35 protein-coding genes are annotated in these 47,522 nt (G+C 54.6%); 20 read left to right on the forward strand and 15 right to left on the reverse strand.

Annotated features, from left to right (window positions below; translation table 11 throughout):
- The 4 genes from JW937_05725 to JW937_05740 form a co-directional block, all read right to left on the reverse strand.
- Positions 1-2,422 (reverse strand): PKD domain-containing protein (locus JW937_05725; protein ID MBN1586914.1); only part of this gene is annotated, 2,422 nt, incomplete at its 3' end.
- Positions 2,423-2,499: 77 nt separating this feature from the next.
- On the reverse strand, positions 2,500-3,876 hold the full coding sequence (locus JW937_05730; protein MBN1586915.1) for an FAD-binding protein: 1,377 nt from the start codon (positions 3,874-3,876) through the stop codon (positions 2,500-2,502).
- A gap of 78 nt (positions 3,877-3,954) precedes the next feature.
- Positions 3,955-4,344, reverse strand: a complete 390-nt coding sequence (locus JW937_05735; protein MBN1586916.1) for a hypothetical protein — start codon at positions 4,342-4,344, stop codon at positions 3,955-3,957.
- The gene (locus tag JW937_05740) at positions 4,341-5,195 is read right to left on the reverse strand and encodes a universal stress protein (GenBank protein MBN1586917.1); all 855 of its coding nucleotides are present in this window, start codon (positions 5,193-5,195) and stop codon (positions 4,341-4,343) included. Before JW937_05740 ends, JW937_05735 begins: the two co-directional genes overlap by 4 nt.
- A gap of 283 nt (positions 5,196-5,478) precedes the next feature.
- Between JW937_05740 and JW937_05745 the strand changes: the two genes are divergently transcribed.
- Positions 5,479-6,906: a radical SAM protein gene (locus JW937_05745; GenBank protein MBN1586918.1), complete on the forward strand. Its 1,428-nt coding sequence runs from the start codon at positions 5,479-5,481 to the stop codon at positions 6,904-6,906.
- Here JW937_05745 and asnB read toward each other — a convergent pair.
- From asnB to JW937_05775, 6 genes are all read right to left on the reverse strand, one after another.
- Entirely contained in the window at positions 6,831-8,762 is a 1,932-nt protein-coding gene (asnB, locus tag JW937_05750; protein ID MBN1586919.1) for an asparagine synthase (glutamine-hydrolyzing), read from the reverse strand. The genes JW937_05745 and asnB overlap by 76 nt on opposite strands.
- A gap of 1 nt (position 8,763) precedes the next feature.
- On the reverse strand, positions 8,764-9,792 hold the full coding sequence (locus JW937_05755) for a glycosyltransferase family 2 protein (GenBank protein MBN1586920.1): 1,029 nt from the start codon (positions 9,790-9,792) through the stop codon (positions 8,764-8,766).
- 771 nt (positions 9,793-10,563) lie between these two features.
- Positions 10,564-12,351, reverse strand: coding sequence for a glycosyltransferase family 39 protein (locus JW937_05760; GenBank protein ID MBN1586921.1), 1,788 nt, complete (start codon positions 12,349-12,351; stop codon positions 10,564-10,566).
- A gap of 152 nt (positions 12,352-12,503) precedes the next feature.
- Positions 12,504-15,101, reverse strand: a complete 2,598-nt coding sequence (locus JW937_05765; GenBank protein MBN1586922.1) for a radical SAM protein — start codon at positions 15,099-15,101, stop codon at positions 12,504-12,506.
- Positions 15,101-16,591 carry a hypothetical protein gene (locus JW937_05770; GenBank protein MBN1586923.1) on the reverse strand — a complete coding sequence of 497 codons (1,491 nt, stop codon included), beginning with the start codon at positions 16,589-16,591 and terminating at the stop codon, positions 15,101-15,103. Before JW937_05770 ends, JW937_05765 begins: the two co-directional genes overlap by 1 nt.
- Positions 16,569-17,765: an SPASM domain-containing protein gene (locus tag JW937_05775; GenBank protein ID MBN1586924.1), complete on the reverse strand. Its 1,197-nt coding sequence runs from the start codon at positions 17,763-17,765 to the stop codon at positions 16,569-16,571. Before JW937_05775 ends, JW937_05770 begins: the two co-directional genes overlap by 23 nt.
- A gap of 129 nt (positions 17,766-17,894) precedes the next feature.
- On the opposite strand from JW937_05775, the gene JW937_05780 reads away from it, so the two are divergent.
- From JW937_05780 to JW937_05835, 12 genes are all read left to right on the forward strand, one after another.
- Positions 17,895-19,028 carry an SPASM domain-containing protein gene (locus JW937_05780; GenBank protein ID MBN1586925.1) on the forward strand — a complete coding sequence of 378 codons (1,134 nt, stop codon included), beginning with the start codon at positions 17,895-17,897 and terminating at the stop codon, positions 19,026-19,028.
- Positions 19,025-20,146 (forward strand): radical SAM protein, encoded by a 1,122-nt coding sequence (locus JW937_05785; GenBank protein ID MBN1586926.1) that lies wholly within the window; start codon positions 19,025-19,027, stop codon positions 20,144-20,146. The genes JW937_05780 and JW937_05785 overlap by 4 nt, the downstream gene beginning before the upstream one ends.
- 59 nt (positions 20,147-20,205) lie before the next feature.
- A complete protein-coding gene (locus JW937_05790) occupies positions 20,206-21,282 on the forward strand; it encodes a twitch domain-containing radical SAM protein (protein ID MBN1586927.1) in 1,077 nt (358 codons plus the stop codon).
- The gene (locus JW937_05795; protein MBN1586928.1) at positions 21,282-22,403 is read left to right on the forward strand and encodes a twitch domain-containing radical SAM protein; all 1,122 of its coding nucleotides are present in this window, start codon (positions 21,282-21,284) and stop codon (positions 22,401-22,403) included. Before JW937_05790 ends, JW937_05795 begins: the two co-directional genes overlap by 1 nt.
- Complete coding sequence (locus JW937_05800; GenBank protein ID MBN1586929.1) at positions 22,349-23,443, forward strand: SPASM domain-containing protein; 1,095 nt, start codon at positions 22,349-22,351, stop codon at positions 23,441-23,443. Before JW937_05795 ends, JW937_05800 begins: the two co-directional genes overlap by 55 nt.
- A gap of 1 nt (position 23,444) precedes the next feature.
- Positions 23,445-24,575, forward strand: coding sequence for a radical SAM protein (locus JW937_05805; protein MBN1586930.1), 1,131 nt, complete (start codon positions 23,445-23,447; stop codon positions 24,573-24,575).
- A gap of 92 nt (positions 24,576-24,667) precedes the next feature.
- Entirely contained in the window at positions 24,668-27,160 is a 2,493-nt protein-coding gene (locus JW937_05810; GenBank protein ID MBN1586931.1) for a glycosyltransferase, read from the forward strand.
- Positions 27,157-28,338, forward strand: a complete 1,182-nt coding sequence (locus JW937_05815; GenBank protein ID MBN1586932.1) for a glycosyltransferase family 4 protein — start codon at positions 27,157-27,159, stop codon at positions 28,336-28,338. Before JW937_05810 ends, JW937_05815 begins: the two co-directional genes overlap by 4 nt.
- Positions 28,316-29,329 carry a radical SAM protein gene (locus JW937_05820; GenBank protein MBN1586933.1) on the forward strand — a complete coding sequence of 338 codons (1,014 nt, stop codon included), beginning with the start codon at positions 28,316-28,318 and terminating at the stop codon, positions 29,327-29,329. Before JW937_05815 ends, JW937_05820 begins: the two co-directional genes overlap by 23 nt.
- Positions 29,330-29,367: 38 nt before the next feature.
- On the forward strand, positions 29,368-30,585 hold the full coding sequence (locus tag JW937_05825; protein MBN1586934.1) for a glycosyltransferase family 4 protein: 1,218 nt from the start codon (positions 29,368-29,370) through the stop codon (positions 30,583-30,585).
- Complete coding sequence (locus tag JW937_05830; protein ID MBN1586935.1) at positions 30,582-31,424, forward strand: ABC transporter permease; 843 nt, start codon at positions 30,582-30,584, stop codon at positions 31,422-31,424. Before JW937_05825 ends, JW937_05830 begins: the two co-directional genes overlap by 4 nt.
- The gene (locus JW937_05835; GenBank protein ID MBN1586936.1) at positions 31,424-33,064 is read left to right on the forward strand and encodes an ABC transporter ATP-binding protein; all 1,641 of its coding nucleotides are present in this window, start codon (positions 31,424-31,426) and stop codon (positions 33,062-33,064) included. Before JW937_05830 ends, JW937_05835 begins: the two co-directional genes overlap by 1 nt.
- On the opposite strand, the gene JW937_05840 is transcribed toward JW937_05835, so the two are convergent.
- Positions 33,036-34,100 (reverse strand): GDP-mannose 4,6-dehydratase, encoded by a 1,065-nt coding sequence (locus JW937_05840; GenBank protein ID MBN1586937.1) that lies wholly within the window; start codon positions 34,098-34,100, stop codon positions 33,036-33,038. The genes JW937_05835 and JW937_05840 overlap by 29 nt on opposite strands.
- A gap of 433 nt (positions 34,101-34,533) precedes the next feature.
- Between JW937_05840 and JW937_05845 the strand changes: the two genes are divergently transcribed.
- From JW937_05845 to JW937_05865, 5 genes are all read left to right on the forward strand, one after another.
- Positions 34,534-34,845 (forward strand): hypothetical protein, encoded by a 312-nt coding sequence (locus JW937_05845; GenBank protein MBN1586938.1) that lies wholly within the window; start codon positions 34,534-34,536, stop codon positions 34,843-34,845.
- 131 nt (positions 34,846-34,976) lie between these two features.
- Positions 34,977-36,143: a glycosyltransferase family 4 protein gene (locus JW937_05850; GenBank protein ID MBN1586939.1), complete on the forward strand. Its 1,167-nt coding sequence runs from the start codon at positions 34,977-34,979 to the stop codon at positions 36,141-36,143.
- A complete protein-coding gene (locus JW937_05855; GenBank protein MBN1586940.1) occupies positions 36,112-37,326 on the forward strand; it encodes a glycosyltransferase family 4 protein in 1,215 nt (404 codons plus the stop codon). Before JW937_05850 ends, JW937_05855 begins: the two co-directional genes overlap by 32 nt.
- Entirely contained in the window at positions 37,301-38,260 is a 960-nt protein-coding gene (locus JW937_05860; GenBank protein MBN1586941.1) for a glycosyltransferase family 2 protein, read from the forward strand. The genes JW937_05855 and JW937_05860 overlap by 26 nt, the downstream gene beginning before the upstream one ends.
- Complete coding sequence (locus JW937_05865; GenBank protein MBN1586942.1) at positions 38,257-39,459, forward strand: glycosyltransferase family 4 protein; 1,203 nt, start codon at positions 38,257-38,259, stop codon at positions 39,457-39,459. Before JW937_05860 ends, JW937_05865 begins: the two co-directional genes overlap by 4 nt.
- On the opposite strand, the gene JW937_05870 is transcribed toward JW937_05865, so the two are convergent.
- The 4 genes from JW937_05870 to JW937_05885 form a co-directional block, all read right to left on the reverse strand.
- On the reverse strand, positions 39,438-40,715 hold the full coding sequence (locus JW937_05870) for a hypothetical protein (protein ID MBN1586943.1): 1,278 nt from the start codon (positions 40,713-40,715) through the stop codon (positions 39,438-39,440). The two genes, JW937_05865 and JW937_05870, sit on opposite strands and share 22 nt — an antisense overlap.
- The gene (locus JW937_05875; GenBank protein MBN1586944.1) at positions 40,712-41,185 is read right to left on the reverse strand and encodes a hypothetical protein; all 474 of its coding nucleotides are present in this window, start codon (positions 41,183-41,185) and stop codon (positions 40,712-40,714) included. Before JW937_05875 ends, JW937_05870 begins: the two co-directional genes overlap by 4 nt.
- Before the next feature lie 127 nt (positions 41,186-41,312).
- Positions 41,313-42,758 (reverse strand): radical SAM protein, encoded by a 1,446-nt coding sequence (locus JW937_05880; protein MBN1586945.1) that lies wholly within the window; start codon positions 42,756-42,758, stop codon positions 41,313-41,315.
- 97 nt (positions 42,759-42,855) lie between these two features.
- Positions 42,856-45,660 (reverse strand): radical SAM protein, encoded by a 2,805-nt coding sequence (locus tag JW937_05885; GenBank protein MBN1586946.1) that lies wholly within the window; start codon positions 45,658-45,660, stop codon positions 42,856-42,858.
- Between the two features lie 111 nt (positions 45,661-45,771).
- Between JW937_05885 and JW937_05890 the strand changes: the two genes are divergently transcribed.
- Positions 45,772-46,851, forward strand: coding sequence for a DUF3524 domain-containing protein (locus tag JW937_05890; protein MBN1586947.1), 1,080 nt, complete (start codon positions 45,772-45,774; stop codon positions 46,849-46,851).
- Positions 46,830-47,441: a bifunctional phosphoserine phosphatase/homoserine phosphotransferase ThrH gene (gene thrH, locus JW937_05895; protein MBN1586948.1), complete on the forward strand. Its 612-nt coding sequence runs from the start codon at positions 46,830-46,832 to the stop codon at positions 47,439-47,441. Before JW937_05890 ends, thrH begins: the two co-directional genes overlap by 22 nt.
- Positions 47,442-47,522: the final 81 nt, after the last annotated feature.

Consider the following 47,522-nt stretch of genomic DNA (forward strand, 5'->3'; position numbering starts at 1 on the left):
CGCAACTCAGGTCCGGCCCGGCATTGGCCAATGGCGGCGTATTGATGGAAATTTCCATCTGAGCCAGAGCCACCGAACCCGGGAGGCCCTGGGCATCATCCACCTGCAGGCGAACCTTGTAGCTGCCGCCCTTGAGATAGGTATGCTTGACGCGCCTGCCCTCCGCAGTCTGGCCATCGCCAAAGTCCCAGGCAAACTGGAGCCGGTCCCCGTCCGCGTCCACGGAACCCGAGGCATCAAACTCCACTTCCATGCCCACCGCGCCCTTCAAAGGCGCGTTGATTACGGCGGACGGAGGCGTGTTCACCTTTACCGAAACCGTAGCACTCACCACACTGCCGTCCATGCCGCGGCCGTCATCCACCCAAAGCGTGGCCAAATAATTCCCGCCCTTGGCGTACTTGTGCTGCGCCTTCTGGCCCTCGGCAGACTGGCCGTCCCCAAAGTCCCAGCGGTAGGTCAATGAATCACCGTCCGGATCCGAGGACTGGGAAGCGTCGAACTCCACCGGCTCACCCACGGCCACGGTGCGGGCCAAACCGGCCACGGCCACGGGCGTGTGGTTGAGAGTCACCTTGACTGCATCCGTTGCCGAGTCGCAACCCGTGCCCGAGTCATCGCTCACCAGCAGATTAACCAGATACACCCCGCCGCGCGGGTATTCGTGCCCCACACTGCGGCCCTGGCCTGTCTGGCCATCTCCAAAATCCCAGTAGTAGGAAAGCGCATCGCCGTCCACATCCTTGGAAGCAACCGCATCAAAACGCACTTTAAAGATTTCATCCGGCTTGCTTGCCACAATCATCACATCCTTACCGGCATCGGCCACAGGAGCGGTGTTCACCCGGATCTTGCTTGTATAGGTAGAGGTATCACAAATCGTGTGGCTATCGTCTTGCACCGTCAAAGTCACGGCATACACGCCGCCTTTCTTGTAAAGATGCTCGGCACTCACCCCGGCGGCCTTTTCTCCGTCGCCAAAGTCCCACACATAAGTCAGGACCTGTCCCTGGGTGTCCGTGGTGCCTGTGGCGTCAAAGAAAACAGAATTCCCCACACAAGCCACATCCGGAATACGCGCCGTGATCTTGGGCGGGTGGTTGACAAAAACCCGCTGCGTGGCCTGGGACGAGGCCGTCCCGTCAGCCACCGTCAGAGTCACTGTGTAGAACCCGGGCTCCGCATAGCGGTGTTCCACCTTAGGCTTGTCCTCACTTTGCCCGTCTCCAAAATCCCAGTTAAAGACCAGGCGCTGATTGTCCGGATCAAAGGACTTGGTGGCGTCAAAATTAAAGGTGTCGCAAGGCCCTTTGGGCTGCGTTTTGGAAGGCATTCCTGCGGACACGGCCTGGGTTGGGGGCGGTGTCTTGGGGCTGGGCCCGGCACTCCCAGGAGCCGGCTTTTGCACAGAGGCAGCCGCCTTGGGCTGCTCTCTTTCCATGGGTGCCGCGGATTCCGGAGTCTCTTCAGGCTTTGGACTCAGGAGCTCCGCCAAAATACTCTCGGATTTGGGGGCGGGCTCCTCGGGAACAAAATAGACCGGCACCGGATACCCCTCATAAGTTTTGAGGAAGAAGGACATATTGACCCGGCGGTCGGATTCCTTAGTCATGCGGTAATAGAGCCGGCCGTCCTCGGCCGTGGGTTGGATCTCCAAAAGGGTGTGGGCCCATTTGGCTGGCTCCGAACCCTCGGCCAAGTGCCAACGCCGGCCGTCAAAAATCTGCACAATGCCCTCGCTGGCCCCGAGATTGAAATTGTACTGGTATAAACGCTCGGTCCCCTCGGGCAGCTCCGGATAAAAATGCATGCGCTCGCCCTTAGCCTGTGCCAAGTAGACATTCCCCCTAAAGAAGAACTGCTCGACTTCGGCTCCCAGAACCCGTATTCCGAAAAGATTCCCGTCATCCCCGCTCAGGCCCTCGGCCACCACCCTGAAATAGCTGTAGGGACCGATACGCTCCCCGCGATCCATCGTGTACTTGCCCAAGGTGACCCATTCCTTGTCAAAATCATCACTTTCCGCAGTTTCGAGCTCCTCGAGCAACTGGCCGGAGTGGATGTTCTTTGCCTGCTCTTCCCCGCCCGGCTCAAACTCGGTTAACGCACCCTTGCCGCCGTAAAGCGAAAAGCGGGTCCGCGTGTTCCAGGAACCCACGGGATCATCCACACCGCCGCCCGTGTCCGGATCAAAAAGCTGGATTTCAAGAGGCGCAGCCTCCTTAGTGGAGACCCGCACAAACAGAACCTGCTGGGTTCCGGAAGCCCCAAAATAGGGACTCCCTTCCGAACCAAAGACATAGAAGTACTTTACGTTGCTCGACCTCATGCCGGCCGCCCCGGCAGGGCCCATACCCATACCCAAAAGCAAAGCTGCCGCAATCAGTAACATTGCCAAAATATTGGTTTTACCCGGCTGCATTAGATGAATCCTCCCCATAAAATCACACAGTGGGCGCCAGAATAGTCCAGAGCGCCCTTTCAGTCAAGACAGGGTGCTTAAAGAGGCAAGAAGCCGCCCAGAATCCGGTCCGGGTCATACTTCTCTTTGAGGGATTTGAGGGCGGGCCAAAGATTCCCGAAATGCTTCTCCCAATGCTCCTCGTCAAAGTCCACAATGCCCGAGAGATACCGTTTGCCGCCGAACTGCATACTCAAGTCACTGGCAAGCCGCAGTTTCGCCAGGGCCATGTCCAGAACATCACGAGGCACGCCGGGCAGCAAACCAAAACCGATCACATACTCGGATTCCGGCCGCATGAAGAGAGGCAACTGTGAAGTGTTTCCGCGCGAAGGCCATAAGAGAATATGCCCGCCTCCCAAAAAATGCGGAGGCAATTGACTCAGCACCATTGAGATATACGCGGGCGCGGCATCCCACGGCAAGAGGGTCTCCATCCACGGATGCGGCCGGTCCCAATAGCCCATTCGCTTCCACAATTCAAACAAGGACTCCAGGCGCCGCACAAAGCCGGCCATGGGCCAGTCTTCCACATGCGCCTTGCGGTAAAAAGACAGGCCCCTCAACAGCGCGTTCTCATCCAGGGTCACATCGGGATCCAACTCAACAGAAACATGCAAGGGATAGAACCACTCGGCAAAAGCCTGGCGCTCCTCCCCCTGGCCTCTAAAGCCCTGCGGACAAGGCGAACACCAGGCCTCCAAATAATCAAAGCGGTCTTCTTCCATCAGAAGCTTGGAGTCGGCCATAAAGGTTTCCAAGTCATCATATAAGAGGTAGTAAGTGCGCACGCGCGAAAAACAGGGCTTGAGTTTGAGTTTGGCCTCGGTGATGACCGCAAACTGGCCCAGGCCCGAGCGCGCCGCATTGAAGAGTTCCAGGTTTTCCCCGGCTGAACAATCAAGCATCTGCCCGGCGCCGGTCACCACTTTCAGACTCAGCACATTGTCGCCCTGCGCACCATAGCGAAAGGAAGAAATTCCCAAGCCGGCCACTGAAAGCGTGCCGCCCACAGTCACGCCCAAATTGTTCGTAAGCACCGGAGGGACCGCACCCTGTTGCAGCACTTCGCCCACCAAATCACTCCACACCACCCCGGCTTGCACACGCACCCAAGTGCGGTCTTTGCTGATTTCCAAGATCTTGTTCAGGGTTGTCATGTCAATCAAAATCCCGCCGTCGCTCAGGGACTGACCGCTCTGCGAATGGGCCTGGCCGCGCACCGCAAGAGACGTGCGCGTCTCGCGAGCAACCTGCACTGCCACGGCTACGTCCTCGGTGGACTCGGGACGCACAACGACTCTGGGTTTTTTACGCGCCATGCGGCCGAAGTCCGCGCTATGCGCTTCCAGATCCGCACCATCGGTGCTGACTTTGCCGCCCAGTTGATTTCGAAGTTTTTGGATGAAGTCCATTAGCCAACTCCCATCGTCATGGCGAGGCAGGCACTGCGAGCCGTAGCCGCCTATGTTCCGCAAAGACCGCCACGTCGCTTACGCTCCCCGCGATGACAACAGTACCCACAAACTGCACACCCCCAAGACGGCAATGGTAATCCACTCGGGAGCAGGGAGGCCCGCGCGAATCGCTTGAAAAAGAAAAACCCCGAAGCTCGAGAAACCCCCGATAAGCAGCATGTGAATCACCGTGCGGTGCCCGGCCGGATCCGCAGCCGCCTTCCATGCGCCGTAAGCGTATCCCAAAGCCAAAGCCGCAATCAAATAAGTGGCCAGCAGGGTGAAGCCGGAGTCTGCCGGATAGCTCCCAAAGCCCATAAAACGATGATAAGCCACTGGAAAAAACCAGTGGCTTATACACCAAAACACGCTAATGATCGCGGTGACGCGCAGTGCCAAACGAAGGGATTGGGAGTTTGAGCTCATTCTCGAATAAGGATCACACTCGCGGCCATCTGATCCAGGAGATCGCTTTCAAGCCTGCGGGCCACCACACTCTTCCCTTTGATACCCATGGATTCCATGAGCACCACCTCGGCTTGTGCTTCTGCAACCGCTTGTTTCACGGCGTCTACAGCATCCTTTTTGGCCGACACGTGTGTGGTCGGAATCTCGCCCACGCCCAGGATATCCTGGATCGTGGACTGCACCTTGGCGGATTCCCCGGAATCCACCAACAGGTTCACCAAATGAAGTTTCACATTCCCCTGCGTCGCCAAAGTCTTGGCAAAGTGAAGCGCCCCTTGACCAAAGTCCCCGTCCACGGAGACAAGCAGGCAGTTCTTCCAATCCGGAGATACATTCTTTCCCACAAGCACCAGGGTCTTCTTCAGCGAGTGGATCACCCGCACGGCCGAGGAACCCAGCCAGGGCCGGATCCACTGCCCGTGCTCTCCGCGCTTGCCCATGACCACAATATCGCAGTCCTCGGCCACATTGAGAATCTCCTGGGCTACCAGGCCGCGCTTAGCCAGAAAGGTTTCCTTGGCACCAAACACGCCGGCGCACTCCTTAAAGTACTTTCTCACAGCTGCCGAGCGCTCTTTGAGCCGCTTTTCAATCTCCTTGGAATCCCCCTGATAAAAGGGATTCATGGAAATGGTCATGGGGTCCTTAATCACAGCCGGCCCCTCGCTGATGCGTATGTCCTCGACGTGCAAACCCACGAGCTCGGCGGTAAAGTCGCGCGCCAGGCCACAGGCCACTTTCAAAGTCGGAACGTTGTAATCCGAACCGCCCAAAGGAACCAAAATTTTCTCAATCGCTGTCGTTGTCACTGGAATCTCCTAACCCGCGTTCTTTTGCCATCCACGCCCTTTGCCCTGTCATCCTGGGCAGCCTGCCCAGCGCAGCCGGGGGAAGGATAAGCGGAATTATTAATAGGGTAGTTTAGTGCGGGGCGGAGGTGGTGTCAATTGCCGAAAGGCAGCCTCATTGTGCACAGAGCGCCATGTGTCCAGTGCCCAGCCAAGCCTTGAAAATGCCGCCGGGCTGGCCTAAATTGGGCCATGCGCAGTGCGCAAACGAAAGAGGTTTCGTCTGAAGACAGTCCTTTCCCTTATGCCCGTTTGGCGCGCATGCACTCCGTCTTTGACTCTTGGGTACCTCAAGTCAAGCGTCATCCAGGCTGGACATGAGTGCATTGCCCTGGACTTCACTTCGCAATACAATCCAGGCACCCTTTCACCCATGGGCGATCTGCCGGCCGAAGAATATATCGCGCAGCATCCTGGAATCTACCAAACATGGGCCAAGCAAATCCGCCGGTTTCAACCTCAAGTAGCTGGATTTAGTCTATGCCATTCCAATTTCAAGACGGCTGCCCTCGTTGCCGCAGAGGTGAGGAGGATGCTGCCTAATATCTTCATTGTCTCGGGAGGTTCAATGTTCACTGCCCACGAAATGAACCATATTTCCTCTGCCCTGGACTTTTCAGATGTTGTGGTCGAGGGGGAAGGAGAGCAGGCCATTGTTGATCTTCTCCAGGCCCTCGACAGCGGCAGTTCCCCAGACCAGGTCAAACAGCTGTGGTTCAAATCAGAGACGGGCAGTTACAACTACACAGGCCCCGCTCCTTTGCCGGATATCCACCAGATCCCCATACCGGATTACTCGGATTTTGACTTTGAATATCATCAGGGCCAGCTTGCTATGCTCTTTTCTCGCGGGTGTGTCCTCGATTGCAGCTTTTGCACCAACAAATGGAATCACCGTACCCAGCGCACCCGCACCGGAGAATCCGTATTTGCCGAACTCAAGCAGCATCTCAACAGCTATCCTGTGAAAAGCTTGCTCTTCAATGATGACTCTCTGATTTCTCCCATCACCTACCGAGAACTTGAATCCTTTTGCGACCGCATCATTGCCGAGGGTATCAATGTTCCATGGACCATCTACGGCACAAGAGTGGAAAAGCTTCTCACACCCGAGTACGTTCGGAAGCTCCAAAAAGCAGGTCTGTATCAGGTTTCGATCGGGGTGGAGAGCTTTTCCTCGCGAGTCCAAAAAGACATGGGCAAATCTTCCACCTTTGAATTAGCAAACCGGACGGTCCGCTTCTTTGCCGATGCGGGAATAAGGACGGGGGTTTGGATCATTTACGGGTATCCCACTGAAACCGAAGAGGACTTCGAAGAGACACGCAGATGGTTTCTGGAACATCCGAATGCGGTATCAAACGTCTGCGCAAATCCTTTTCACCCGAACCAAAAATATCTCAACTCCAGACCCGGGACTCTGGTCGAGGGCCATCCGCACTGGGCATGGAAATCAAATGAGTCCACCCTGCTGACTCGGAAATTGCGCTTCTTGCGCCTGATCGAGGTGTTGGAGTGGCAAAGACAAAGAGATCCCGATAACTTCAGCTATCAAATCGCCGATCCTATTGACATCAAATATTTCAACCGCTGGAATCAGGAGGAAAAGGATTTCATCTTGGATCTATGGGAAGAGATGGCACCCTCCCCATGTTTGTCCAACCAAAGCTGAAACATGAGGAGGGCCCAGAGCTGCCTGGAATGGTCCGCTTTAGCACTAAAATGCTCGGCAAGCAGCCGGCTGACGTAAACGGGACTAAAGAGACCCCCGGCTTCGAGCCGGTCCCGCCCCAACAGGGATGCAACCATAGTTCTAAGCGGCCCTGATATCCATCGGGCAATGGGAACCCCAAGACCGTGCTTTCTGCGGTTCAAAATCTCTCTCGGCAATTCCTGGCAAAAGGCTCTTCTCAACAAAGACTTAGTGGTGATCCCCCGTATTTTCATGGCTGCAGGAACAGCGGACGCAAATTTGACCATCTCCTGATTCAAGAATGGGGAACGCACCTCGAGCCCATGTGCCATCGAAGCGCGATCCACTTTGGTCAGCATGTAGCCGGGCAGAAAAAATCGACGTTCCAGCGCAAGCAATCTTTCCAGCCAATCTTCATCCCTCGAAGAAGGAAGCTCTTTATAGAAGCGCTCGAATAGTTCCCCGGCCCCATCGGCAGGCATCCCCGGCTCGCTGAGCAAAGCTTCTTGCATTTCCGAATTAAAGCAGCTCATCCAACGATAGTGCCTCTCTGGATTGGTAAACCCGGCATGATCCACAAAGCGTTTTAGGCAAAAATCCAAGCTCAAATACGAGTGGGAAACGGGCAGCCTGGCTATGCCGGCTCGAAGCACTCGGCGCAAATTCTGTGGCAGCTTCACATAAGCTTCCGCCATCTTGTGCGCTACGTAGGTTGGGTAACCCGCAAACAACTCATCCCCTCCGTCTCCTCCCAAAACAACAGCCACATCTCTGCTCGCAAACTCCGAAAGTAAATAGTTCGGAATAAACGCATAGTCGGCAAAGGGCTCGTCCAGCACATCATAAAGCCTGGGCAGAAGCTGCTTGACGGCATCGATCTCCAGCGTAATCTCGTGATGATCTGTGCCAAAAATCTTGGCAACCTGTTTCGCGTAATCGGATTCATCGAATCCCCTGCCCTGCACACGAATACAAAAAGACTTCATTCCTTTTTGCCCCGCCCTGGATTGGCAGGCCACAATGGAGCTCGAATCAAGACCTCCACTCAAGAACACCCCCAGTGGACGATCTGAGACAAGCTGTGCCTCCACAGCGGACTGAAGGGTCTGCCTCAAGAGTTGCGCAGCGCCCCGTTCAGTGAGACCGGGGTCCAATTCCGCCGGAGCTTCCCAATAAGCCTTCTCGTAGACCTCGCCGTTCTCAAAGACCAGGTAGTGGGCGGGCAGCAGCTTATGAACTCCCTGATAGATGGTTTGAGGCGCGGGAATGTAGCCCAAGCCCAAGTAAGTGCGCAACGCGGGAGTGCTCCTTTCCAACGGGAGTTCGGGCACCGCTCTTAATGCTTTGAGTTCCGACGCGAAGGTGAAACCCCCTGCAAATTGAGCGTAATGGAGCGGTTTTTCGCCCATGCGGTCCCGAGCCAGCAAGAGACGCTGCCGTTTCTCATCCCAGAGAGAAACAGCAAACATCCCAAGCACCGGCTTCAAGAAATCGCAACCGAGCTCTTCATAGAGATGAAGCAGAACCTCCCCGTCGGACTGGGACCGAAACCGATGACCTTTTGCGGCCAAACCCGCCCGGAGTTCGCGGAAATTGTAAATTTCGCCGTTATAGGAAAGCCACAAAGTTTGATCTTCGTTGGCCATGGGTTGGTGAGCAGCCGGAGAAAGGTCAATGACCTTGAGCCGGCAATGACCCAAACCCATGGATCCACTCAAATGGATTCCCTCGTCATCCGGGCCGCGGTGGCGAAGGGCTTGAGTCATGTTCAGGACTATTTGGCGGGTGCGCTCCGGAGAGGAGATGGGATTGTAGTATCCCGCAATCCCGCACATCTCAACTTATCCACTTTTCAACAATATAATTCTTGTGGCGATTTCCTTGATAGGCCAGGCGCACATTGAGTTCCGCAAGCAGACCCAGACAGCCGAGTTGAGTGCCCACAAAAATAAGGAAGACGGATAGAAAGAACAGCTCCCCCTGATCCCGGATCATGTAGACCCCGCGGAAGAACCGCTCATATAGAAGAAATGCGGCCAGCCCAGATCCGCTAAGAAAAAAACCGAGTCCCAGCCCGCCAAAGAACCGGAGAGGCTGAGCCAAATGCCGGTTCAAAAATTGAATTCGGATTAGATCGAAAAAGACCGTGGGGACCCTTTCCAAACCATATTTGGATTTGCCTTTGGGGCGAAGCCCTTGCTTGATCGGGATCTCACACACGGACATCTTGAACGACCCGGATAGAACCGGAATAAAGCGATGGAAGTCTCCATAGAGCGGCAGGTGTTGGATCACATCCCGCCGGTAGGCTTTGTATGTGGTCCCGAAATCGCGCAGCCTCATGCCCGAGATGCGGGCCATTAACCGGTTGGCAATCCAGGAAGGAAACCTTCGTTTCCAAAACGGATCCCCTTTCCTGTCTGTGCGGTACCCACTGACAAGATCCCAACCCTCCTCCATTCTTGCCAGGAACTCCGGGAGGTATTTGGGATCGTGCTGAAGATCCCCATCCATGGTAATGACAATTTCACCCTTGGCCCGCTCGCATCCCGCGGCAATTGCAGCAGTCTGGCCAAAATTCCAGCGCAATTTTACCAACTTGAGGTGAGGATCTTTTCTTTTTAGTTCCTCCATTTTGCGAAAAGTCGCATCCTCGCTCCCGTCATCCACAAAGAGAATCTCAAACGCACAGGGAAGGCATTCAGCCTCTTCCACCAACCTGGAGTAAAACTCCTCAATGACGTCTTCTTCATTATGAAAGGGAACAATGATGCTCAGGTAGGGTGTCCCGGCAACCTTATCCGCAAAGTCCGTACGAAACTTAGTTGCGGCTGGGTCCACGGCATCCACACTCGGACGGGGCATACAGGCGTCCTCCTTTCGGATATCATAGCATTACCAAGCCGGAGGGTCTGCGCATCAATACACCAAAGCATCCAGTCACACCCAAACTACTCCTCACATTTGACTTGGAAGAGTTCGCCGCTGCGGACGTGGGACTGAGCATGCCCTGGAACGAATGCTGCAGGATTTCTATTCTCGGAACCCAACACATACTCAGTCTTCTGGATGAATTCCCGATCAAGGCAACCTTTTTTGCCACCTGGACCTTCGCAAAAGAATGCCCGGATCTTATCGGAAGGCTTTTGGCGCAAGGCCACGAACTCGCATGCCATGGATTGGACCATGCAGATCGCTACGGCCAAATGCCCGATTCTCAAGCAATAGACGCGCTCGGCACCGCGAAGGACCAATTGGAGAATCGATTTGCCTGCTCCATCAAAGGCTTTCGAGCCCCACGCATGCAGGGCCCCAAGCCTGCGGTCTTGGCCAGTGCAGGTTTCTTATACGATTCCTCACTTCACCCCACATGGGTGCCCGGACTTTACAACTCCTTCGCTACCGCGCGGACTCCTTCTTTCCACAGTAACGTATGGAAAGTCCCGGCTTCAGTGACTCCCCTGTTGAGGCTGCCGGTTTCCTGGGTCTGGGCACGAAATTTCGGACTCACCTATCAGAAACTTTGTTCGTCGTGGGTTATGAGAACTACACCCTATCTGAGCCCCTATTTTCATCCGGTGGATTTTGTAGAAGTGGATTCTGGGGTCCAGAATTCCTGGCGGAACCAGCTTATTTTCAGGCGGAGCGGGAAAGCATTTTTGAATCAGATGCAGCACTTTCTCGGATGGTGTCGCGAAAAGGGGTTCCAAGCCGAAACAATCCAAAGCTACGTCTTTCACTCATTGATTCAGGAGCAATCCGCTCCGGAATCACACTCAGATTCTGAAACAGGATAACCCTCATGCCGTTTGGCAGCTCCCAACTCCCCACATCGACAAACTGGGCCCCAGAGGACTTCATTTGCTCTCTCAAAACGGCCGGTTCAACGGCCAAGTGCTGGGTGAATCGCCGCTCATAGGAGCTCTTATCTCCATATGAGACCACGAAATGAACTCGAGAAAGGTTTTCTTGCAGCCATTCTTTGCTTGGAGGGTGATTGCTGACAATCTCAATGGGATACTGATTCTCCGCTCGAAGATAGAGCATGCTGCAGGGTGAGAAGTACAATTCCTCCACCAAGAACATCAGTCTGGGAGACTCGACGGCGGACGCGCCTAATACAGCCGATGCGAGATCTTGAAGGTGCCAATTCCTGTCTCTATGCACATCACCGTTAGGATAGGCCGCTAGCATATGCGAAACAGCCGCTGAGTCACTCCCAACAATCCAGCGTGATTTAGACTCAAGTAGTTCCTGTCCAAACATGAGCTGTGAGACATTGACCCCCGCTGCAGCCAATACCAACAGAGTACAAGCAGCAAAGACGACCCTGCTCAAACGCCTGAGGCGCGCGAGGCAGCCGCCGATCAGTAGCGCCATTGGTGGCATTAGACCCACGGTAAACTCAATATGCCAATCTCGTGTGCTAATAAGAAAAAGCAACGGAATAACCAACCAAGCCAGGATGAGATATCGCACTTGCTTAGCTTCGGGGTCCTCAACAAAAGATTGCCTTTTCAAGACAAGGGTAACGACACATAGAAAAAGACTTAAACAGAGGAAGGCTGGAGAGAGCCCAGTAAGAAACACCCCCTTAAGAACCTGGACCACGTGCTCTGCAAACCCTGGTTCTATCTGCCCCAATGTCACATAAAGCCAAGTTCGCCCCCCGTATCCATAACCCAACAAGTAATCAAGGGCAGGGCCTAGATTGGGCAACCACCACAAGGACGCCAGAACACACCCAATCCCCAAGGCAAGGAATAGATTTCCGAGAACTCTGCGCTTGTGCGCAGACTGGGAGAGCCCCAAGTACAGGCCCATACCTAGTGGACCAATATAATAGGCTGGGGCCATCGTCCTCGTGAGAAGACAGAGGCCAAGAGCGACTCCAAGAGCAGCACTCCATGGCACTGACTCAAAATACCATGATTTGATGACCAAGAGGAGGGTAAGCCCTACAAAAGTAACCAAAGGGATCTCGGTCTGAAAAAACCTGGAATAGCTAATAACAACAGGGAAGGAAAGAAGGACTAGAGCAGCAGAAACCCCGGCAATCTGACTTTCAAAAGCCTTCCTTCCCAAGGCATAGACTGTGAGCAACAGAACGAACAGATAAGGCAGGTGACTCCAAAGAGCTGCCTCCCGGCTAGGCTCTCCGAAGAAAAGATACGTCACAACAGCCATATGTTCGAACCAAGGCGCTCTTATGGAAGAACTTGCGGCCGCAAATTTTAGAAATCCGGAAAAACCTTCCTTCACCAGTACGTGGTACCCTTCCACACTCTGATAGAGGTAAAGCGCTGCATCGAACACAGGGGGGATTTCTAAAATGCCGAGTTGCTTAAGATGTGAGATGTTGAACCATTGATAGGCAACCGCCACAACTCCAAGAGAAATGCCCACAGCAAGATTGCGGCTCAAATTGCGCAGTTCAGGCCCCCTTTCCACCAGGCGAATACCTCACGGGATGTGACGAAATCCCTGGCATCTTGATAAACCAGATTGACTGGAAGATCAAATCACCGCTCTCGAAACATCGCGCTTGACCGGGAGCACTAATTGGCCGTGCGTATTCACACAATGATCTCCGAAACTCCTAATTTAAAGAGCTCGTTGCGCCAGGCCTGCTTTAGCTGTTCAGATTCTTCCGGCCCCCAAGACTCCAAGTATTGAGTATAGAAGGGATCTCCAACCAAATACGAAAATTCTCCCCCACGCCTAATTCGCTCCCGGTCCAGCAACTCCAACAGTTTGAAAAATCTCTCTTTGCGTTGTTCCAATTCAACCTGATCCGAACTCCATGTCCACCAATACTCCCAATCAAAATCCCTTACCACACCTTTCCGATCTGCCAAATACTTTTTGTTAGGAGAAAAACAATTCGCACTGACATGATCCAACACCCCGCTATTTTCACCAAGCCATTCGCAGCCCACTTCAAAATCCGTCTCGGTTTCTGTTGGGTACCCATAAATAAGCCAGATCCTGACTCGAACTCCTGCTTTGTGAAACATGTGTATGACTCGGTTCGTCATTTCTAGGTTGGAAGACTTTCCCATATCCTTCTGAACCCTTGTAGAAAAGCTTTCCACTCCTAGCTGCACTTCCTCCAACCCCGACTTCACCAGTTTGTAGACAAATTCTTGGGTAAGAAGCCGATCAATCCGTGTTCCATAAATAGACCAGGAAAACTGCACTGGGGAGCTGCACAATAAGTCAGCGAAAGCATCGAGCTCAGGAAAAGTTAAATGTGATATCAAAGAGTCGTCGTTCATCATGAATCTAGCGATCCCAAATTCCCTATAGTTTCGCATAACTTCCTCAAAGGCGTTCTTTCCGCTTCTTGTCCGCTGCGTTTTATGGTTCCATTTGTTCGTACAAAAAGTGCAGTTCAAAATACAACCTCTGGAAAACAGCAGGGGTAGTCCCTTAAACGTGTAGTCATCCAGGCTGAAGTCGCTGAAATCTGGAAACGGGATTTCATCAATTGGCCCAAGCTGCCCAGAGCCTGAATAAACCGGATTTCCATCCTTGTCCTTGGACCAGACTTGCGAAAGGGTCTGCGGATCTTCCCCACGATCAATGGCATCAACAATTCTTGGGAGCACAAACTCACCTTCACCCTCAATAACAACATCGGCAAACTCCAGGCAGCATAGGATGTTGTTCATATGCCCCTGAACCACGGCAGGCCCGCCGCACACAATCAAGACACCAGGACACTTCTGACGCAGAACCGTGACGACTTTTTCTGTGTTTCGAATATTTGAGTCATAGATAGTAAAACCCACTACACCTGGACAAGCTTTGGCAATTTCTGTCGCCCACTCTTCAACAAGCTCCGGCCTTGATTCGAGCTCCGCTTCAGCCATTTTGTCGCCCAAAGCACAAGCCATCAAAGACCGAAATCGAGGTGTGAAGTCAAAGCATTGGCATTCATATCCCTCTTGAATCAGGCTCGCCTTGAGATAAGCCAAACTTAGCGGCGGCGTATTCGTGTCAAACACGGGAACAAGACAGACAGCTGTCCGAATAGTTCTGCCTCCGGCCGGATTCTGTAGATCCCTGCTTTGAACCTTGATTCCTTCCTTTTTGGCTTGTTTTAGTGTTTGCGCAATCTTCTCATCCGGTAACCAGTGCGCACCTGAAAAGGCATTTTGATAAGGACAGTCACAGTAGTCACAGCGCGGATAATCTTCCAGAATCCCCTGCAGGTGAGCCACCCTCAGCTCCAAAGCTTTCTTCCCTGTGTAGATTTCGCGTAGCGACTGCTGATGCACATTGCCGATTTCCAGATCGCACTTCGTGTCAATGCAGCAGGGTGTGACTCGCCCATCCCAGCAAACCGTCAACTGCCAAGCCATGCCGCAGGGTTTCCTCTCCTGGGGGCCGGCTGGTTTCAATGGACCGGGTGATTCAGGATATTGTTCCATTAGGGTCATGCCCGACGTGTAGCAAGCACCGCGGTGCAGCTCGTCCGCGTCCTGCTGCCAGTCCGCTCCCACACAGGACTTAAGCCACACATAATCTTTGTGAATATACGGCGACCAGTCCGTACCCACCACATACCCAATCCCCCGCCCGTCTAACACAGATTCCCAGTGGTTCACAAAGTCAGAGGACCTCCCCACATTTTCCGGCATCACCACCATCTGGTAGATCAGATGGAGATTAGGCACGGCTCGCAGAGCACGCGCATCAAGCATGGAATGGATGTTCTCCAGCATCTGCCCGCTGCCCTTCATCCTTTTGACCTGGTTGACCCCGGCCTCGTCCAGAGCGTCAATCCCATAGTTGATGAAAAACTGGGCCTTGGGGTGTGCCTCGGCCCAGTCCAAGAGAATCTCCACATAGCGGGCATCCAAATGAGCCCCATTCGTGGCCAAGAGCATTTCGTCCAGGAAATCGTTCTGCATGGCGTACTTCAGCATCTGATCAAATTCGGGATGCAGAAAGGATTCGCCAAACCAGTACGGCCGGAAATCAATGCGCTCGGTGATCGTGCCGTCCGCCTTCATAGCGGCCAGATCTTCTATAACTCGCTTCCAGATCTCCAACTCCATAAAGCCCTTGGGCCTTCCGTGCGGGGACTCATCTGTGGTATGCACGCAATACTGACACTTGGCATTGCAGACATCTGTTGGCTCGACATAGACAGTCAATGTGGCCATCAGCGGCCTCCCCCAAATTCCCCATGTTCAAAGCTCTGCGTCAGATTGTCCCCAACCGCCTGCGCCAGCACCCAGTACCCTCTTTCGGAGCAATGTCCATCCTGTCCATATAGCTGTACTTCGGCCTCCTCCTGTTGGGCTTTGGCAAAAGCAAGGCTCGGATGCACTACCGCAACCCCCTTCTTGTCAGCAACTCTGGAAATAATCGCATTCAAATCCTGCTGAGGTTCCCAGAAGGGGTAGGTTATGAGAAGAGGTTCCGCGCCGGACTGCCGGCAAAGATCCACCATCCCTTTCAGATTACTCTCCAGAACTAGCGGAACGTTATGCTGAGCTGATAAGCGCGCCGCGTAAAGTCGCAGGAGCTCTTTCGGATTCCATCCGTAAGTGCGACACATTTCCTCGAGTTCGCCGATGACCTCCTTGACCTGATCGAGCGTCAATCTCTGGACCATAGATTCATCCAAAACCAAATCCAAGTAATACTCAACGTCCCCCTCACCCATGCCAAGAATGATGGCTTTAAAAACACCCCGGACCGCCCTGGTGGAATCTTGATAATGTCTGGCCAACAGCACCTCCAAACAATAGGTTTGAGAGGAACCCGCGTTCATGGCAATCACCTTGGCAAGCCGTGATTCCGCCTCATCAATATCTCCCGCGTCAAAAGCCGCCCAAGCAAGCTCCGTAAGAGGCCTGGCATCCTTGGGATGATGCCGCAAATATCGTTCGAGTTCCTTCTGCGCATCACTAACCGCGCCCACTTGACGCAGTCCACACGCAATTTCGAAACGCAACGGATCTTCCTCGCTCCGAAGTGCACTCAAAGCGGAAAACAATGCCTCTCGGGCCCTTCCCATATTGTGCCGCGCCAGCCAATACCAGTACTCGCTCATATGTGCCGAAACAGTGCCGTCATTGGGCGGCAGTCTCTTATCGGCTTTCTTCTCTTCCTGTTCGGCCAAAACTGGGCTGTGAAAATGAGGCCTCAGCAACTGCTTTAGGAGATATGCCGTCCTCCACCTCCAAGTCCAACCAGTCGACGTTGCAGTAGTGTTTGTCTGACTCAAGAGTTCCTTCGCTTCCCCAACTGAGGCTCTACTCCCCTGGTCGTTCAGCCCGGCCAAAATGCAAACAAACTGTGGACTACTTGATGCCAGAGTCCGCCGGAGAGCAACGAGATTTTGCGAGGAGTTCCATCCGGGAATGCCAGAATTGACGACTTCCCATTCATGCTCCGGCATTCTTTGGTTCAGAATCTTTTCGAGCTGTGTGGGATAGGCGGACTCCAACTCCTTGACTCCAATCCCTCGGGTAAATGAGTCTCCGATGCAGAGAACGGTCCTTCCCCTTTCTGCATCTCGCCCTAAACTTCGCTGTGACAAAACCTGCGACTGGGCAACAAAGGAAGAAACTTGCAAGGCTAGTTCGAGGACAACGCCGGCGAGCAGAACACCAACCAGGATGCTAAGAAGACGAAAGGGTCGCAACCTGATAGCCCTCCCCGATCCGTTTCAAAAAGGAATCGATCAGATCTTCACGCCCGATGTCCTTGAGGTATCTAAGGACGTGTTCTTTGGGAACCACACCGCCTGGCGGTTTGTAGCAGGTGGAACAAACTGCGTACTTGCTGAAGTTGCCCTGGATTTGGTCCAGCCGCATTTGGCGCAGCTTCTTTCCCCTCCATAGCTGTGCAAAACCGCTCTTGTAGGCATTTCCTAAACTCAATTCAAACAGCCGGTCTTTGCAGCAAGGCACAACCGTTCCGTCTTTGGACATGACCATCATGTTCCACAACTGAAAACACGGTTCCCGGGTATCCACTTCGCCACTAGGGTGTTCCTGCTGATCAGGTGAATCGGCTCCTTCCTCCCCTTCCAGAAGCAGGCCCACCCGCTGCAAGACCTCTTGATGATTCCGCCGGCAACGCATCACCAGTTCATAGTCCGGGTGATCCTCAACCCTGAAGAAAATCGCATCGCGATCCCGGAAATATTGCACATCACTGATCGTGGCAAAGGGCACATCGTAGGAGCGGAGCATGGAACTCCAGTGAAGCCAAAAGTCCTGCGCTTCCTCCTTATTGATATCCATGACCACAAATTGATAGGTCAGATTGGGCAGACGGAGGCCTCTCTCACGGCGACGGGCCAACAAATATCGAATATTGTTTTCCACTCTCAGGAGTTGATTCCCGTCCACCAGCCGGATGGCCTTGTAGGTTTCTGGAAGCAGCGCATCGATCGAAAGTGTGATGTTGATCTGCATGTCCTCATAGCCACCGGATTCGATATACTCCGCGTAGTCCAGAAGCACATCGGACACGGCGGGATCCATAAGCACCCCGTTTGTATTCATATGGAATCTGAGGAAAAACCGGTCCTGGCAGTTGGCATCAAAAAGATATCGGAGTATCTCCACCCGCTGGTGGTGAAGCATGGGTTCTCCCAGCCAATAGGGCGTGAAGGACTCAAAACGCATGTCCGAGGACCTCATCCCGTCCACAACCTTCTGGAATGATTTGAGATCCATGAACTCCCGCTCAAAGCCCTCCCCGTGCATATTGTCCACCTTGCGGCTCTGGAAACAGTAGGTGCAGGCCTGGTTACAGTAGTCGGTGATTTCAACGGAAAGGTTATTGCAGTGGAGATGATCGTGTGGCAATAGGGGCTCCTCCTTGACGGGCCATGCTCTTTTATATAACCTGGCTCATAGATACGCAACTTCTTGCCGCTTCACCGTTCTTGAATAGGCCCCGGCCCGTGGGGGCCGGACCTCACCCGAGCAGGCTTCGTGGAAATCACCTTTTCCGTTGAACTGACTGACCTGTGCAATGCCCGCTGCAATTACTGCATTATCGGGACCGGCCAAGCCCCGCATGGCACGCGCCTTGGTTACTTGAGCCTCGAAGACTTTCACCGCCTATTCGAACGCTTCGATGAATTTCTCGCTGATGCGGCCTGTACACCGGCCGAACACCCGGAAGTCTACCTGCGCCTCTGCGGCATTGGAGAGCCGACTCTCCACCGGGACTTTCTGGAATTCTTTGAGATTGCCATGGCCCAGCCGCATATTCGCCAGCTCGCCCTTGTCACCAACGGATCCTATCTCCCCAAAGAGCGCGTTGACGCTATGGCCGAAGTCATCCGGCGCCACCCTGAAGTCACGGTGGAAGTCCTGCTCGGACTGGACGCCGTGGACACCAGGGCCCAGCGCGCAATCAAGAAGGTTTCGAATATCTGGAAGGTCAACTCCGATGTGGAATATTTTCTGGGTTTGAAACGCCGGCACGGACTCGACAATCTGAAGTTCGTACTCCAACTCGTTGTGACCGACGAAAATCTCGACCAGGTGATTCCCTTCTGCCGTTTCTGGTCCCATGCGCTGCAGGAACGCGACTTTTCCTTCACACTCACCGGAGATTGGGGATATCTGGACCACATCCAGGACTATGACGCCTTCATCTGGATCAAGTGCCGCGATGCCGGCCCTGCGGAACAGCCTCGTTTCGACGAGCTTCACCGCTATGCCCTCGCGCAAATGGGAATCCCGCAGGCAGGCAACAAACCTTCTGCGCTTCCCCAAACCGTTCAGCAGCGTCACAGCGAGACAAACTCGTTGTCAAACTCAATCAAGATTTGCGGCGTCTTCTGGTATGGCATTAATGTGAACGCGGCCGGCGATATCAGCCCCTGCTGCATAGACAACGCCTTTGAACTCAAGATCGGAAATATCCGCGAAGCCCCTCTACCGGAAATTTACCGCGGCGAGATCATGCGCCGTATGCGATTGGCCCATATTCAAGGGGACTTTTCGGAAGTGCCGCTTTGCGCCGCATGCACCTCAGTCCACCGGTACAAGTATGTCTCGCGCGAGGCAGTCGAGCGCTATCTAAGCGCAGTGGGCGAGGAGCTTTCCGTCCCATGACAACGCTTCCGGATTGGGCCCCCCAGTACGATCTCGACCGTCCTCTGCACAACAAAGCTATGCGGAGTGTCTGTTACGCTCCGTTTACCACTCTGGATTTCGGACCCTTTGGAGACGTGATCGTCTGCTGCGCCAATCATGCTCAAAGGGTAGGCAATGTCCGGGAGCAAAGTTTGCGCGAAATCTGGCACAGCAAAGCAATGGAGGAACTCCGGGATGCGCTGACACAATACGATTTTTCCAAAGGCTGCGATCGCTGCGCATGGTATGTGGCCCAAGGCGATTTTAAGACCAGTTTTTCCAAGAAGGACGACGTGTACGACATTGGGCCTGAATGGATCAAGGGGCCTCTCAAAATGGACTTTCGATTGAGCAATATCTGCAACTTTGCCTGCATCATGTGCCACGGCGACTGCAGTTCCCGCATCCGCAAAGAAGTGCAGAAACTCCCGCCTATTGAGAGCCCCTATGCGGAGCCCTTTTTTTCACAGCTCAAGGAGTTTCTGCCCCGGCTGCAGTACAGCTGGTTCACCGGGGGCGAGCCTTTTCTGGTCGAAGATAATTATCGAATCTGGGACATGATGATCGAGTGTGCGCCCCAAATCCGCCTGCGCATTACCACCAATGGCTCGATTCTCACGCCTCGGGTCCAGGAGATTCTTGAAAATCTAACGTTGGTTGATTTGTGCGTTTCCATTGACGGGGCCACCAAGCAAACTTTCGAGAAGGTGCGACGCGGGGCGCATTTTGAAAAAGTGGTGGAGCATCTGGACTACTTTTCCGAATATTGCCGGCGCACCGGTGCCAATCTACGATTCAGCACTTGCGGCCTGCTGCAGAATTGGCATGAGCTGCCGGATATTTTTTTACTCGCCGCACGTTATGGCGCCAGTGTGTGGATGAACACGGTATTGCCCGGAGGCAACCATCACGCGGGCCCGGTCAGCATTCATGACGCTCCGCCGCGGCTTAAAAAGCGCATTTCCGAATTCCTGGCATGGAGCTACCCCCAGATCCAGGGCAGCATCGACGACCACAGCGACGGGAACTATCAGATGCTCATGAATACGCTGGGTGCGCCATTGGAGCCAGACGAGGCCGGAGCGCTGATTCTATGACTCTGCTAAAGACTAATTACATCCAAGATTGGATTTTAAAGTACGACTCCACGCGACCATTGCATAATAAAGCCTTTCGCTCTGCCTGCTACGCACCCTTTGTGAATTTGGATTTTTCACCCAACGGCGAGGTTTTAGTGTGCTGCGTCAATACCCGTTATGTTGTGGGACGTGTGCCCGATCAGACTATCAGTGAAATTTGGAGCGCTGAGCCCATCCAGCTCCTGCGCCAAGCTCTGAAGCAGTATGATTTTTCTTTGGATTGCGAACGCTGCCGGTGGCAGGTGGAGTTGGGAAACCTAAACGGCGTCTTTGCGAGAAGGGACGACCGTTTCCGTGTTACGGAAGAATGGCCCAAGGGCCCTCAAAGAATGGACTTCCGTCTGAGTAATATCTGCAACTATGCCTGCGTCATGTGCAATGGCGACTACTCTTCGGTTTTAAGGGCGCAGGAAGGCAGGCGGCCCTTTCCCAAAGTCTATGGAGACCCCTTTTTCAATCAGCTGAGGGATTTTATTCCCAATTTGAAATTCGCTATGTTCGGTGGAGGAGAGCCTTTTCTCATACCCGAACACCACAAGGTTTGGGACTTGTTCATTGAATCCGGACCGCACATCAAGTGCACAATCAACACTAACGCTTCGATTCTAAATGACACGGTCTGGCACTATCTGGAAAACATCCATTTTGAGAATATCGGCGTTTCCTTTGACGGCGCTACGGCTCACACCTTTGAGGCCGTGCGCCAGAAAGCTTCCTTTGAGCAAGTGTATTCCAACTTGAAGCAAATCAAGGCTCATGCTAACAAAAAGCGGCGTAAAGTTCACTTGGCCGTGTGCGTGACCCGGCAGAACTGGATGGAGTTTCCGGACATCGTGCGCTTGGGGGAAGACTTGGGCTGTCCGATTAACGTCAACCTGGTCCACCATCCACCCGATTGCAGTCTTTATGAACTCCCTGCAGACCAGATCCAAGAGGTTCACACCTATTTGGATCTGCATTTCAAGCGCCTTCAAAACCGCATCAGTCAGGAAAGCGCTGCGCATTACGGACTGCTTCTGGAAAGCCTTCAGGGCGCTTCCACTCAAAATTCACACCGGCCGTTTTTCTATAAACCTATCGCGGAGAAACAATAGTGAACCTGGCAACGCGTGTGGCATACGATCAAAATCGCAATTTTGACGGCAAGGCCTTCCGCGCAGCCTGCTATGCACCCTTCACAACTTTGGAATTCAACGTCAACGGAGAAGTGGTTGCTTGCTGGAAAAGCGCCCGCTACGTGTTGGGCCGGATTGGAGAGTCTTCGCTGGATGAGATTTGGAAAGGAGAGGCTCTGCGCAACATGCGAACCCGGCTTCTGAATTACGACTTTCCGGAAGAATGCGAGTGGTGCGCCTGGCAGATGAGAGCCGGGGATCTAACGGATATTCTCGCCCGCCGGTACGATTTTCTCGACGTGGAGCCGGAATCGCAATGGCCCCAGCAGTTCTACTTCAATTTAGGGAATGAATGCAACTACGCCTGTATCATGTGTAGTGGTGAGGTCTCCTCAGCCTATCGCAAACATATAGAAGGAAGGCCGCGGAAACCCATCATTTATACGAACCAATTCTTTGAGCAGCTTGACAGGTTTCTTCCGCACATCCGTCATGCCAGTTTTTTCGGAGGGGAGCCCTTTCTAACACCTGGCAACTATCGCGTCTGGGATCGACTCGTGGAGATAAACCCTGCTGCACGGATTCATATCAACACCAACGGGTCTGTTCTCAGCCAACGTGTAAAAGACTACCTTGGCCGGCTGAACGTGGGAAGTATGGCCGTTTCTATTGACGGCGCCACCAAAGAAACCTTTGAGCGCGTGCGCCGGTTTAGCAAATATGAGGTAGTCATGAAGAACTTGGAGTATTTCTCTTGCCAGGCCAAGGCCTTAGGATGGGATTTCCAGATCGTTGCCTGCGTTTTGCGTGAGAACTTCCATGAGCTGCCCCAAATCTACGAACTCGCGGTGCGATTGGGAGCACGAGTCACTTTGAACATGGTCACTTATCCGGAGGAGCACAGTGTCTACACCTTGCCACGTGACGAACGGCTGCACATCCACGTATACCTTCATAGAGCATACACACGACTAAGAGAGCAACTAAACCCGGCAAGTCAAATCTCATACGAAGGTCTCCTAAAGAGACTTAGCGGAGAAGAATCATGGAGCCTTGGGCCCCACAGTGGATCACTGAATACGACCGCAACCGCGATCTAAGCCAGAAACCCTTTCGCGCGGCTTGCTATGCGCCGTTTGTCTCGCTCGAGTTCGGGCCGCGCGGGGATGTCCGTGTCTGCAGTCTGCGCCGCGGCGCTGGCGTCGGGGATATCCGGTACCAGACAATCCAGCAGGTCTGGAACGGTTTCAAGATGGACCAGCTCCGCACCTACCTCAAACACTACGACCTCTCCAGCGGTTGCGACCGTTGTCGCTGGTATATTGATCAAGGCTCCTCGGACATCCCGGCAAAACGCAGCTACGATTGGATCCCCATTCCTTCCGGCTCCCTCATGCCGCGCCGTTTTACCTTTCGTTTGGCCAATACTTGCAAAGTAAGGTCTGTGCTGTGTGCCCCATATTCGTGTTCGGTCTTATCGGAGGACGCCGGGGAGAAGCCGGATCCGCGCAATCCCTACGGAGAGTCGTTTTTTCAGGAGCTTCGGGAACTGTTGCCCAATACGCTCCAATGTGATTTCCAGGGTGGGGACGCCTTTCTCATCGAACCTCACTACCGCATCTGGGACCTGCTCATCTCTCAGCGATATGAAGCATCCATCAGCGCATTTACTTATGGAACCCATCTGGACAAGCGCGTCCAGTCGTATTTATCGGCCCTAAACTTTTCCGATCTGGTAGTTCCGTTTTTTTCGCTCGACAAAACCCGCTTTGAAACTCTCTGTCAAGGCGCCCGCATGGAAGAGGTGACCGCCACGCTCCGTCTTTTTGCCGAGTATGCTCAAGAGCGCCCTAACTCCAGAAAGCTGTATCTCCAGTTCCCCATTACTCGAAACACTTGGAGCGAATTCGCAGGCATGCTCGAATTTGCGGAGCCTCTCAACGCCCAGCTGGAAACTTACGTTGTAAGAACACCCGGGTCCCTTTGTGCACTGGATCTTCCGGCGGCAGACCGAATGGAGATGCTCCAAGTCCTCGCGAAGGACTTGGAGCGCCTCGAGGGCAGAGTGCGCCCGAGTAATCTATCCCGCTTAAAGGAGTTTATCCAATTGTTGGAACACTCTGCGAAGAAGGTTGGCTGATATGGAATCCTGGATCCTCGATTTTGATAGGCGTCGCGACTTTTCAGCAGTCGGGTTTCGATCCGCGTGCTACGCGCCCTTTGTCAGCATGAATTTCACGCCTTGGGGGACTGTGCAGGTTTGCTGCGAGAACAGTGACTACATTATTGGCAATGTGGCCGAGGACACATTGATGGATCTGTGGAATGGCCCTGCCATCAACCAAATCCGTTCGCACTTGGTTCGATATGAATATGGGATGGGGTGCGAAGGATGCGCCAGGCTGGCAAGGATGGGGGCCTATCCCTATTCTTTCCACTACGAACCCGCCAATGCCCCCACGCTCGTCCCTAAGTGGCCATATATAATGGAATTCCGGCTCACCAATGATTGTAACTTCGCCTGCATTATGTGCAGCGGGAGTTACTCTTCACAAATAAGAGCCAAGAGGGACAAACTGCCTCCTCTTCCCCGCGCTTACGGAGACCGCTTCTTCGAGGAATTGGAAGAATTTGTGCCTCATTTGAGACATACCGTTTTTGCCGGCGGCGAACCCTTGATTATCCCCGAGCATTTTCGTGTCTGGGACATCATGCTTCGCACTAATCCTAAGTGCACCGTGACGATCAGCACCAACGGGTCCGTGGTCAGTGGTAAGGCCCTCGACTATATGCAGCAGCTTCATGTCAATCACTTGGATGTCTCTGTGGACGGAGCCACCAAGAAGACCTTTGAGGCCATACGTCCCCGATCCTGTTTTGAAAAAGTCATGGCAAACTTGGGGCCGCTTTCAAAAATTCCTAAGCGAATTAATGACATTTTCTCCTTGACTCTGTGCGCGATGCCCCAGAATTTTTTTGAGATCAAAGATATCTTCCTGCTTGCCGAAGAATACGGAGCGCACGTGTATATTAACCTTGTGAGAGTGCCCAATTCTTGCAGTCTCGCATCGCTTGCCCCGAAAGAGCTTGAAACTGTTTTCCGCACACTGGATTCGGATTTCTCCTCGATCGCGCCCACCCTAAGCCCATTCAACAAAGAGCGCTTTTTGGAATTGCTGAGCGCGGTCAAGCACATGAGGGCAGGGCAAAACCCGGTAGGCCTGAGTGCCGGTGTCCCGGATACGCCCACACCCGCGCCCGTGCTACCGTGAGGCCGGATCCGGCAGGCCTTGTGCGCCCTGGGGCGATCCCTTATGATGTTAGCCGTTCTAGCCTGAACATCGGAGAAATCCCTAGACCATCCATGAAGAACAGCCACCCTCACCCCCAAGTTGCCGTATCCGTCATTAACTATAATGGGGTCAAGCATTTGGATAAATGTCTGGCTTCATTGGAGGCTTTGAATTATCCACGGAGCCGCCTCCGGCTAAGCCTGGTGGACAACGGATCCACCGACACCTCCCTTGAATTTGTTCAGACCCGCTACCCGAATGTCCGAATCCTCCAAAACGACCAAAACAATTTTTCCCGCGCTCTCAATTTGGCGACCCGGGAATGCCCGGGAGAATATGTGGTCTTTCTCAACAATGACACCACGGTAGAGCGCTCCTGGCTCAAGGAGCTGGTCAAGGCCGCCCAAGGCCGGCCTGAAGTCGCGGGGGTGGGCAGCAAAATCCTGCTGTCTGATGGCCGCATCAACAGCGCAGGCCATCAGGAACTCCCTTCTTTTTATTGGGAGGACCGGGGATTTGAAGAAAAGGACATCGGCCAATACGACGAGGTCACTGAAGTCTCAAGCCTATCTGGTTGCGCCGCAATGTACCGTAAAGAATATTTGGAGGAATTGGGCGGTTTTGACGAAGACTTCAATATCTTCCTCGAGGATATCGAAATCGGGTTACGCTGTCGCAAGAAAGGCTGGAAGCTGCTTTACGTCCCGTCCAGCGTCGTCCACCATCACTTCCACGGCACAGTGAGCGGTCAATTCGCAGATACCATGGTGGAACGAAATCGCCTGCTATTGGTGGCCAAGCACTATCCGGAAAGACTCGGGGAGGTGCTCCCCGGGAACACGCTTCTCACGGACGGCTCCCACCTCCCTTATGATGTGGCCTACGACCATGTTGTCCAGTGCATTCAGAAATTCCTCGCCTCCCACGACCGGGAAACAATCTTAAGAACCTCGCCCTCGCTGGCTGCAGGGATTCGCAGGAGTCTTATCTGGCAACGCAAGATGCTTCGAAAGACTTTTCGTGAACACTTCTCCTTCCGTTATAGCGCGGGCTCGAACGGTAAGGACTCCGCGGAGGAACGGGACCGGATAATCACCCAACTCGTCGAGGCTAAAGAACGCCTGGCACGAGAACTACAGGATTCACAGAACTCGATCCAATTCATACGCAATGAGCTATATTCACGAGACATTCAGCTTGCAGAAGAACGGGCGCGCGCCAATGAGCGCGCCCAACGAATAGACGAGCTCCGGTCGGAACACAACGAACTATCCCAGCGTCTGAAAACCTCTCTACAGGAGACAGAGGACCGCCACCGCTACGCAAAATCCCAGGAAGAGCGCTTGGAACTGGAATTAAAAAAGCTCTGGACCAACGAGCAGGAACTGGCAGGGCTCCGGGTCCTGCTGAACGAGCGGGAAGCACAGCTCGAAGAGGCGCGCGCGCAGACTCGAGAGATGGCGGATTTTCGACATGAACTGACCCGCAGGGCCGCAGAAACTGAGAAGCTTGAATCGACACTAAACGAAACAAATCGGCGGCTCCAAGAAACTTCTACCGAACAGGAGCAGTTGCAACAGAGACTCGAAGCAGGCATCCGCCAAGTCTCCCGGCTCAACCTCGCCCTGGCCGACAAGGTGCAGGAAATCAAAAAAATCCGGGAAGCTTACGACCACAAGAGTGCACAGCTCCGGGATAAGGATTCGGAATACTCCCAGCTCCGGATTCACTGCCAGAACCTGAGCGACGCCAACAAGAAGTGGGCCGACCTTGCAGAGCAAGTCAACGAAGAAAAAGAGGGTCTGCGTATCCACCTGGAGGAGGAGGTATCAAACCGGCAAAAGCAACTAGATGAGGTGCGCCGGGAGCTGGGTTCGGCCGGAGCCAATGTCGCAGAGCTAAAAGCGCAGATCGAAGGGCTGCAGGTTTTCTACAAAACAAATACTTACCGGCACCTCGTGATCCCCGTATGGAAGACAGCCAACTTCTTCAAGCAGATGGCCAGGCTCTTCCTCCGTTTTGAAATTTTCGCCGCATGGGCCCGGGCCAGGCAACAGGTGGTAGTGCTCAAGCCGAAACAGGTAAGCCCGGGCCAGGCCGAGGCCGCGCTGCGGCGTATCGAGGGTCTTTACCCCGGAATCCCCATCGAAGTGATCACCCAAATTTACGGCGAAGAGATCGACTGGGTCGAACACAGCCGCAGGCCGAACCGGCGATACCGGATTTACATCCACGAGAAAAACCCGCTCAATCTGTTTCGCCTAATCCTTCTCAGTTTGCGCTGGCAATGCCGTCCCTCTTTCCAAAAAGCAATCGTTCTCTGTCACCCGGCAATTCCCGGCGCCTGCCGCAAACAGAAATTCCTGGGCGCTTGCCTGAGCGGCTCGCGCAGCACCGAAGTCTACTTCCCCGAGAACGATCATTCCGAACCGCTCGTCATTCGCCGGGTGATCGGGCACTTACTCTGGTTCGGATTGGCCGGCCTGGCCGTATCTCTGCTGCTCGTTCCACGCACCCTTATCCGCAAGATCCGGCTCCGGCGTCACAGAAGTTCAAACGCATGAACCTGGCTTTCCTTTCCAAAGATTACCCTCCGCAACAGGTCGGCGGTGTCGGCACTTATGTAACGGAGATGTCCCGCCTTCTGGCCCGTAAGGGACACCAAGTATTCGTCATCTCCCAAGGCGACTCCGTGTATGAAGAACTACTTGTTCCCGGCGGACAAAGCATCCGGGTAATCCGGGTGCAGCCGGCCCGGCTTTCGTTCATGGACTTAGTCCGGGATTCCCATCCGGGACTTGTCGAAAGATTGGAATATTCCTGGTCGGTATCCCAAGCACTCAAGAGATTGCACAAGGACATTAGGCTGGATGTCGTCGAGGCCTCCGAGGCCCGAGCCGAAGGGTTCTGGTATTACCTGACTCACCGGAATCCTCCTCTGCTGATCAAGCTGCACACGCCCGAGTATGTGGCCGTAAAGCTCAATCAAACTCACCGTCTTCCGTATTGGCGCGGAGCTCATTCCTTGGAAAAGCATTGGATCTTCAGCGCGCACCAGCTGGTTGGCATCACTCAAGCGGTGGTTGATAAGGTTGCCGAGAGTTACCGGGTGAGACTTCAAGGAATCCCTCTGGTTCGCAATCCCATTGATCTGGACTTCTTCTCCCCCAACGGAGTCGCCCCCTCGGATAGCCAGCCGGAAATTCTATATGTGGGCCGCTTGGAGTTCCGCAAAGGGGTTCAGGTCCTGGCCCGGGCAATTCCCAAAGTTCTCTCACAGTGCCCAACCGCAACATTCACTTTCCTAGGCGATCCCTGCGGCATGGAATCCTACGTTTCTGAAACTCTCGCGCCCTATATGGAACGCGGGGCAGTCCAGTGGCTTCGCGGCATACCCCGCGAGGAATTGCTTGGTTACTATCGCCGCGCGACCTTGGTCGTCATCCCCTCTCTTTGGGAAAACAGCCCCTACACCTGCCTCGAGGCCATGAGCTGCGGCAAACCTGTTGTGTGTTCCAGCGGCGGCGGACTCTCGGAGCTTGCGGAGCACGGCGTAAACGGATGGCTCACGGCTCCGGGCTCCAGCGCCGAGCTGGCCCAAGGCATCATTCATTTACTGGAACACCCCGATACCCGGATGCGCTTGGGTCGCAATGCCCGCAGTCACATCATCAAGCAGTACGACGAAAAAAGCATTTATGAGCAAGCATTGGCCGTCTATGAAAATACAGCGACCCGGTAACGGGCTTCATTTAGACCGGCCGCCGCGCCGGTTCAGGCTTCCGCGCCCCCAGGTGCTTGTCCTGTTCACAAGCTATCAGTGCGATGCTCGCTGCGCCATGTGCTCCACCTGGGTCAAACAGAAGTCCGAACCCTCAATTTCTCATGAACAAATCGAGAAGCTCTTCAACGACCCTCTGTTGAAGTCCTCTTTGGAAATTCTCAATCTCACGGGCGGCGAACCCACACTCAATCCGGATCTGGTATCGAATGTGAAGACCGCGGTGGAGACATGCTCCCGATTGCGCCGGGTCGACCTGCCCACGAATGGAATGAACACCGGTCAAGTCGTCGATCAAATAGAGCGCCTTGCGGCAGCGATCGCCGATTGCGAAGTGCATCTCGGTATCACTGTTTCCATGGATGGGCTCGGGCCGGTTCATGAAGCTGTGCGCAACCGCAAGGGCGTGTTTCCTCAAGTGGAGCGGACTCTGATGGAAGTCCAGGAACTGACGCGCGCCTATCCCTTCATGAGCGTGGGCATCAATATGACAGTGGGGAACCAAAACGCGGACGAGCTGTTCCGTATGCGCAACTACGCAAGAAAAAGGAATATCGGGATCAATTTCACGCCCGCGGCAATTTCGGAAATCGGAGTGGAAAGCGCGCTGATGAAAGATGACTTCCTGCCCTCCGAAGTTCAGCGGGCCAAGATTGCAGACTTTTTTGATATCTTGGAGGAGTCGGGAGAGATGTTGGCCAACCACGCTCAATTTGCGGCAAATTGGCTCAGAACCGGTCGCCGCACTTTGGATTGCAGCTTTCGCCAGGGGCGCAACTGCCTTTTAGAACCGGACGGCAGTCTGTATTTGTGCGGCAACTTCAAAGAATTCAAGCTGGGCAATGTCTGGGAAACATCTTTTACCCGGGCATGGCGCAATATGCGCCGGATTCCCTCGACAGCCTGGAGAAAATGTGTGGGATGCGAGAGCAACTGTTATCTAAACCCATAAATACGCAACGACAGACCTCTCCCCGGATGCGGATCTGTGTGATTTCGCGGGAATACCCTCCCGAGACTTGTTGGGGCGGCATTGGCGTATACAGCACTCTGCTTTCAAAAGAACTGGCTCTGCGGGGACACCGGGTCCATGTGATTTGCCAAACTCTGGGCCAAGAGCGCACTGTGGAACGGGGAAATCTTACGGTACACAAAATTCGGAACAGCTACTATTTTTTTCCGCGTATTGCCACAACGGAATTTGCGCAGCGGATCAACTACATCCGGGCGGTTCGCAGAAGGTTTCTCAAAATCCACTCCCAGCAGCCTTTTGACGTGGTTGAGGGCCCTAACTTTTCCGCTGAAGGGCTGGGAGTTAGTTTTATCAAAGAGGTCCCTTTGGTGACTCGACTTCACAGTTCTCTAAACGAAGTCGCCAAGGCCTATGGCAAACGCCCCACATGGGATTCTCAACTCAGCGCCTCCCTTGAGAACTGGACTCTTTATAGAAGCCAAGCCGTGACTTGCTCCACGCGCGCGCATGCCGAATTGGTCGGCCAAACGGCCGGCTACAATCCCGCCAGCATTCATATCCTTCCGCTCGGCGTACCCATCCCCGAGGATACCCGCCCTCCTTCATCTGAGAAAGCAAAGGAGCCGCTTGTGCTTTTCCTGGGGCGTTTGGAACCTCGAAAAGGCGTGGATACTTTGGTACGCGCAATTCCTCAGGTTCTTGAGAAGGCTCCAAAGACAAGCTTCCTTTTCGCAGGACGCGATATCTATATCAACGGCGAAACCCATTCTGTGATCGGACCGCCCCGCCTGAGCTACAAACGGCATTTGGAGAGACTGCTTCCGGATTCCGCGCGCAATCGAGTTACGTTTCTCGGCCATGTGAGCGATATTCAGCGCCGCGAACTGTTGGCAGACTGCGATCTCTTTGTCGCGCCCTCCACTTATGAGAGCTGCGGCTTCGTATATCTGGAAGCGATGTCCTATGCGCGGCCCGTAATCGGCTGTAACGTCGGCGGAGTCCCTGAAGTCGTCAAGCACGGAGAAACCGGACTCCTGGTGCCTCCCTCGGATCCCGGAGCTCTCGCCCGGGCCATTCTCGATGTGCTTAGCCGTCCCGGTCAAACCTCGAGGATGGGCGCCCAAGCACGGGCGTGGGTGGAGACTCATTTCTCTTTGGATCAAATGGTTACCCGTACAGAGCAATTGTATGCGTCGCTAGTCAAAGATTTTTCCGCAAGAAAGAAAGCTCGATGAACCCTCTGCCCTTTTCACAGAAACTCATTGCCAGGCTAACCCCGATCCGGCAGTATGCGGCGCTCATCTGGCACCTGGCCTTGGCTGATATGCGCGTGCGTTACAAATCCCCTCTGCTCGGATTCTTGTGGGCCTTTTTAGTCCCTCTCCTGCTGAGTGGTGTGTTTTGGGTGGCTTTCACCTATATCTTCCCCATGTCCTCAGGACGCTATCCGTTTTTCATCTTCTTGATTGTGGGCATGTTTCCTTGGAGTTTTTTTCAAGCCGCGATCTCCGGTTCCACCATGAGCATCCTCCACGGGGCCCATCTGATAAAGAAGGTCAACTTCCCCCGGGAGGTCATTCCCCTGTCGGTTGTGGGCGCAAACCTTATCCATTTCCTGCTAACCTATTTTGTGGTGCTGGTATTGGCGTTTGCCGTGGGGGTTCCCCTGAGCCTTTGGGTGTGGACGCTTCCCCTTATCATCCTTGTACAAGTCATTATGATGGCCGGGTTGTCTCTCATGGTAGCCGGAATGCAGGTCAAATACAGAGATGTTAAGTATGTGGTGGACCTCCTCCTGACACTCTGGTTCTATGCCACTCCAGTCCTCTATCCGTTCCAAGCCCTGGCGAATCTTCCCCGTCCCCTGTACTTATTGGGTCTGCTGAACCCCATGAGCCACCTCGTGTATCTTTATCGCGTGGCTGTGCTAAAGGGGTATCCCACGGAATTCCCTGCCCCATGGAGCACCCCGGAAGTCGCAGCCGCGGCCATTCTATCGGCGATGATTCTTTTCTGGGCAGGATCACGAATTTTCAACTATTACGAACCGTCTTTTGCCGAGCAGGTACACTGATGTCAGATAAGCCAACCCCAGTGATCGAAGTCCAGCGTCTGGGCAAACAATTCAACGTGCCTCACCAAAAAGGGGCGTTGATTTTCGCTCTGCTGCCCCAGCTGCTCCGCCGCCAGCGGATCGAAGAATTCTGGGCCCTGCGCGAACTCTCCCTTAGCATTGCTCCGGGAAACTCTTTAGGGATTCTGGGAACCAACGGCGCTGGCAAAACCACTCTGCTGAGTTTGCTCGCCGGTATTCTCACTCCCACTGAAGGCACCCTGACCGTCAACGGTAACATTTCCTGTCTCCTGGGGTTGGGAAGCGGTTTTGAACCGGAGCTGACCGGCGAGGAAAACCTCCTGCTCAACGGCCTCATTCTAGGAATGCCGATGAGCGAGATACGCGAGAAATACCAGAGCATGGTATCCTTTGCCGAATTAGACGGCTTCCTGGACACACCCATCAAGATCTATTCTTCAGGCATGCAGGCGCGGCTGGGTTTTGCCATTGCTGTGCACAAAAATTTCGACATCTTGATGGTGGACGAGATACTGAGCGTTGGGGATCTGGCATTTCAAGAAAAGTGCCGCCGGAAATTTCTGGAATTTCGTGCAGAACAAAAGACTCTCATTATCGCCACGCAGTCCCCGGATATGTTGCAGGGTCTGTGCGACGAAGTTCTGGTCCTGGACCGGGGACACCTGGCCTATCTGGGGCACCCGGAGGCCGCCTCCACATTCTATTCAGAATTCATTCTCCGGCGCCGCAGGCGCTCTGCTTCGGCGGATTCACGCCTATTGTCCCCGGACCTCAAGCTGGCATGGACAGAACGCAGGCACCTTTGCGGACCGTCCAGAATCAAGGCCTGGTGGGGGGAGCGCAAGGGCAGTCGCAATCTGTGCGAGATCATCTCAGTGCAGTTGTCTGGTTCCCCGGGAAAAGAACCCGGCACGGTCTCTGTGGGAAAGCCGCTTGAGGTACAGGTCCGATTTCGATGCCACAACGCTCTAAAGGATCCTCACTTCGGAATCGCCCTGTTTCGCGAAGATCAGACCTACGTGTTCGGCCCAAACACCCGCTATGACCGCTACCAAATCGAAACCCTCGCTCCCGGCAACGGCGAATTCTGCTTGCGATTTCCCCGGCTTGCACTTGCGCCAGGACGCTATCGGGTCTCTGTGGCGATCTGGGATGAGGATGAGCAAAATCCTTACGATTACCTTTGTGCAACGATTCCCCTCACTGTCGCAGGTTCTGCGAAAGGCTCGGGTCTGTGCCTACTGACTTGTAAACCGCGCCGCAGATCCGCGCTGCCATTACTCGAAATGAAGGAGGCGATCGTGACCACCGGGGACTTTTTGAGTTTACCCTTGCCCAAGAGGCCACAGTCCGGGGATGTCCCGATACACGTTCGCATAATTCGCCAGTGGGATCGCTTGGTTTGCTTTGAAGCGGAAGTCAAACCCGGGTTTATTTCTTTGGAATTCCCTAAATTTGATCTTCTCCCCGAGGAGTATGGGTTGGAGGTGGATGACAAGTTGCACACGCGTATATTCGTTAAATCGGGGAGAAGGGACCACGGCGTCTTATGGATGCCCCACCGTTGGACATTGAAGCTTCCTAAAGGATCTATTGTTCGCAGGCTGCGGAAGCAGTGAGCCCTTCTTTCATCCACGCCAACAACCTGGACACCCCTTCAGCCACAGAGGTCTTCGGAGCCCACCCAAAATCCCGCTTTGCTTTCCCAATATCCGCCACAAAAAAACGCTGGTCTCCGAGGCGCGCCGGGGCCCATTCAGGGAGGATCTTGCATCCAAACTTGTTGTCCAGAAGTTGAAGGTATTCCAGGATGGAGATCGAGTTTTCGATACCCCCGCCAATATTGTAGATCTGGCCGCTGGTTCTGGAGATGTTCTGAATGACAAGGTCACAGGCCTCAACAAGATCTCCGATGTATAAGACGTCACGCACCTGGCGGCCACTTCCGAAGACCGTGACCGGTTTCGACTCCATGGCTGCCCGGAGCATCCAGGACACCCAACCCTGCTCCACTGACCCATGCTGACCCGGGCCGTAGATACAGCTTTGCCGCAAAACCACCGTGCGCAAATCATACAGACGCGCGTAATCCCGCACATATTGATCGCCGGAGCCTTTGGAACACGCGTACGGTGAATGGAAATCCAAGGGACAAGACTCATCAATACTCTGCAGACCCGTCGCCGGCTCGTAGCGCAGGCCCTTAACCTCCAGCGGAAGACGAGCCAGGTCTCCGTAGACCTTATTCGTGGAAGCGTAAATCAAAATTGGCTGGGACCGGGACTGGCGAACGGCCTCGAGAAGATTCAGTGTTCCCAAGGCATTAACCTCAAAATCTGCGAGCGGATCCACGATGGAGGTTGTGACCGCAACTTGCGCGGCCATGTGGAAGACAACATCCTGTCCTTCAACGGGTTGGGGAAAGGCCTGGCCATCCCGGATATCTGTCTTTAAGAACCGGAGCTGCGGAAAATCGCGCTGAAGCGCCTGGAGATTGCGCTCCACACCGGGCCGGCTCAGGTTATCAAGAATTGTAAGTTCTTCCCCTCGTTTGAGATAGTGTCGAGCCAGATTGGAGCCGATGAATCCGGCCCCACCGGTAATGAGAATCTTCAATGCGGGAAAACCCTCCAGATTGCTGCTAGTGGAACCCATTCTTGCAGTTCCAACCAACCCGGTCAAGCCATCTTGATGTTCCACAGCACCGTTTCACAGTGCCAGGCACCGGTGCCAGGCACCGGTGCCTGACACCGGGACCGAGATGGCATATACTCGTATAGCCATGCCCAATAAGCCTTTGAAGTCATCCGAGTCAACTCACGACCCCGCTGATCGCCGCCGCGATCAAATCACCATTGCTGCCCTGCGCCAGGCTGTCGAGCGCCTTGCCGAACAGCACGATCAGGATCTTCAAACCCTTTCTGAATTACGTGCGCAACTCGAGCAATTGCAAAAATCGCCAAGCTTATTCAGTCTGTTCAAGAGTCGCAAAGCACTCCCTTCGAAACCCGTTTCAACCAATCCAGCACCCACACAGGAGAGGCCGCCTCAAGCTTCCCCCCCTATGGCTGCTCCAAGGAGAGATCATATGATGCGAACCGCCCAACTTTTGAAATGGGCCGGCTATGGTGTTGCTGTGGCCGGTCTCTTGCTAAGTTTCTGGAATTTCCGAAGCTCGTGGACGCTTCTGTTATTCGGCATCACGGTCAGTGTGGCCGCTGGACTTTTATTGAGAATCACCGGCAATATTGCGCAGATGATCTTCGACATCAAAGGAGAGCTTATCCGCTCCCTCGGAAGTATCGAACGGGGCGTATACCAAAACGGCGCCATGACGCGCGAGGTGCGGGATATTTTGAAAGAGCAAAGCCGAGAAATTCGTAAGGCAGGGGTTCAATGACAGACTGTGGTGCCTAACACCCATGCGGACTTTACTCTACATACGATTACTCCTGCTCACGTTCTTAATGGAGGCATATTTATACTCGGGCCGGCGCATCCGCGGCTGGCGCGTATTCCCAGGACACTAGAATGAAAATTCTGATGGTACACCCACACGATATTTTTTCCATGGAAGAGCCCTGGACCTTGCGCATCAAGGCCTTGGCCCGGGAATTTTGCGGCCGCGGAGACGAGGTGCGCTTGGCCTACTTTCCCCTGACCGCAGCAGCCGCCGCATCCGACAAAACGCACGGCGAACCCTTCGAGTGCTTCCCCTTGCAACGCCCCTCAGGCTGGGGCCTGGCCTGGCGCAACATGCAAATCCTCAGACGCCACGCGCAGTGGGCGGATATTGTTCATTTGCAGAAATGTTTTCATTGGGCCAGCCGGCCTGCCGCCTACGCGGCCCGGACAGCAGGCAAACCCCTCCACTATGATTGGGATGATTGGGAGGAGCAAATCTATGTGGCCTGCGCCGATCCCCTCTCCCCCCACATCCGGTGGTTCCTGCGGCGCTTGGAATCGGACCTGCCCCGCATTGCCGACACCGTGTCCGTGGCCAGTGATCACTTGCGGCATCTCTGCATACAATTTGGTGTGAAGCCAAAAAACATATGGCCGGCACCGGTGGGCGCGGATCTCAATCTTTTCGGCAATGCCAACCCCGCCCACATTCAACAACGCTACGGCCTCAAGGGCCCTGTGGTTTTGTATCTGGGCCAGTTGCACGGGGCGCAATACGCGGATCTCTTTCTCAAGGCCGCCAAAGCAGTTTCGGAGCAAGCTCCCTCGGCCCATTTCCTGATTGTAGGTCACGGATACCAGGCTGAGCGCCTTCAACATATAGCCCAAGAGCTGCGTCTCCCCAACACCACCTTTACCGGTGCCCTGGCGCATTCGGAAATTCCCCAAGTCTTGGCCGCAGCGGACGTGTGCGTGGCTTCTTTTGAAGATAATGCCGTGACTCGATGCAAAAGCCCGTTGAAGATCGCGGAGTATATGGCGGCAGGCAAGGCCGTGGTGGCTAGTAATGTGGGTGAAGTCAGCCACATGCTCGGCGATGCGGGAGTGCTCGTCCCGGCAGGAGACTCCGCTGCATTGGCTAAGGGTGTGACCGGACTTTTGAGGAACGATACACGTCGTCAAGAACTCGGCCGGCAAGCACGCCGTCGCGCCGAAGAAGTTTACAACTGGCCCCAAACCGCAAGAAACTTATCGGAAGCCTATGAATCGGCCCTTAGTAAACACCTCAACTGATCTCGCACTGCCCGCGGCAAGCACCCGCGCCCTGGAACATGACGCAGTGGCAAGGCGGGAGCGCGCCCTACGCCTCTCTCAGTCACCGGCTCTTCTCTTTGTCACTCGCGAAGGCTACCACATGCCCGGCGCCCGGGTGCGCTGCTATGGTTTTGCCACGGAACTCAACCGGCGCAAAATCCGTTCGGAGGTCCTTTCCTATAAGGACACCCTCGGCGCTTTGGATGCGGATCAAGAGCACCTGATGGGCACTCCTTTGCGTATTAGATACAACCTCCGGGCGCTCCGGGAAATCCTCAGACTCAAACCGCGCATCCTTGTGCTGCAGCGCTTCAACTACCACGCGCTCGGCCCCTATCTTTCACTATGGCTCCTTCCAGGCACAAAGCTCGTGCTGGATCTGGACGATTGGGAAATGCGCGAGAACCCCCAATACCTGATGGGCTGGTACCCCACTTCAAAAGCCCATTGGCTGACCGGCCGACTCGCGCGCCGCAGCGTAGCCACGATCGCGGCCAGCCGCTTCCTTCAATCTGAACTCAGCCAGTGGTCCCCAAACACATACTACGTGCCCACAGGGGTTAACACGCGCGTTTTCAAAGCCCGGCCAAGACCCTCCACAGACCGTTTTGTTTTTGGGTGGGTCGGAACTTTCAACCACCGTAGCTATGTCCTTAATATCGCCATGGCCGTGCGCTGCTTCAGCCGGCTGCGCCGCCGCTTCCCGCACATCGAGCTGCGCATCATTGGGGATGGGCTCTATCGCAAAGAGGTCGAACGCACGCTTGAACGCATTGGCTGGGAGCGTGTTTGTTGGGAAGGCTGGCAGAACCCGGATACAATCCCCGAACGCCTGCATCATATGGACGTGGGTCTGCTGCCGCTTGTGGACAACACAAAGTTCAATCGTTCCAAGAGCCCTACAAAACTTTTCGAATACATGGCCTGTGCCAAGCCGGCTATTGCCTCCAATATCGGCGAAGCCTCGGAAATCTTGGTGGACGGCATTAACGGCATGCTGGCTTCCAACGAAAGTGATTTTGAATACAAGATGAGGCAATTGATCGAGCAGCCCTTGCTCACGCGCACGCTGGGCGAAGAGGCCCGCAACACTGTGTGCCGCAGCTATTCCATGGATGTGCTGGGAGAAAGACTCTATGACATCTTCAGTCCGCTCCTCTGATATCTCGCTCGTTCTGACTACGTGGAACTCCAGGCACTGCATTGGGGAATGCCTGGAGAGCTTGCGCAGACAAACCCTTCCCCCAACAGAAATCCTGCTGGTGGACAACGGCTCTGAAGACGGAACTGCAGACTACATTCGTCTGGAGTATCCTTCGGTGCGGCTCATTGCCCTGCCCAAGAACAGGGGCCCTGCGCACGCGCGCAATATCGCAATTCCGCAAACCTTGGGTGATCAGATTGTGATTCTGGATTCGGATGTGCGCCTCCACCCCCATTATTTGGAAAGATTGGCATCCCAGGCGCATCGCCCCGGGATTGGAATGCTCGGCGGCCGCATCTTGTCCTATGACGGCTCCACCCTTGACTCAGCCGGCCTGATTTTGTCCCGTTCCTACCGCTTTCTGGACCGTGCTCATGGCGAACCCGACACCGGCCAGCACAGCCACTTCGAATGGGTCTTCGGCGTGTGCTCTTGTGCTGCGTGGTATTCACGCGAGTGCCTCGAAGATCTTCGCTCGGGCGAGGAATACTTTGATGAAGATTTCTTCTATCTGGTAGAGGATGTAGATTTGGCCTGGAGGGCACAACGCCGGGGATGGAAGGTGGGCTACGAACCCCGGGCCATTGCCTATCATCAACGCAACGGCTCAAGACTCAAACGGCGGCAACGCCAATATCTTTCCTTTAGAAACCGCTATTTGATGCTCGCCAAGAATGGGGCCCTTGAAAATAAGTGGGAATATCTACAGCGCGCGGGACTCTACGATGCAACGCGACTCCTCTATATGCTGGGAACCAATACTCGGCTGACTCTGAAGGCGCTGCGAGAATTGCGCCGGCTCTCTCCCCGAATGCAGGAGAAGGGACGGTTCTCACAGAACCCGTTGCCACCAAAGGCGTTGGCAAGAACCGTCCCTGGTGGGGAGCTATGAATATTTGCCTGATCTCACACGAATATCCCCCTGAAACCGGGCTGGGCGGCATCGGCACCTACACCTATCACCTCGCCCACGGGCTTGTGGATCTTGGACACGAAGTCCACGTGCTCTCCATGAGTCCGGGCGGGCATAACCAGGATTCTGAGGACAACGGGGTACACGTGCATCGGATTCCGCGTTCCGAACATATCCCAGATAAGGGCCGGCTGCGGGATTTTTACCGGCGCATGGAATACAGCCTGGCCGTGGAGCGCGGCCTGCAGCGCCTTTGCGGCGACATCGAATTTGATATTATCGAAGGCCCCAATCTGGAGGCCGAAGCCTTTGCCTATTCTTTCAACGAAGGCCCGCCCCTGGTCACGCGCATCCACACGCACTCTTCCAAAATTCAGGAAACCTGGGGCCTACAGGAAGACAGCAACGCGCTGCTAGCCAACTGGATGGAGAAGACCCTCATTGAGCGCTCCGACCTGGTGCTCTCTTCCACTCAAACGCATGCAGACACCGTCGCGCGCGAACAAGACCTGAGCTATCAACGCCTGGCCATTGTGCCACTGGGCATCCCTCTGCCCGAATTTCACCCCAACACACAGGACACGCGCGATACACCCCAAGTTCTGTTTGTAGGAAGGCTGGAACCGCGCAAGGGCCTGCACACGTTGATGCAGGCTGTACCCTTGGTGCTCAAGCGCTTCCCAAACGCAGAGTTTCAGATCGTGGGCCAGGAAACCTTTCTCGGCGCAGGAGAAGTCTCTTCGGAAGGCGATGCGCAGAGTTCTTACAAGACTCAACTCCTGGGGCTCTTGCCGGAGTCTTCACGCGAACGCGTGCATTTCTTGGGGAGGGTTTCTCAGGAAGACTTGGAAGATCTCTACCAGAACTGCGCCTTTCTGTGCGTGCCGTCTTGGTACGAGTCCTGCGGCCTGATCTTTATGGAGGCCATGGCGCGCTCCAAAGCCGTTATCGGCTGCCTGGCAGGCGGCATGCCCGAAATTATCCGGCACGGTGAGACCGGGCTAATCGTGCCACCCAAGAATCCCGCCCTTCTAGCCGAGGCCATCAATCAGCTGCTTTCAAATCAGATTCTTTGCGAAGAGTTCGGGCGAAAGGGCCGGGCGCTTGCTGAGGACTACTACAACCGCGAACGCTTTGCCCAAGACACGATTAAGGCCTACCTCCAAGTATTGGCGTAGCAATCCAGGATCACCCGGGCAATCTCGCGCGCCATCACTTCATAACCAAGACCATTTAGATGTTCGCCATCCACACCCAGGAGCTCTTCCGCTTCCCTCATATCCTTTGGAATTACCTGAGTCACATCGACAAAGACTAACCCTTGCTCTTTGGCGAGCCCTTCAAGCGCCATATTAACCGGCTCATTCCCCCGGGGGTAAGACAGCAAAAGGACTTCAGCCCCCCGCATCTGTGCTGCATCGACGATTGCATTAATGTCCTTCTTGAACAGCCGGATCTCCTCAAAATCAAACCTGCCTGCCTCTTGGGGATCAGGCACTCTTTCAGGGTCCCTCATCACAGTCGCAAGCCCGCTGGCCAAGGTCTCACTGCCAGGCGAGGCAGCCAAGCACGCCCGGAAGATCTGTTCTGCATAATCCCGATCCCCGACCTGCGCACTCAAATAGGCCAAGTCTTCACTGAGCGGAAACTCTTCCCCAACCACTCTCTTGATCTTCTTTTGAAAACTTCTGGCCAAGGGAAGATCCCCCTGGGCAACAGCCACCCGGCCTCGGCCAATTAGAGCAAATAGATTTTCCGGATTATCCAAAAGCACTGCATCATAGACTCTGGCAGATTCTTGAAGCTTCCCAAGGCTGCAAAACACCCAGCCCAGTTCTACCTGGGCCTCAATCCAATCGGGATTGCGTCGAGTCCATTCTTCCAGGCGCTCCAGATCGGGCAGCATCGGATTGGATGGATCCGTTCTCTGCAACTTAGCTGACTCACTCCTCTTTCGCAGCAGTACGGACGCTTCTTCAAAACCGGCCTTCAATACTCTTGAGATCTTCAAAATCTTCCAGGCACTCCAATTATTTCGTTCTCTCGTTTTTCGTGAGTTATTCGACCCGATAAGCACCAGGACAATCTGGGGATGAATCCGGTCCAGCAGATTGTCCAGCTTTTCGCGGAGTTCCCAGGAGCTCATCCCCGGAATCCCGGCATTATAGACACGAATTTCGTCCTGCAGGCCGGCTGGAGCCTGCTCCCGAAGCATCGTTTCCAGGTAATTTGGATAGGCCTGTCCCCAAGGGGCGCCTACACCAAAAGTGAAGCTGTCTCCCACACACAAAATCTTGGTCTGCGCTCCTGCTGGGCCTTTCCCTGAATGATAAGCCACTCGTAAGACCGCCCCCGCTGCCCACAATCCGGCTTCCAGAAGACCTGCTCCAAGAAGAAGCGCCAGCAGCGGGAACAAGAGCCTTCTTTTCTTCATCTGCCGGAATCCCCGCGAAACCATGCACCCACACGGTAGACTCGCCCCTCTTCAACTTGAGTGAAGACAGACAACGCCTCGCGGTTCTGCAGCCTAATACAGCTCATTCCGCTGCGCGCCTCGGTGCCGTCCCGGCTCACCCGGGAATACATACCCCAGTCCCGGATTCTCAGCCCGCCGTCAATCACTTCCAATCCCGGATTCGGCAACATGAGATTTTCAGCCCACAAGTCATCCACCCAGATGCCATCGGATTCCTCCTGCGCGCCATCGGGCACTTCACCACATAACCGGATCAGAATCTCACCGCTGCCTTGGGGCACAAATTCCATCACTATTTCCCGCCACTCGCCGCCCACCTCCCCTTGCACAACCCATGCGGTATTTGGAAATCTCTTAGGAATCCATTCAGAAGGCCGGCACTCCAGGCCTTGGGACGTGCGCGCCGTCAACTCGAAGGCCTGATTCAAACTCACCACATCGATACGGCCGGTGCGAACAGGAGAGACTTGAGAAGAGGGCTCTGTGGCAGATGCAAACCCACAGCACAACCACACCCCAAGGAGGATTGGCAGACAAGCTTTCTTGATTGTATCGCTAGGCGGTGGTGAGGCGCTTCCGCTGCTTTTCGTGCGCCTCTTCGTATGCGTAATTACAGACAACTCCCAGCTCCAACTCCCGCAGAAGCCCGGCCAGACGTTCCTGCCGTTCTTGCCGGATCTCCGGAGTATTTTGGCCGTCGGCCATGCGCCACTGCCGGTGCCAGTGTTCACCTTCGACTTTCACTCCGTACTTCTGAGGATTGCGCTCAACAGGAGATCCATAAGTGAGAGTCATGGTTGAAAAAGCCGCGACTGACTGGATACAGGATCGATTTCGACTTAGGAAATCCAGGGTTTGGCCGAAATCCTCTTCAGTCTCCCCGGGGAACCCGACCATCAGGTTGACATACACATGAATCCCGGCCTCCTGTGTCCACCGGAAAACACGCTCCATCACCTGCACCGTGGAAAACTTGTCCATTAGGCGCAGAACCTTGTCACTAAAGGTCTCCGCTCCGTAAATCAGCGCTGTGCAACCGGATTCGCACAGGAGCTTTAGTAGGTCCGGTGTCATGGTACGCGCCAATGCCTGGCCTGTCCACCTGAAGCCGCGGTCTCGAAGACCGGCGGCGGTCAACTGCTCGCACACTTTCTTGAGCAAAGGCAAATCACCATTGACTAAAAGGTCGTTGAACTGGAATCGATAGACACGGTGGCGCTCCATATTGCTCAGAATCTCCAACACAATTTTGGATGCGGAACGCGAGCGATAACTCTTGGCCATCACAAAGTCATTGCAGAAGGTGCAGCGCCCGACACAGCCCCGGCTCATCATAACCGGCAGTTTGGGGCGCGTGAAGGGCTCCTCGTAATCCCCGACTTCAAACTGTTCGAATGTGGGCAAGGGAAGCGCATCCAAGTTCTCGATGATTCGGGGCCTCACAACGGATCCGCTGGAATCCTCCGGCACGAGAACCCCTTCAATCCCGGCCAGGCTCTTTCGTTGGGCGATGTTTCGCAGCACTTCCACCAAGGATTCCTCCGCTTCCCCGATAAGAAAGGCATTGACCCATTCACGGGGGATGAGTTCCTTTCCCGTCTTTCTATTGATCAGTGAAACCGGCCAGCGCATCTCTTGATCCAGCCAATAAACCTCCGGGCCGCCCATCAATACTGTGCGCTTGGGGTCCTCTTGCCTCAAAATTTTGAGGACTTCCAGAGTAAAAGCCAAACTGGACTGATGCACGGAAAATCCCACCACCGGATGCGGACTCTCCAAAATGTGATTGGCGCAACGCTCCACCCAGTGCGCCATTTTGTCTTGGAGCAGACGCGGGAATTCCTCTAAGGACCAGCATTCCAGACTGGCCGGGTCCTCCCACAAACTCTTGAGTTCTTCCGGAGCCTCGCGGTAGGCCCGCACATTGAAGTCCAAAACATTGCAGTGAAAGCCCGCGGCCTTCAGACTACTCGCAAGGGAGGCCAAACCCAGCGGCGGCATATCCACCCCCCAGGCCGGGCAACTGACTAGGAGAATCCTCGGCCGCCTCCGCAAAAAACCAGGGACAGGTCTCGCCATCCCTTTACCCCGCATTGGGTTACGCAAGGTCCGTCCCCTTCCCGGCGTATTGGAGCACCGTATCCAGCAATCGCCTTTCCCAAGGCCGCAACCTGTCCATCACGTGCTTCATCCCAAGATTTTCTCCAAGATTGTCGCAGCTTTTGTAACAACCCACGCGGCACTTCGGGTCGTTGCCGATAATTTTGAAAAACGGATCCTCGGCTTTACTGGGCACCAAGGCATGCCGCCGAAACTCTTTTTGGCGTTCGCCATTCCAAATTGTTGAGAAGTCTGATTCGTAGATATTGCCGATCGGAAATTTGTGGCTCTTAAGACAGGAACTCACATTGCCCTCGGCTGTAATACGCGCATAGGTCCAGCCCACGTAACAAGGCAGGTTATCCACAAAGCCGCTATCATACTCCGCCTGCTCCGCCCGAGGATCTGCCAGACGGCGCGTGAAGTGTTCCCAGTTCAGGACTTGGCAGGTCCCCACACGGCAAGCGTCTTCCATGCGCGTTTCAATGCGCCGGCACAATGCGCGCGCCTCTTCAAGCTGTTCTGCGTTAAGCAAAAGAGAGTCCGTAAGCCCCCCCACGGTGTCGGTTACCGTAAACTCCACCGCATCGGAGCCGGTCTCCAGGGCAAAATCAAGCATGGGCTCCAGATCCAGGTAATTGAGGTTGTTCACCACATGGTAAACCTTGGTGTATCCCGTTCCGCGCGGTTTAAGTTGATTGAGGAGGTTGAGATTTCTCTTGAGACGGAGAAAGGCAGCCTCGTCCTTGTTCGGATGCGTGAGCGCATAAATCGACGGCGTGCCCGCCCAAACACTCACCGTATAGGAATCAATCCCAATTTCGCCCAAGCGTTGGATTGTTTCCTCCCCTCTTATGAGCGTAAAATTGGTGTTCAAGAACAGCTTAAGACTGTGTTGCCTCTTGGCGTATTCGAGAAAGTCCAGGATGCGCGGATGCATCATAGGCTCCCCACCGCCCGCAATGTACAGAGCCCGTGTGCCGGATCCCGCCAGTTGATCCACCACCCGCGTCAGAAGCTCATAAGGAAGCATCTGGCCTTTGACCGGCGCTCTGAACTTGTGCTCGCCCAGAAGATCCGAATGGCACCAACACCCCACGCAGTTGCTGTTGCAATCATTCGTAGGATCAATCTGCACGAGGTCCGGGCCTTTGAATGCGTGCTGCCCGTGAAGCACTCCCAGCACAGTGAGATAACGGCTGAAAATCCGTTTGAGGCTTAAACGCTCTCGAAGCTTCCGGAAGAGCTTCCGGAATGAACCGAGGAAGCCGTGACGTTGCAGGCCGGAACGAAGACGCCTCAAGCCCCCTCCTCCCCATCGCATTCGCACATAATCCATACCGGTGATCAGCGCGGCGCGCAAGCCTTCCTCTTTAATAGAGAGGATCAAACGCTGCCCGAGCCGCACGGGCGTCAAGGCAGGAGTCTGCCCCGTGCCGCGCATCCAAACATGTTGCCGCCAACGCCGGTAAGCTCCCTGCTTGGCCTGCTCCAGCTCCTTGGCACTTACGTGCGCAGTCTCAATCACGCTGTTGTGGTTCCCGTCGTAACGCGACCAATCCAGTGTATTAATCAGTCCCTCGCGCTTGAGGTCTTCAAAATACCAAGTGCCGGGAAAGGGTGTGGTGATGGAAAACTGGAGCGTATCCGGACTCACGTGCATGGCATAATCCACAGTGCGTTTCAGCGTCTCTTGAGTCTCCCCGGGCAAGCCCAACGTAAAGGTAAGATGAGTCTTGATCCCCGCCTTCTGCGTGCAACGCACCATCCGGTCGTTTTCCTCAAAATTCATATTCTTGCGAATCGCATCCAAGAGCTTCTGATCCGCGGATTCCACGCCGTACTTGACCGCGGCCAGGCCGGAGGCGGCGAGAGCCTCGAGAATCTCTTCGGTCATCAGGTCCGCGCGCCCCATCATGGCCCAGGGCACTCGGATCCGGCCGTTGCGCCGGCGGTCCTGAAGCCTGCGCGCAAATTCCAGGGTGCGCTGCCGGGAAATATTGAAAGTGTCGTCATCAAAATAGACGGATTGGAAGCCGAGCGTGTGCACACAGTATTCCATCTCGTCGAGAATATCCTCCACAGAACGCATGCGGTAATTGGAGCCTCCGTACATAATCTGCGGCCACGCACAAAAGCCGCATTGATAAGGGCAGCCGCGGGAAGCGAGCATCTGCACACCAGGGTGCGGGATGCCCCCCGGGTTGTCCTTATAAGCATGCATGGGGAGACCGTCGCGCATGGGCCAGGGCAGCCAATCCAAATCCTCGATGAGTTTTTGGGAGCCGTTGTTCACCACAATCGCGCCGTTGTAGCGAAAGCTCATACTGGGAATAGATTCAAATTGCCTTTTGCCTTCGAGCTCACGCACCAGATTCAGCAAGGTATGTTCGTACTCGCCGTGCATCACAAACTGCACGCGTTTTTGACGCTCGAAAAATTCCTTTTCCCGGATGGTGACTTCCGGCCCGGCCAAAGCAATGGGCAAGTCTTTAGGAAGGCCGTTCAGGAGCCGCAAGTCGTGGGCGAGCGACGGCGTTGAGGTCTCGGCAACCAACAAATCCGGAGCCTCGGCCCGGACCTTGTCCAGAAATAGTGACTCGGGCATCTGCCCGGCAAGGGCATCGATTAGGCGCACTTGATGGCCCTCGCGTTCCAGAAGGGCGGCACTGTAGGCTAAATAGAAAGGAAAGGGCTGATAATCGCGCTCATGGGCTTCTTTGAGGTGAGGCCAGCGGGAGCCGGCACGCACTCCCCAGCGCCCGCGCCGATGCCACGGAGGATTTGTCAGAAGAATCTTCATTAGCCAGTTCTAACACGGGGTCCAAATGCGGTCAAGAAAACAGTACCGTTTTAGTCCTACATCCACATATGATATAGTGTCAAGGCTTCCATGGATCACCTTGAATCTCCAATGATTTTATTCATTGAGCCCTTTTACGGAGCTTCGCATCGCGCACTGGTTGACGGCTTGCGCGAACGCTTGGACTTGCCCTCCGCACTCCTCAGCCTCCCCCCCTGGAAATGGAAATGGCGTATGCGCGCGGCCGCTCCGGTCTTCCACTTAACGGAACCGGCCCTCGAGCACGAATACGATGTCCTCTTTGCCTCCAGTTTCCTCAACCTAGCCGAGCTGCTCGGGCTCCGCCCCAATCTCCGGCGCGCGCGAAAGATCCTCTACTTCCATGAAAACCAAGTAATCTATCCCACGCTGGAAGATTCCGAACGCGACTATCATTACATCATGACGCAAATCACCTCAGCCCTGGCCGCAGACCAAGTCCTCTTCAACTCTGAATTCAACCGCAGCACCTTTCTGGACGGCATCCGCACTTTTCTCAAACGCATGCCCAAACCTCGCCCCGACACCGCGCCGGACATTATTGCCGCCAAGTCTCAAGTCTTCCGCGTTCCTATTGAAGCGCCTCCTGCATCTCAGGCCTGGCCTGATTCCGCCAAAGCGCCGATGATCCTGTGGAACCACCGGTGGGAGCACGACAAGAATCCAGAGGACTTCTTTCTCTTGATCAGACAACTCAAAGCCAGCGGCACTCCCTTCCGGTTAGCCGTGATCGGAGAGTCCTATCGCTATGCGCCCGAAGTCTTTGGCCAAGCTGAGAAAGAGTTCGCGGATGAAATCGCGTACTGGGGATGGCGCGAATCACGCGAGGAATACTGGAGTGTTCTTCACGAAAGCCAAGTGGTCCTTTCCACCGCACATCAGGAATTCCAGGGCTTGTCGGTAATGGAGGCCGTAACCTGCGCCTGCATTCCCCTGCTCCCCAAACGCCTGGTATATCCGGAGATCTATCCAGAAGAATTCCTTTACAGCAGTCCCGGCGACGCGCTCCGGAAACTCCGGGCCATGTTGGCATCACCTGAACAGTTCGATACGGAAACCCTGCGCAGCAACATCCTCGACGACTTTTCTTGGGATTTGTGGTTGGAGAGGTACCGGGATATAATCTGCCCATGCCCAGACCCAATCTTGTGACTTTAGATCTCGAAGGAGTCCTGGTCCCGGAGGTGTGGATCAATGTCGCGGAACGCACCGGCATTGAAGCCCTGCGCCGCACAACCCGCGACGAACCCGATTACACCAGACTCATGCAAGGGCGTTTGAATATCCTGGACGAGCACGGTCTCAAGCTCCCGGACATTCAAAAGGTGATCGGCACGCTGGAGCCCCTGCAAGGCGCATTGGAATTCTTGGATTGGCTGCGTGCCGAGGTCCCGCTCGTGATCCTCTCGGACACCTTTTACGAGTTTGCAGATCCACTGATGCGCAAACTCGCGCGGCCGGCGCTCTTTTGTAATTCGCTCGTCGTTTCGGAAGATGGACGGATTACAGGATTTGAACTCAGGCAGCCTGATCAAAAACGGCAATCGGTCATCGCGCTCAAGCAACTCAACTTCAAAATCATCGCGGCGGGCGACTCTTACAATGATACGGGCATGCTGAAGGAAGCCGATGCCGGAATCCTCTTCAGGCCGCCGGACAACGTAATCCAAGACTTCCCGCAGTTTCCCGTGACGACCACTTATGCGGAACTGCGCGCCGCAATCGAAGCGAATCTTGGCTAGCCCGGATATTGCATGAGAGTTCGAGCAAAAGGGACGCAAAGGACCGGTAATGCGAGACGTGCGACCGAGGACCCCGCAGGC

It is taken from the genome of Candidatus Omnitrophota bacterium (assembly GCA_016929445.1).
GTDB lineage: Bacteria > Omnitrophota > Gorgyraeia > JAFGIU01 > JAFGIU01 > JAFGIU01.

Bases quoted from the DNA above. Each gene is read 5' to 3' on its own strand.
- JW937_05885 (MBN1586946.1), bottom strand. From the start codon at position 45,660: ATGAAGATTCTTCTGACAAATCCTCCGTGGCATCGGCGCGGGCGCTGG.
- JW937_05870 (MBN1586943.1), bottom strand. From the start codon at position 40,715: ATGAAGAAAAGAAGGCTCTTGTTCCCGCTGCTGGCGCTTCTTCTTGGA.
- JW937_05855 (MBN1586940.1), top strand. From the start codon at position 36,112: ATGAATCGGCCCTTAGTAAACACCTCAACTGATCTCGCACTGCCCGCG.
- JW937_05745 (MBN1586918.1), top strand. From the start codon at position 5,479: ATGCCCGTTTGGCGCGCATGCACTCCGTCTTTGACTCTTGGGTACCTC.
- JW937_05730 (MBN1586915.1), bottom strand. From the start codon at position 3,876: ATGGACTTCATCCAAAAACTTCGAAATCAACTGGGCGGCAAAGTCAGC.
- JW937_05820 (MBN1586933.1), top strand. From the start codon at position 28,316: ATGAAAATACAGCGACCCGGTAACGGGCTTCATTTAGACCGGCCGCCG.
- JW937_05735 (MBN1586916.1), bottom strand. From the start codon at position 4,344: ATGAGCTCAAACTCCCAATCCCTTCGTTTGGCACTGCGCGTCACCGCG.
- JW937_05830 (MBN1586935.1), top strand. From the start codon at position 30,582: ATGAACCCTCTGCCCTTTTCACAGAAACTCATTGCCAGGCTAACCCCG.
- thrH (MBN1586948.1), top strand. From the start codon at position 46,830: ATGCCCAGACCCAATCTTGTGACTTTAGATCTCGAAGGAGTCCTGGTC.
- JW937_05835 (MBN1586936.1), top strand. From the start codon at position 31,424: ATGTCAGATAAGCCAACCCCAGTGATCGAAGTCCAGCGTCTGGGCAAA.
- JW937_05840 (MBN1586937.1), bottom strand. From the start codon at position 34,100: ATGGGTTCCACTAGCAGCAATCTGGAGGGTTTTCCCGCATTGAAGATT.
- JW937_05850 (MBN1586939.1), top strand. From the start codon at position 34,977: ATGAAAATTCTGATGGTACACCCACACGATATTTTTTCCATGGAAGAG.
- JW937_05805 (MBN1586930.1), top strand. From the start codon at position 23,445: ATGGAATCCTGGATCCTCGATTTTGATAGGCGTCGCGACTTTTCAGCA.
- JW937_05860 (MBN1586941.1), top strand. From the start codon at position 37,301: ATGACATCTTCAGTCCGCTCCTCTGATATCTCGCTCGTTCTGACTACG.
- JW937_05810 (MBN1586931.1), top strand. From the start codon at position 24,668: ATGAAGAACAGCCACCCTCACCCCCAAGTTGCCGTATCCGTCATTAAC.
- JW937_05765 (MBN1586922.1), bottom strand. From the start codon at position 15,101: ATGGCCACATTGACTGTCTATGTCGAGCCAACAGATGTCTGCAATGCC.
- JW937_05865 (MBN1586942.1), top strand. From the start codon at position 38,257: ATGAATATTTGCCTGATCTCACACGAATATCCCCCTGAAACCGGGCTG.
- JW937_05755 (MBN1586920.1), bottom strand. From the start codon at position 9,792: ATGCCCCGTCCGAGTGTGGATGCCGTGGACCCAGCCGCAACTAAGTTT.
- JW937_05800 (MBN1586929.1), top strand. From the start codon at position 22,349: ATGGAGCCTTGGGCCCCACAGTGGATCACTGAATACGACCGCAACCGC.
- JW937_05815 (MBN1586932.1), top strand. From the start codon at position 27,157: ATGAACCTGGCTTTCCTTTCCAAAGATTACCCTCCGCAACAGGTCGGC.
- JW937_05845 (MBN1586938.1), top strand. From the start codon at position 34,534: ATGATGCGAACCGCCCAACTTTTGAAATGGGCCGGCTATGGTGTTGCT.
- JW937_05880 (MBN1586945.1), bottom strand. From the start codon at position 42,758: ATGCCGCCGCTGGGTTTGGCCTCCCTTGCGAGTAGTCTGAAGGCCGCG.
- asnB (MBN1586919.1), bottom strand. From the start codon at position 8,762: ATGTGCGGGATTGCGGGATACTACAATCCCATCTCCTCTCCGGAGCGC.
- JW937_05785 (MBN1586926.1), top strand. From the start codon at position 19,025: ATGACAACGCTTCCGGATTGGGCCCCCCAGTACGATCTCGACCGTCCT.
- JW937_05890 (MBN1586947.1), top strand. From the start codon at position 45,772: ATGATTTTATTCATTGAGCCCTTTTACGGAGCTTCGCATCGCGCACTG.